General features: G+C 42.5%; 32 protein-coding genes (1 of these 32 only partly in view). 16 read left to right on the top strand and 16 right to left on the bottom strand.

Features of this window, described 5'->3' with window-relative positions; all coding sequences use genetic code 11:
* Positions 1–895: the 3' portion of a right-handed parallel beta-helix repeat-containing protein gene (locus FRX45_RS12850; RefSeq protein ID WP_152268831.1), read on the top strand. 614 nt of this gene lie to the left of the window's left edge; the window shows 895 of its 1,509 coding nt (coding positions 615–1,509); the start codon falls outside the window, past its left edge; it ends in the stop codon at positions 893–895.
* Positions 896–1,221: 326 nt separating this feature from the next.
* On the opposite strand, the gene FRX45_RS12855 is transcribed toward FRX45_RS12850, so the two are convergent.
* Together FRX45_RS12855 and FRX45_RS12860 are read right to left on the bottom strand one after the other, a co-directional pair.
* Complete coding sequence (locus tag FRX45_RS12855) at positions 1,222–1,743, bottom strand: DUF2911 domain-containing protein (RefSeq protein ID WP_152268832.1); 522 nt, start codon at positions 1,741–1,743, stop codon at positions 1,222–1,224.
* A gap of 50 nt (positions 1,744–1,793) precedes the next feature.
* Positions 1,794–2,519 (bottom strand): pyridoxine 5'-phosphate synthase, encoded by a 726-nt coding sequence (locus tag FRX45_RS12860; protein WP_152268833.1) that lies wholly within the window; start codon positions 2,517–2,519, stop codon positions 1,794–1,796.
* 99 nt (positions 2,520–2,618) lie between these two features.
* On the opposite strand from FRX45_RS12860, the gene FRX45_RS12865 reads away from it, so the two are divergent.
* The 5 genes from FRX45_RS12865 to FRX45_RS12885 all read left to right on the top strand — a co-directional run bounded on the left by FRX45_RS12865 (position 2,619) and on the right by FRX45_RS12885 (position 8,593).
* Complete coding sequence (locus tag FRX45_RS12865; protein ID WP_152268834.1) at positions 2,619–3,929, top strand: DUF5690 family protein; 1,311 nt, start codon at positions 2,619–2,621, stop codon at positions 3,927–3,929.
* A gap of 27 nt (positions 3,930–3,956) precedes the next feature.
* The gene (locus FRX45_RS12870; protein ID WP_152268835.1) at positions 3,957–5,066 is read left to right on the top strand and encodes a 2-aminoethylphosphonate--pyruvate transaminase; all 1,110 of its coding nucleotides are present in this window, start codon (positions 3,957–3,959) and stop codon (positions 5,064–5,066) included.
* 215 nt (positions 5,067–5,281) lie between these two features.
* Positions 5,282–6,994 (top strand): IlvD/Edd family dehydratase, encoded by a 1,713-nt coding sequence (locus tag FRX45_RS12875; RefSeq protein WP_152268836.1) that lies wholly within the window; start codon positions 5,282–5,284, stop codon positions 6,992–6,994.
* A gap of 57 nt (positions 6,995–7,051) precedes the next feature.
* The gene (locus FRX45_RS12880) at positions 7,052–7,825 is read left to right on the top strand and encodes an SDR family NAD(P)-dependent oxidoreductase (RefSeq protein WP_152268837.1); all 774 of its coding nucleotides are present in this window, start codon (positions 7,052–7,054) and stop codon (positions 7,823–7,825) included.
* 39 nt (positions 7,826–7,864) lie between these two features.
* The gene (locus FRX45_RS12885; protein WP_152268838.1) at positions 7,865–8,593 is read left to right on the top strand and encodes a cellulase; all 729 of its coding nucleotides are present in this window, start codon (positions 7,865–7,867) and stop codon (positions 8,591–8,593) included.
* Positions 8,594–8,598: 5 nt separating this feature from the next.
* Here FRX45_RS12885 and FRX45_RS12890 read toward each other — a convergent pair whose 3' ends face one another.
* Entirely contained in the window at positions 8,599–9,384 is a 786-nt protein-coding gene (locus tag FRX45_RS12890; RefSeq protein ID WP_152268839.1) for an SDR family oxidoreductase, read from the bottom strand.
* Positions 9,385–9,602: 218 nt separating this feature from the next.
* On the opposite strand from FRX45_RS12890, the gene FRX45_RS12895 reads away from it, so the two are divergent.
* From FRX45_RS12895 to FRX45_RS12905, 3 genes are all read left to right on the top strand, one after another.
* A complete protein-coding gene (locus FRX45_RS12895; protein ID WP_152268840.1) occupies positions 9,603–10,469 on the top strand; it encodes a polysaccharide deacetylase family protein in 867 nt (288 codons plus the stop codon).
* A 150-nt stretch (positions 10,470–10,619) separates the two neighbouring features.
* Positions 10,620–11,201, top strand: coding sequence for a DUF3347 domain-containing protein (locus FRX45_RS12900; RefSeq protein WP_193311689.1), 582 nt, complete (start codon positions 10,620–10,622; stop codon positions 11,199–11,201).
* Between the two features lie 38 nt (positions 11,202–11,239).
* Entirely contained in the window at positions 11,240–12,787 is a 1,548-nt protein-coding gene (locus FRX45_RS12905; RefSeq protein ID WP_152268842.1) for a M28 family metallopeptidase, read from the top strand.
* Positions 12,788–12,863: 76 nt separating this feature from the next.
* On the opposite strand, the gene FRX45_RS12910 is transcribed toward FRX45_RS12905, so the two are convergent.
* The 3 genes from FRX45_RS12910 to FRX45_RS12920 form a co-directional block, all read right to left on the bottom strand.
* A complete protein-coding gene (locus FRX45_RS12910) occupies positions 12,864–13,391 on the bottom strand; it encodes a YfiT family bacillithiol transferase (protein ID WP_152268843.1) in 528 nt (175 codons plus the stop codon).
* Between the two features lie 175 nt (positions 13,392–13,566).
* Complete coding sequence (locus FRX45_RS12915; RefSeq protein WP_152268844.1) at positions 13,567–14,313, bottom strand: FKBP-type peptidyl-prolyl cis-trans isomerase; 747 nt, start codon at positions 14,311–14,313, stop codon at positions 13,567–13,569.
* Between the two features lie 25 nt (positions 14,314–14,338).
* Positions 14,339–15,103: an ABC transporter ATP-binding protein gene (locus FRX45_RS12920; protein ID WP_152268845.1), complete on the bottom strand. Its 765-nt coding sequence runs from the start codon at positions 15,101–15,103 to the stop codon at positions 14,339–14,341.
* Between the two features lie 103 nt (positions 15,104–15,206).
* On the opposite strand from FRX45_RS12920, the gene FRX45_RS12925 reads away from it, so the two are divergent.
* Entirely contained in the window at positions 15,207–16,469 is a 1,263-nt protein-coding gene (locus FRX45_RS12925) for an aspartate kinase (RefSeq protein WP_152268846.1), read from the top strand.
* 299 nt (positions 16,470–16,768) lie between these two features.
* Complete coding sequence (locus tag FRX45_RS12930) at positions 16,769–17,587, top strand: hypothetical protein (RefSeq protein WP_152268847.1); 819 nt, start codon at positions 16,769–16,771, stop codon at positions 17,585–17,587.
* Positions 17,588–17,662: 75 nt separating this feature from the next.
* Here FRX45_RS12930 and FRX45_RS12935 read toward each other — a convergent pair whose 3' ends face one another.
* The 4 genes from FRX45_RS12935 to FRX45_RS12950 all read right to left on the bottom strand — a co-directional run bounded on the left by FRX45_RS12935 (position 17,663) and on the right by FRX45_RS12950 (position 26,511).
* On the bottom strand, positions 17,663–18,673 hold the full coding sequence (locus tag FRX45_RS12935; RefSeq protein ID WP_152268848.1) for a PorP/SprF family type IX secretion system membrane protein: 1,011 nt from the start codon (positions 18,671–18,673) through the stop codon (positions 17,663–17,665).
* A 298-nt stretch (positions 18,674–18,971) separates the two neighbouring features.
* Positions 18,972–22,610 carry a DUF7948 domain-containing protein gene (locus FRX45_RS12940; protein ID WP_152268849.1) on the bottom strand — a complete coding sequence of 1,213 codons (3,639 nt, stop codon included), beginning with the start codon at positions 22,608–22,610 and terminating at the stop codon, positions 18,972–18,974.
* Between the two features lie 58 nt (positions 22,611–22,668).
* Positions 22,669–24,801, bottom strand: coding sequence for an ATP-dependent DNA helicase RecG (recG, locus tag FRX45_RS12945; protein ID WP_226805336.1), 2,133 nt, complete (start codon positions 24,799–24,801; stop codon positions 22,669–22,671).
* Between the two features lie 144 nt (positions 24,802–24,945).
* Positions 24,946–26,511, bottom strand: a complete 1,566-nt coding sequence (locus tag FRX45_RS12950) for a hypothetical protein (protein WP_152268850.1) — start codon at positions 26,509–26,511, stop codon at positions 24,946–24,948.
* 253 nt (positions 26,512–26,764) lie between these two features.
* Here FRX45_RS12950 and FRX45_RS12955 point away from each other — a divergent pair, with 253 nt between their 5' ends.
* The 3 genes from FRX45_RS12955 to FRX45_RS12965 all read left to right on the top strand — a co-directional run bounded on the left by FRX45_RS12955 (position 26,765) and on the right by FRX45_RS12965 (position 32,652).
* Positions 26,765–29,887: a DUF5107 domain-containing protein gene (locus FRX45_RS12955; protein ID WP_152268851.1), complete on the top strand. Its 3,123-nt coding sequence runs from the start codon at positions 26,765–26,767 to the stop codon at positions 29,885–29,887.
* Positions 29,888–30,019: 132 nt separating this feature from the next.
* On the top strand, positions 30,020–31,153 hold the full coding sequence (locus tag FRX45_RS12960; protein ID WP_152268852.1) for a formimidoylglutamase: 1,134 nt from the start codon (positions 30,020–30,022) through the stop codon (positions 31,151–31,153).
* Between the two features lie 152 nt (positions 31,154–31,305).
* Entirely contained in the window at positions 31,306–32,652 is a 1,347-nt protein-coding gene (locus tag FRX45_RS12965) for a D-alanyl-D-alanine carboxypeptidase/D-alanyl-D-alanine-endopeptidase (RefSeq protein ID WP_152268853.1), read from the top strand.
* Between the two features lie 180 nt (positions 32,653–32,832).
* Here FRX45_RS12965 and FRX45_RS12970 read toward each other — a convergent pair whose 3' ends face one another.
* Positions 32,833–35,037 (bottom strand): S9 family peptidase, encoded by a 2,205-nt coding sequence (locus FRX45_RS12970; protein WP_152268854.1) that lies wholly within the window; start codon positions 35,035–35,037, stop codon positions 32,833–32,835.
* Between the two features lie 173 nt (positions 35,038–35,210).
* On the opposite strand from FRX45_RS12970, the gene FRX45_RS12975 reads away from it, so the two are divergent.
* Together FRX45_RS12975 and FRX45_RS12980 are read left to right on the top strand one after the other, a co-directional pair.
* Positions 35,211–35,600 (top strand): RNA-binding S4 domain-containing protein, encoded by a 390-nt coding sequence (locus tag FRX45_RS12975; protein WP_152268855.1) that lies wholly within the window; start codon positions 35,211–35,213, stop codon positions 35,598–35,600.
* Positions 35,601–35,619: 19 nt separating this feature from the next.
* A complete protein-coding gene (locus FRX45_RS12980; protein WP_193311690.1) occupies positions 35,620–36,162 on the top strand; it encodes a DUF998 domain-containing protein in 543 nt (180 codons plus the stop codon).
* 29 nt (positions 36,163–36,191) lie between these two features.
* Here FRX45_RS12980 and FRX45_RS12985 read toward each other — a convergent pair whose 3' ends face one another.
* The 5 genes from FRX45_RS12985 to nirD form a co-directional block, all read right to left on the bottom strand.
* The gene (locus FRX45_RS12985; protein ID WP_152268857.1) at positions 36,192–37,004 is read right to left on the bottom strand and encodes an enoyl-ACP reductase FabI; all 813 of its coding nucleotides are present in this window, start codon (positions 37,002–37,004) and stop codon (positions 36,192–36,194) included.
* A 279-nt stretch (positions 37,005–37,283) separates the two neighbouring features.
* On the bottom strand, positions 37,284–38,945 hold the full coding sequence (gene recN, locus FRX45_RS12990; protein WP_152268858.1) for a DNA repair protein RecN: 1,662 nt from the start codon (positions 38,943–38,945) through the stop codon (positions 37,284–37,286).
* A 392-nt stretch (positions 38,946–39,337) separates the two neighbouring features.
* A complete protein-coding gene (locus FRX45_RS12995; RefSeq protein ID WP_152268859.1) occupies positions 39,338–40,189 on the bottom strand; it encodes a formate/nitrite transporter family protein in 852 nt (283 codons plus the stop codon).
* A gap of 10 nt (positions 40,190–40,199) precedes the next feature.
* A complete protein-coding gene (locus FRX45_RS13000; protein WP_152268860.1) occupies positions 40,200–41,570 on the bottom strand; it encodes an alginate export family protein in 1,371 nt (456 codons plus the stop codon).
* Positions 41,571–41,647: 77 nt separating this feature from the next.
* Positions 41,648–42,034 carry a nitrite reductase small subunit NirD gene (gene nirD, locus FRX45_RS13005; RefSeq protein WP_152268861.1) on the bottom strand — a complete coding sequence of 129 codons (387 nt, stop codon included), beginning with the start codon at positions 42,032–42,034 and terminating at the stop codon, positions 41,648–41,650.
* Between the last annotated feature and the right edge of the window lie 185 nt (positions 42,035–42,219).

Below are 42,219 nucleotides of genomic sequence, written 5' to 3' on the forward strand. Positions count from 1 at the left end.
TAAAGGACATGAAGCGCCACACGAGGCTATCAGCATGGCCGGAGCCCATCATTTTGAGGTTGCATGGAATCATGTTTACAACTGTCAAAAGGAAGGTATAGATGTTAAAGAAACCGCTGCATATGGCATTGTTCATCACAATTATGTTCATCATCTCAAAAGGCAGGGATTGTATATAGATGGATGGTTTGGACAATTAGAGGAAATTGAGATGTATGATAACGTTGTGCATGACTGCGAATCGGGCATTGCTATTTCATCAGAAGAAGGACCCAATACTAAAAATATAAAGATCCATCACAACCTGGTATATAATAACAGGGCCTCGGGTTTGTTTTTTTCAAGATGGGGCGCTGATAATCCACGTGAAAATGTAGCGATTTACAACAATACATTTTATAGAAATGGCTGGGGGGTTAATTTTTCCGGCGATCCTCAATACTGGCTCAGCGGTGGGGGTTATTTGTATTCAACAAACCTTAAAAATGTTAGCATCATAAACAACATTTTCGCTCATAATTTCCCATTCGAAATTGGACACACGTCACGTTTGGCAGGAAACTGGATTGCAGAAAAGAATATTAATATCAGTAATAATCTTATTCAGGATATAAACAAATTTAGTTATCCTATGTACCTGAAAACATGGTTAAAGGATAGTGTATATGCAATGACCGGGACACATGCAATTTTAGACGATCCTCAATTTGCTGATCCGGAAAATGGCGATTTCAGGCTTAAAGCAAATTCACCCGCGGCACATGCAGGATATGCTTACCCGGCAAAGAATCCAACTGACTATTTAGGAGTTTTTCCTCCCGGTATTGGCAGGGATAATTTTTGGTGGACAGGTAAATTTCCTCCGGAGATTGATATAGAAAACTATGGAAAATAAACGATCTGTTTAAACAATCCGGATCTTGGTTACCTTGCTTAGCTCGTTAACCGGTAGCTTAGGTGAGTTTAAATGCTACTAACGGATATTAAAATAAAGATATGAATAATAAGATGTTGGTTCTGATTGTAACAGTAGCTTTGTTTTCTTGCATGATTAAAATGAACAAATTTGTTTTTACCGTAACTCAATGCTGATATCTGACAGCCAACTTCCCGGGTTTAATATTTAAAAAGAAAGGTGAAAGATTTCCGGAAGATTGATTATTCAATCGCTCCGCCTTACCTTTCACCTCTGACTTCTCACTTTTCACCTCTCACCATTCACTACATCACCGTAAAATCAGTTTCGGTATCACCCCATAATAAACTCACTTTCCCGCTTTCATCCACATTAATGGTAAATTTTTCTGCAAAAGCCGGGGCTTTAGCAGGTTTAACTTTTACCCTTAAAGCGTCCTTGCTTTCATCATATTTAAAAGCGCCCCATTGTTCCCATGTTTTATTGAATATAATTGTCCATTCATCATCACCTGCAATGGTAAACAAACCATATTTGCCTGCGGGTAAGTCCTGTCCTTCAACTTTTATGTCTTTATCTGTTTCAAAAACAGTGGCCTTATTGGCTCCTGTACGCCATACCTTGCCCGGCAGCGGTTCAAGATCCTTACCAATGGTTCTGCCTTTTACAGATGGCTGGCTGTAATCAATTTTAATGGTAGCGCCGCTTGTTATTTTTGCCGAAGCAGTAGCGGGAGGACTGGCCGGAGCTTTATTATCCTGTGCGAAAGCCGTACCTGTTGTTAGCAGCAAAACTGCTATTGCCGGAAATAGGAATAATCTTTTCATATTGTTGTAGTTTTTAATACTAAATTATCTCAATATTCATGCCATCAGTACTATCCCAGTTGTCGCTTGTACAATTGAATTACATTCTCCAATCCCAGGTAAAGCGCATCGCATATTAAAGCATGGCCTATGGAAACCTCGTTTATCCAGGGAATTTGTTGCTTAAAGTAACTGAGATTATGCATGTCAAGGTCGTGCCCTGCGTTTATACCCAATCCCAGTTCTTTAGCGCGTTGGGCTGCAGACAAGTAAGGGGCAACAGCACCTTCTTTATCTGTAAGATAATTTTTTGCATATCCCTCCGTATACAATTCTATCCTGTTGGTTCCCGTTGCGGCGGCTCCCTCCACCATTTCAATAACAGGATCAACAAATAGGGATACCCGGATGCCGGCTTGCTGAAAAACCCGGATCATCTCTGTTAAATAATCTTTATGCTTTATCGTATCCCATCCGTGGTCGCTGGTAATTTGTCCCAGGTCATCGGGTACCAATGTTACCTGGTGGGGTTTGGTTTCCAGCACAAGGTCAACAAATTTCCTCTCCCTGCAATTCCCTTCAATATTGAATTCTGTGCTGATTATCTTTTTTATTTCCCTTACATCGCTGTAGCGGATATGTCTTTCATCGGGCCTGGGATGTACCGTTATGCCATCGGCGCCAAAGCGTTCTATGTCTCTTGCTGCTTTTAGTACATCCGGGTTATTGCCGCCACGGCTGTTTCGCAGTGTGGCGATTTTATTTATGTTTACCGAAAGTTTAGTGGTATGATGCATATCCAAAATTAAAGCCTTATTTAGTATTATTTTACAGGCTGTATCCCGGTTTTCAATATATTTACAAAGGCTAAACAAAAGTTTACTAAAAATCTACTGATGCAATCAATCAAACAACTGCTCACAGGTTCCAAAGCGTTTTTTATTGTGTGGTGTATGGTGGCGGCCTTTGGTACCTATTTTTGCATGTATGCTTTCAGGAAGCCCTTTAATGCCGGAACCTATGAGGGGTTGTCTTTATGGGGGATAAACTATAAGGTGGTACTTATTATTGCGCAGGTGTTTGGTTATATGATTTCCAAATTCATTGGAATAAAAGTAATATCGGAGTTAAAAGCCGCAAGCCGTACACAACTGATCATTGGATTAATCCTTTTTGCTGAAATAGCACTGTTGTTTTTTGGCTGGGTACCTCATCCCTACAATTTTGTTTTTTTATTCATGAACGGGCTTCCGCTGGGAATGATTTGGGGCATTGTATTCAGCTATCTCGAAGGTAGAAGATTTACAGAAGTGCTGGCTATCGGCCTTAGTGTAAGCCTGATCGTTTCATCGGGCATGTTAAAAACCATTTATTTTGACGTACGCGAATGGTTACCTGCCGTAGGAGAGTTCTGGATGCCTTTTGTAATGGGCTTATTGTTTCTGCCTTTGTTCCTTTTGTTTGTATGGATGTTGTCTGTTATTCCTGCTCCTTCAAAGGAAGATATGGCTTTGCGGGCCCCGCGGCTGCCAATGACCAATACAGACAAACGAATAGTATTCCGGCGCTATGGATGGGGTTTGGTATCCTTTATTATACTCTATACTTTTTTGGCAACCCTGCGCGATTTCAGGGATAATTTTACAGTTGAAATATGGAATGAAGTAGACCCGGGCTGGGATAAAAATGTATTTACCCAAACAGAGGCCATTACCAGTATAATAGTACTGGCGGTTATAGGAAGTCTGTCTGCTATTAAGAACAACTTTAAAGGATTTTGGGCGGTGAACGGCATTATAGGCGCTGGGTTTATCATAACGGGAATAGCTACCTTCCTGTTTCAAAAGCATATTCTTTCCCCTTTCTGGTGGATGCTGTTATTGGGCACAGGCCTTTTTCTCGCTTACATGCCCATGCAAATTGCATTGTTTGAACGCATGATCGCTCATTTCCGCATTAAGGCCAATGCAGGTTTTTTTGTATATATGTGCGATTCTATCGGCTATCTCGGGAGTGTTGTGCTGATGCTGTATAAAGAGTTTTTTATGAAAGAAATGAACTGGTCGGTAGTACTCATGAAGTTTACCTATCTCCAGGCTGTGATATCTCTTTTATTGCTGGCAATGGCATGTATATTTTTTTACAGATCTGCCGTTCGTGCAAAGAAAAGTGATTCACCGGTTGCAGCCGGATTTCAAAATGCATAAACACATCACTATTAATATTTATAATGTATGTCTGATCGGTCTTTATTATTTACTCCGGGGCCTCTTTCTACATCTTTAAGCGTAAAAGAAGCCATGCTGAAAGATATGGGTTCCCGTGATCATGTATTTATAGATGCAGTAAAAGATATCCGCAATGGGTTATTGCACCTGGCTCATGTTAGTAAGGAGGATGGTTATGAATGCGTAATCATCCAGGGATCCGGCACTTTTGCTGTGGAAAGTGTGATAAGCAGTGTAGTGGGGGAGAAGGACAAATTGCTGATACTGGCCAATGGCGCCTATGGAGAAAGAATTGTAAAAATGGCAAGGATCCACCGGCTGAACCATGAAGTGCTCCGCTTTGATGAGGATGCTGTAGTAACCCCGGAAACAACGGAAACATTTTTAAAAGATCATCCCGGCATCACGCATGTAGCCTGTATTCACAGCGAAACCACTACAGGTTTGTTTAATCCTGTAACGGAAATTGGTGCGGTTTGTAAAAAGTATGGCAAAATATTTATAGTAGATGCCATGAGCAGTTTTGGAGGAGTTGCAATGGATATGAAGGCCATGCACATTGATTTTCTCGTTTCTTCTTCTAATAAATGCATTGAGGGCGTTCCGGGTTTTGCTTTTGCATTATGCAAACGCAGTGTGCTGGAAAAAGCAAAAGGGCAGGCACGCAGCCTGAGTCTTGATTTATATGACCAGTGGGCCGGGCTGGAAGCCAGCGGGCAATTCCGGTTTACACCACCTACCTTAAGTCTTATGGCTTTCCGGCAGGCCATGAAAGAACTGCAAGAGGAAGGCGGTATCCCTGCCCGTGAGCAAAGGTATAAAACCAATAAACAAATACTGGATGAGGGAATGACCGCACTCGGGTTTAAACAATACCTCAAACCGGAGATCCAGGGACATATCATTTCTTCTTTCTTATATCCTTCAGATCCTGGGTTTAATTTTGAACTTTTTTATGAAAAGTTAAACAAAAGGGGATTTGTAATTTATCCCGGCAAGCTCAGCAAGGCCAATGCTTTCCGGATTGGCAATATCGGGCAAATTTTTCCGGATGATGTAAAAGCATTGCTTGCTGCTATTGAGGAAGTGCTGAAGGAAGATGCCGTGGCGGTTTAAAACCCATGAGGCTTGCGGGTAAGAATTACAGCGTGGTAAAGCCCCATAGGGTTAAATAAAGATGGAAAAGTGAAAAGTGAGAGGGTGGAAGGTGAAAGAAGAAGTATATATCCTGTCGTTAGCAGCTACTCACCTCAAGGCTCCTGCTACCTAAACTATAAATCTCAAATCGCGAATTCAAAAAAACAATACCTTTAAAAAAAGGATTGTTTATCATGAGCAATGAACTTCGCAGCCGCGGCTGGTTTGGAAAAACAGGTAAAGATGGTTTTATATACCGTGCATGGATGAAAAACCAGGGTATCCCTTCCTATGAATTTGAAGGAAAGCCTGTTATCGGTATTTGTAATACCTGGTCGGAATTAACACCCTGCAATGCCCATTTCAGGGAATTGGCCGAATCCGTAAAGCGTGGTATATCCGAGGCAGGAGGCTTCCCGGTTGAATTTCCCGTAATGTCTTTGGGTGAAACGCTGATCAAGCCTACGGCTATGCTTTACCGTAACCTGGCCAGCATGGACGTGGAAGAATCCATCCGCGCCAACCCCATGGACGGCGTGGTATTGCTTTGTGGCTGTGATAAAACCACGCCTTCCTTAGTAATGGGGGCGTGCAGTGTAAATTTACCAACCCTTGTTGTTTCGGGCGGGCCTATGCTCACGGGCAAGTATAAGGGCAAAGATATCAGCACAAGCGATATCTGGCGTTTCAGTGAAGCCGTGCGGTCGGGCTCCATGTCGCAGGAAGCGCTGAGCGTTGCGGAAGCCTGCATGTGCAGGAGCAGGGGACATTGCGCCGTAATGGGCACCGCTTCTACAATGGCCTGCATGGTAGAATCGCTTGGTTTGTCGCTGCCGGGTAATGCCGCCATTCCGGCGGCCGATTCACGAAGAAAAGTGCTGGCACAACTGTCTGGCATCCGTATCGTGGAAATGGTGAAAGAAAACCTGAGGCTATCGGATATACTCACCCGAAAATCATTTGAAAATGCTATTAAGGTAAATGCAGCTATAGGGGGGTCTACCAATTTTGTATTGCATTTATTGGCCATAGCCGGAAGGATAGGAGTGGAGCTTTCTATTGAAGATTTTGATATTCATTCCAAAGACATACCACTTCTCGCTAACCTGCAGCCCTCTGGAAAATATTTTATGGAAGATCTGTACTATGCAGGAGGATTACCGGCGGTGATGAAGGAAATGGAAGATATGCTGCATAAAGATTGCATAACCGCAAATGGTAAAACAGTAGCAGAAAATTTTTCCGATGCTGAATGCTACGACCGTGAAGTGATTTCTACCAGTGCAGAACCCTTCAATGAAATATCAGGTATAGTGGTGCTCAAAGGAAATGTTTGCGAAGAGGGCGCAGTGCTGAAACCTTCGGCTGCCAGCGCACATTTGCTGAAACATACAGGCAGAGCAGTAGTGTTTGAAGATATTGAAGATTATAAGAACAGGATTGATGACCCCGAACTGGATATTGATGAAACCTGCGTAATGGTGCTGAAAAACGTAGGACCAGCCGGTTATCCGGGTATGCCCGAAGTAGGTAATATGGGGATGCCTAAAAAATTACTCTCTAAAGGCGTTACAGATATGGTTCGCATTTCTGATGGCAGAATGAGTGGAACTGGCTTCGGAACAGTGGTACTGCACGTATCACCCGAAGCTGCTGTTGGCGGCAATCTTTCGCTTATACAAAATGGTGATATGATTACACTTGATGTGGAGAAGAGATTATTGCATGCAGATATAACAGCAGAAGCATTGAAAAAAAGAAAAGCGCAAAGAGTACAACCTCCTTCCCCTTACAATCGCGGCTATGTAAACCTCTATCTCAGGCATGTGGAGCAGGCGCATCTGGGTGCTGATTTTGATTTTCTCAGGGGCTCATCGGGCAGTGAAGTAACAAGAGATTCCCATTAGATTTGAAACCTGCCTGCCGGCAGGTAAGTTTAAGATTTAAGATTTGAAATGTATCATATGCAGGCTTCTTCAAAAATATTTAACGAACAGGTAGCAATTGTAACAGGTGCGGGTCAGGGGATTGGTTTTGAAATTGCAAGGCAGTTATGTGCACAGGGCGCATCGGTTGTATTGAATGATGTAAATGAAAAATTAGCAACCGAAGCCGCTGCTGCTATTGCCAAAGAAGGCTATTCCTGTATTGCATTACCGGGCGATGTATCATCCCCGGATTTTATTACCACAATGGTCAATGAAACAGTAGCACAATTTGGTAAACTCACTATTGCTGTTGCCAATGCCGGCATTACCCTATTTGGCGACTTCCTGGATTACCCTCCCGACTCATTGTATAAAGTAATGCAGCTAAACCTGGGCGGTAGTTTCTTGCTGGCGCAGGCTACGGCCAAACAAATCATACAGCAAGATACCGGCGGAAGTATATTATTCATGTCATCGGTTACCGGCCACCAGGCGCATAAAAAACTGGCAGCGTATGGCATGACCAAAGCTGCTCTTGAAATGTTGGCCAAGACCCTTGTAGTGGAACTTTCTGAGCATAATATTTCGGTGAATGCTATAGCGCCGGGCGCTACGGTAACAGAACGCACAAGCGATGATCCGGAATATGTGCCTGTATGGAGCCGTATTACACCTATGGGCCGCCCGGCCCAGGTGCAGGACATTGCCAATGCTGCTTTGTTTCTTGTATCTCCTGCATCACGGCATATAACCGGTCAAAGCCTGGTAGTGGATGGTGGCTGGACTTCAGTAAGCCCTTCACCCTATTAAGCCGTTGATCTTTGTTAATTCATGTACGTAAACAACCGAATGAAAATAGTAATTGCTATTATGCTCTTTGTTTCATTTTCTCATTTTTCGGGTGCGCAAAATGCAAACCAGCTCCATGCATTTCTATCGGATAGCCTGGATGTGATAAAAGAAAGAGCACAGCAACAAATTTGCGCGACACGTTACATGGAAGGTAAGCTGTTGCTTGAAACCGATACTTTACCGGGATGGAAAGGAATACCCGTAGCATTGTATGAGTACTCCGTATTTGATAAAGTATATCAAAAAAAATTAACTACGCAGGTATACATGGCCAATGCAAACAGCGAAAGATTGGCCAGGTGGATTATTTCAACCTGTTACACGATTACAGGAGCATTAGATAAAGAGGATACCGATATGCTCATTAAATCCATACGCAGCGCGTCTGGCGGACAATTTCCCGTACAGGGTGTGGTGTATGAAGATATGTATGGTACCGGTCAAAAAGGATATAATTTTAAAGATGGAGTAACGGTATACCTGCAAAAAGATTTTGACGGGGATATATCGGTTATTAATATTGATAATATAGCGCGAACAGGCAAATACGCCCGTATTATAAGTACCACAAGGGAACAATATAAGGCTTATGGTGGAACAAAAGATACCACGGCATTACACTGGCTAACTGCTGTTCGGGAAGAATATAAAAAGGCCTTGCAATCGGATACCAATCTGCTGATATTGAGCTGGGCAAAGCAAAACCTCGTACCTGCCAAAAATTAAATGATTTATATGCTTCCTGTTCTTCCCCCATCCACCGGAATACTTGCTCCGTTTACATAGGAAGCTGCAGGAGAAGCGAGAAAAGCGGCAACATTCGCTATTTCTTCGGGTAGTCCAAACCGTTTTAACGGGATATTATCCGTCATTTCTTTTTCCACCATCTCCCTGCTGGTATTTTTCTTTTTTACTGTTTCTTCTATTAAGCTGTCGAGCCGGTCTGTTTTGGTAGAACCCGGTAATATATTATTTACGGTAACATTATATTGTCCTGCTTCATTTGATAAAGTTTTGGCCCAGGCTGCTACTGCTGCACGTACAGTATTGGATACGCCAAGATTGTGCAGCGGAATTTTTACTGATGCAGAGATGATGTTTATTATCCGGCCATATCCTTCTTTCTTCATACCGGGTAAAACACATTGTGCTAATAATTGATTATTGATAATGTGCTGGCGAAAGGCATTTTCAAACGCAGCCGTTGAAGCTTCAGCAAGAGGTCCCGGAGGTGGTCCGCCGGTATTATTGATGAGAATATGAATGTTTATTTTTGAAACCACTGATTCGATAGCGGCTTTTACAGTGGCAGGCTCAGAAAAATCAGCCACGCGATAACCATGTTCCTGCCCATCTTTATGTGGCAAACTATGTACATTTTCTTTTAGTAAGGGTTCATTACGCGCAAATAAAGTACAATTTGCTCCCAGCAAGGCCAGTTCTTTTGCTATTGCCAGTCCAATACCCCGTGTGCTGCCGCAAACAACAGCGTTCTTGCCTTTAAGGGATAACTCCATTGCTTCTTATTTATCGGCAAATGTAAGTAAGATCATCGGCTTTCCTCTTGCGCCAGGCTTCAGCAATGCACAAAAATATTTCTTCAGGAATGTTTAATAACCAAGAATAGCTTTAGCTTTGCGCCGCTGAAATAGAGTTGTCGAAGCTTTTGCATCTTCATTCACAACCCGGCCATAAATTTTATAGTTAACCTGTGCCTTTTATATACCTTTTTACCATGAGTATCGTTAATGGAAATATGAAAAGCATTTCTTTACTTGTTGTTGTTATTTCATTGTTCCCGCTATATGCCTGCCGGCAAAAAACACCGTTTATACCGGAATTAGCAGCCCCTAATACCGCCATGGTTCAATCCGTTGTTCCGGAAAGCATGATAGCTGGTGCGGCAACAATAATGTCACGTCCCGAAGTGCCTGTATTATGCTATCACCAGATCAGGGAATGGCGGGGAAATGAATCAAGAGGGGTAAAAGATGTGGTGGTGCCCCCCGCTGCTTTTAAAAGCCAGTTACAGTTATTGGCCGATAGCGGGTACCAAACTGTGTTGCCCGATGATTTGTATGCTTACCTCACTACCGGAAAGCCACTGCCGGCAAAACCCATTATGCTTACCTATGATGACAGCGACCTGGATCAATATAAAATTGCCGCTCCCGAAATGAAGAAACATGGATTCAAGGGCGTGTTTTTTATTATGACTGTTTCCTTAGGACGTTCTATATACATGAACAGGGCTCAGGTTAAGGAATTGTCTGACGAAGGTCATGTAATTGCTTCGCATACCTGGGATCATAAGAATGTAAAAAAGTACGCGGATGGCGATTGGGAAATGCAGATCGTTAAACCCGTCAGGCAACTGGAAGAAATTACGGGTAAAAAGATCCGGTATTTTGCTTATCCTTTTGGCGCATGGAATAAGGAAGCCATACCCGAACTAAAAAAATACGATATAAAAGCGGCTTTTCAATTGTCAGCCAAACGTGATTCAACCGAGCCATTATATACCATTCGCCGTATGATCGTTCCTGGTGACTGGAGTGCTACAACCATGTACCGGGCTATGAAGAGGACATTTAAGGGGTAGAAGGTATGAGGTATGACCGAGGTGTAAGGTATGTCATTGGTGAGTGTTGTCGTATCCAGCCTATCATTAGTAGTTACTTCAGTAATGATCCGTGTGGCCGGCAACCTTTTTAGCGATCTTTTCAGTAGGTTTGTGAAAAATTATTATCCGATGAATAAGATAATGTACATCATAGCGGTACTGTTTTTGGTTGCCTGCAAAAACAAAGAAAAAGAAGTTGAAGTAACGGCTAATGTGCCACCTGTTGAAAAGCCTGCTGTTCATTCTGAGGCCTTTAATACATCGTTTAAAAATGTGCTCGACCGGTATTACAGCCTCCGCGATGCATTGATTGCCAGTGATACTGCTGCCGCTAACCAGGCTGCTGCACTGCTTCTGCGGTCCGCTGATGAACTGAAATTAGACGAATTGAAAAAAATTGATACGAATAATATTATCATTCCTACCGCACAAACCTATACTGGTGGCATCAACAGTGAAAGTAAAGGTTTACTTGGGGAAGCCGGTATAGAAGGCAAACGCAAATCTTTCCAGATGATCTCCGCTAATTTGTTTGACCTGACCAGAACAGTGAGATATGCTGAAGAAAAGGTATATCTCCTGCATTGTCCTATGGCGTTTAATAATGCGGGAGCCGACTGGTTGAGCAATTCAACAGAAATTAAAAATCCTTACTTTGGGAGTAAAATGCTTACCTGCGGGTCAGTGAAAGATTCTGTTGTATTAAGATAAATTTGTCTTACTATATCCGGAACCGGGAAAATAACTTAATGAAAAGAATATTTTTTCTTTTTTTTGTTGCAATATTTTTTTGCAGGCCGGCAGCGGCCCAGGAAAAAATTGACCAGGAAATGATGCAGCGCATCAGGAATGAGGGCCTCAATCATTCTAAAGTGATGGATATTGCTTTTCATTTAACGGATGTAAGCGGTCCCCGGCTCACCGTATCGCCGGGCTTTACCAGGGCCGCTAATTGGGCAAAAGAACAACTAACGGGCTGGGGACTGGAAAATGCCATGCTGGAACCCTGGGGAGAGTTTGGCAAAGGCTGGGAACTGCAAAAAATGTATATAGCGCAAACCAAGCCCTACTACCGGCCCCTGATCGCGTTTCCAAAAACCTGGACAAGCGGAACGGGCGGATTAAAAAAAGCTGCAGTAATACTGGTTGATGCTGACGATTCTGTTGATTTTGTGAGCAAATACAGTGGAAAACTAAAAAATAAGATCATCATCATCAACCAGCAGGATACTTTAAAGCCGGGTTTTAAGGCAGACGCCCGCAGGTATACAAACGAAGAATTAAAGGCTATGTCCGACAGAAAGCCTGCCATACCTGCGTATCCGCGGCCTGCAGGACCCACACGAAACAGCAGAAGCGTCATCTCCCTGCAGAATGATATAAAGGAAGTGGCTAAAAAGGAAGGTGCGCTTGCCATACTTACTTACAGTATGCGTGGCCGTGATGGTACCTTGTTTGTACAGGGAGGCGGTGGATACAAGAAAGACGATCCTGAAAACTTTACAGATATTATGATGGCAGTGGAAGATTATAAGAGTATAGTAAGATTGCTGCAGGCCAGTATTCCGGTAGAGATAGAAACGGATATACAAACACGTTTTATTCCGGATGATACGAAAGGATACAATGTGCTGGGAGAAATAAAAGGAACGGACAATAAATTAAAAGACGAAGTGGTGATGCTTGGAGCCCATCTTGATTCGTGGCATGGCGCAACCGGGGCAACAGATAATGCGGCCGGGTCGGCGGTAATGATGGAGGCTGTACGCATATTAAAAACTTTAGGTATACAACCCCGGCGCACAATTCGTATAGCTTTGTGGAGCGGCGAAGAACAGGGTTTGCATGGTTCAAGGAATTATGTAAAAAATCACATAGCTGATCCCGCTACTATGGAACTTAAACCCGGGCATGCTAAAATATCAACGTACTTTAATTTGGATAATGGCACAGGTAAAATACGGGGTATTTACCTGCAGGGAAATGAAGCATGCAGATCCATCTTTTCGCAATGGTTCAAACCTTTCAGGGATTTGGGCGCAGGAACAGTTACGATAAGCAATACCGGCGGTACCGACCACCTGTCTTTTGATGCTGTTGGTATACCCGGCTTTCAGTTTATACAGGATCCTATTGAATACAGTACCCGCACGCATCATACCAATATGGATTCTTATGATCACTTACTGGCAGATGACCTGAAACAGGCGGCCACTATTATTGCCGCATTTGTATATAACGCCGCTATGCGCGATAAACAGATGCCCAGGAAAGCATTGCCGCAGGTGAGGCAGTAAACTGATGGAGGCTAGAGGGTATAGGGTGTAAGGTGAAAGGTTGAAAGTGTGTAAATGTGTATGGGGAGGGAGGATATCACCAATGTTTTTCTTCTCTTAGTCTGATTATATGTGCTGTGTGATGTTTGCCGTGCCAGGCATAGCTGCCCAATAACTCCCAAAGCGTTATCGTTTTCTTTTGTTCGGGATGGAATACTGTTCTGTCCCAATCCTTTATTCTAAACTGTTCTAACAGGTAATACCACCTGGCATGAAGCGCATGCAGGAGTGTAATAGAAATATTTACGGGCACGTGCTGTACATCTGGTAATTCGGCCCACAATTTTTCGTCGTAAGGTTTTATTACCGGGTTGGTTTCTGTTATGCCCAGCCTAAAACGGCAATAAGCGTTGATATGGCTATCGGCTACATGATGCACCAATTGCTGTATGGTCCATCCCCCTTCCCGGTAAGCTGTGTGCAATTGCTGCTCATCTAAATTCAGCAATGCATTTTCAAGCAATTGTGGCAAATGCCGGATATCGGCAATCCAATCTTCTTTCTTTTGTTCAGAAAAAGGTTCGGGTGTATATTTCCCAATTGGATAACGGGGGTCATGTGTCATAATAGTGGGTTATAACGGTATGCAGTATACGCTGTTTGTTCAGCAGAAATTATAGCTTTTGCCCTGGCATATCAGGAAGATAAGCGTAGTGACAACTGCCACACACATTCACAATTCACTACTCACTATTGACAATTCACCCCGTCCGAACGGTGTTCAGCCGGGCGGCCACTCACTAATTCACAATATCAATCAGCTCCACGTCAAAGATCAGTGCAGCGCCTCCGGGTATGCTGCCGCCAGCTCCCTGTTCGCCATAGCCTAAAGTATAGGGAATGTAAAACTTAAATCTTGAACCAACGGGCATGAGTTGCACTCCTTCCGTCCAGCCTTTTATAACCTGGTTCAGCGCAAAAGAAATGGGTTCGCCCCTGTCGCGCGAGCTGTCGAATTTCTTGCCATTGATCAAAAAGCCTTCGTAGTGTACTTTTACCGTGCTGGTATCGGCAGGTTTAGGACCGGTTCCCAATTTCAGTACTTCATACTGAAGCCCGCTGGGCGTAACTTTTACGCCGTCTCTTTTTTTGTTTTCTGCAAGGAATTTTTCACCCTCATCAATAGTCCCCTGCGATTTTTTGCGCATAAATGCCTGTAGTTGTTCTCTTACTGTCATATCTGCCTGTTGACTGGTTAATAATGTTTTTTTCTCTTTCAATACTTCATCGAACCCTTTATTCATTAAAGCATAATTGATGGTATCAACACCCTGCGATTTAAAAAAAGTAGCATCAATCATGCCTAAAGCATAACTCAAACTGTCTAATGCATTCGACAATACAGGAGTTTGCGGCTTGGCCTCAGCAAATACAATATGTGAAGTGTCGGCAGCCATTTCTTTAATGGAGGAACATGCCGGGAATAAGCTGATAAGTCCAATGGTAACTACACTGTATGTAATGTTGTTGAAAATCCTTTTTTTCATGCGACTTTACTATTTGTTTTTAGAATTATTCATTTCGTAAAGCATGTCCTGTAAGATGGATGAATACATCTTCCAGGTTTGCTTTTTTTACCTCTTTGGGCCTTTCAAATCCCGATGCTACCAGCTCATCAATCAACTGGTCGGGCGAATGCAGCGCTATAATTTTTCCCTTGTCCATAATGGCAACCCTGTCACAAAGTATTTCCGCCTCGTCCATATAATGTGTGGTAATAATAATCGTAACGCCCTTTGATCGGATATCTCTTATCAGTTCCCACAGATTTCTGCGTGCCTGCGGATCAAGCCCTGTTGTGGGCTCATCTAAAAAAATAATCCTGGGCTTATTAATTAAAGTAGTGGCTATGGAAAAACGTTGTTTTTGTCCGCCGCTGAGCTCCTTGTATTTGTTCTTTGCTTTATCTTCAAGATTAACGAGGTGAAGCAATTCGGTTGCATTAACCGGTTCATTGTATAATCCGCTGAAAAGAGCGATCAGTTGCACAAGGTTAAGCCCGGGATAAAAACCTGAAGTTTGTAACTGCACCCCGATGATCTGTTTTATTTTATCTGTATTTTTATCAAGGTTATAGCCATCTATCATTACCTCACCACTTGTTTTTTTACGGAGGGTTTCCATAATTTCCAGGGTAGAAGATTTTCCCGCTCCATTTGGACCTAATAGTCCGAATATTTCTCCCTCATACACGCTAAAACTGATTCCTTTTACGGCTTCGAAATGGCCATAATTTTTTACCAGGTTCTTTACGGTAATTACTTCTTTCCGGTGCATGAGGGGCAAGATAATGCAGTTAAGGATTATGGCAAATTATTTAACGGAAAACTGTGCATCCCTATCTTTGCGTATTCTATTAATTACAGAAATAACAGAATGAATGAAGGTATTTAAATTCGGAGGCGCCAGTGTGAACAGCGTGGACAGGATTAAGCAGATTGCAGATATTCTGCGTTTATATCCCGATGGTAAAAAAGTGGTTGTAATTTCTGCTATGGGAAAAACCACCAATGCGCTGGAAAAAGTTGCGGAAGCATTTTTCAACAACAGGAAAGAAGAAGCGCTGCAATTGTTTGACCATATTAAAAAGCAGCATTTAAATACCGCCAAATATTTACTTGTTTCCAGTGCCAATTCAACGGATGCAAGGCTCATGGACCTTTTTGCCGAAGTTGAATGGGCGCTGCATGATAAACCTGTGAAAAATTTTGATTATTACTACGATCAGATCGTATGTGCCGGTGAACTTTTTTCAACCACCATTATCAGTGCATATCTCAACGAGCAGGGTATAAACAATATATGGACAGATGTAAGGGATATTTTCAGAACAGATAATCATTTCAGGAATGCCGGTATTGACTGGGAGCTTACAGAAAAAAATATTTGTGATAAAGTCATTCCTTTTTTTGATGAGCATGATATTGTTATCACCCAGGGTTTTATAGGAGCTACAGATGAAAATGAAAGTACTACATTGGGGAGGGAAGGAAGTGATTACAGTGCTGCAGTTTTTGGCAACCTGCTCAATGCTGAAAACGTTACTATCTGGAAAGATGTAGCAGGCATCATGAATGCCGATCCCAAAGCATTTCCTTCGGCTGTTGTTATGCATGAACTGAACTATGATGAAGTTATCGAGATGGCTTATTATGGCGCACAGGTCATTCATCCAAAAACCATTAAGCCCCTTGAGAATAAAAATATTCCATTGATAGTAAAATGTTTTATTGATCCGGCATTACCCGGAACGGTTATTCATCATAAAACGATAAAAAATTTACCACCTGTTTTTGTTGTTAAGCAAAACCAGGCATTGCTCCATTTGCATACACGGGATTTTTCATTTATAGGTGAAAATGCCATATCGCGGTTATATCATTTACTGGCGCAGAAAAATATTTCGCCCAATCTTATACAGGCCGGTGCAATAACATTAATGGTTTGTACAGACGATAAAGAAGATAAAATTGATCAGTTGGCGGCTGCAGCATCAGAAATTTTTGATGTACAGGTAGAAAAGAATCTCAGCCTGTTAACTATACGGCACTATACACAGGAAGCGGTAGCTGAAATGACCGATGGAAAACATATAGTGCTCAGGCAGCAATCCCCGCATACGGTTCAGTTTTTGCTACGGTAGAACAGGTTCTGTTATATGCTTCCGGTTTTTTAGAAATAAAAAATTCAACTTTCTGTTTTCACTCCTTTTAGGTTCTGGCTTGTCCAGGTTAGTGTTAAGATAAGCGTAAATTATCAAAAATACAGCCGCGAATACGCAAATAAACATTAATGCATTCGTGGCAGGATATACGCATTTTATGGTATTTATGACATTAGAATAAAAAAAGAAAAATATCCCTCCTTTTTTTGCTATTACGAAGATTATCGTATTTTTATACGAAATTAATCGTAATTGATCATCTTATTAAAACTTTAGTTATGATACCTCGTACTTCCATGCGCCGCAAATATGGTTTTGGGCTTTTGATCATTTTCCTGCTTATCGTATCTTTTTCGTTTACTTATAGTTACAACGTAAAGGAGGGCGGTCCTTTTCGCAGCTTTCAGAATTTTCAGACACCAGTCTCCGGATCAGCCCGGGATACCATTCCTGGAGAGGGAAAATCTGAGAGAAGCGCCCTGGATGATCAATCCGTTTTGGATAAGGAATTAGATACCCGGTCTATCGAAAAAGCTTTGAAAAGCGTAGAGTACCGTCTGCAAAAACTGGAAACGGAACTTAGAAATAAAGATTGGGAGAAAGTAGAAAACGCTTACCGGAAAGCTATTGACAATATAAACTGGAAACAGATAGAAACGGATACCAGGCGTGCGTTGGCAGATGTAAATAAAAAAGTAATGCTTGAAAATGATATTCACTTAGATAATATAAAATTGCAAATCAACAATGCTAAAGTAATGGCAGATCAGAATTTGAAACAAATGCAGCTCAGCATTGATCACGATCTTAAAATAAATTTGCAAAAAGCTACACGGGGTTTGCAGAAAGCCAAAGCATCCTTACAGCGGTTAAAAGCCTTTGCAAATGACCTGGAAAAAGACGGGTTGATAGAAAACGGAAAGCCCTATTCCATTGAAATCAAAGACGGTGATTTATATATCAATGATGTGAAACAGTCTAAGAAGGTTACTAAAAAATACAGGGAAAAGTATAAAGATTATTTCGAAAACGATGGAGACTTTAAAATACACTACAATAAAAGAAAGGGGAAGCAGGGTGAGGGGGGGCTGATATAGGGATAAGATGGTAAGATGGCAAGTGGTAAGATGGTAAGATGGTAAGACAGTAGATGGTAAGATGGTAAGTGGTTGCTAAAACCGCGGCACAGGGCATTGCGTTTGCCTTAAGCTTTGGTTGTACTGATTGTAGTATCCATGATATAACAGGGCAAATTCAGATGCTCCGCGCATATTGTTATAATTTTTAAGGGATGAAGTAGTAGCATCGTACGAGAACATGAGCCGAACTGATTTCCATTGAAACCCGATCATTGGAATAACCGCATCGCTGCCACGATAATACAGACCACCGATCACCTGTTTTTCTCCATCGCCCGATAAATTATAATTGGCGTGAAGTCCGAGCGTTAGCTCCTTTGCTTTTGCCTGCGTAGTAAAATAAGCGCCGGGGCTTACAATTACCCTGTCGTTTACTTTTAGCACAGCATCTGCAAAGCCGATGTACCTGCGCGCTATAGCATTATTGTATCCCGAAGCGCTGTTGAAAAATGATTCTTTGGGGCTGTTTACATGATGAACAGAAACACCTGCATGCAGGTAAATGTTGTCGGTTGGGAAATAAGCGTAGTTCAAGCCAACCTGTACATCAAGATAGTTGATATTGGTTGCCGCAAAATTTTCTCCGCTGGGAGCGCCGGCATCAAAAAATTTACCGTTCCACTGGTTATCGAATGTGAACTTTGTTACATCTATTCTTTTGTTTGCCCATCCAATATTAAATCCAACGGAAAGCAATCCTGTACTGCCCAGCATTTGGTGATAAGCGGCCGAGCCATAAATTTTAGTAGAGGTTAGATTGCCGCTTCCCGCAACATCACGCAATATGGCGCCGCCCAAGCCTACCCAGCCCGATTCAAACCTGTCGCGGAAAGCCTGCGCATCCCCATAAATGCTCATGGTTTTAAATTGTGCGGGTATACTCGCCCATTGCTGGCGGTAATTTGCACCAAGGCGGTAATCATATTCCGGTAAAAAACCGGTATTGGCAGGGTTAGTCGTTAATGGCGAATTAAAGAATTGAGAGAAATGCAAATCCTGGGCACAAACGAAAGATGGCAGTCCGTTTAATATGCCCATTCCCATTAACAAGGTGAATATAAAAATTCGCGTTGCTGTACGGTTATGCTTAGCGATCCGCTGCGTCAAAATGCGGTTTGCATTCCACGCCCATGAACATTGTGTATGTAATAAAGATAGTAACATGTCCGTAACCTCCTTTGTATTCGTCAATCTCTAAGCAATTGGTATGGTTGGAAACAAAAAACAAGAACCAAACTTGCCTACCGGCAGGCAGGCCTGTCCGCCGTGGCGGATAAAACTCAAATCCTAATCCCGGTATCGTAAAACGATAAACCACAAACTACAAACCACAAAACCGTCCTTATCTCAGCAACGTAATATCTCCCTTTTTGGTTGCCTTGCTTCCATCTGTAAATTCTACTTCCAGCGTATAGGCATATGCGTCCATCGGTTGCAAAGCTCCCTTATATTTTCCATCCCATCCCTGGTTGCGGTCTGTGGATTGGTACACCAATTGTCCCCACCTGTTGTAAATACGGAAAACCATTTTTCCAATAGCATATCCTCTCACAAATACTTTATCATTTACGCCATCGCCATTGGGGGAAAAAGCATTGGCTACAGCAATTAATGGAGACACGAGTGCCGATACGGGCTGGCAAATTGTATCGGCGCAGCCATACTGGTTATAGGCAATTAGACAGGTATTAAATTCACCCGATGAATTAAACTGGTGTATCGGGTTAACTTGTACTGAAGTATCGCCATCACCAAAATACCATTTATAACTTACTGCATTCATTGACGTGTTGGTATAAGTGGTTAGCGTATTTTCCTGTGGTTGTACGGGGCTGAAAGTAAAACCTGCCGTTGGTCCTAACCGTACATTAATGGTAAAAAAGGCAGAGTCGGAAATATTACAGGTCATGGAATCCACCACCAATAATTTTACCCGGTAAGTACCCTCCGTATTGTAATCATGCTCAGGAGAAAATTCAGTTGAAGTAGTGCCATCGCCAAAATCCCAGTAAAAAGATTGCCCGGCTTCTGATATATTGGTAAAGATAGCATGGTATGGCACGCATCCTTCGGGAGGGGTTTCAAATTTAGCAACAACATTAGGCGCTACACGCATTTGAAGCGTAAAGGTATCGGGTGCATTACAATAATTGGTGTCTGCAAGCGAAAGTTGCACATTATAGGTTCCGGCTGCCGGGAATTCGTGTTGTATTTTGCCGGGACCTGTTGTTACCGGCGCAGAACCATCGCCAAAATCCCATGTAAATGTGCTGTCGTGAAAAGGCTTACCAGGCGGCGCCACAGAGGTATTCGTAAATTCAAAATTCAAACTTTCACAGGGAAGCAATTTAGCGGCAGTTGCTCCAAGTTCCGCTCTGTCTGTTCGAACCCGGATGGTTGTGTATGCAGTATCGCTTATGATACATTTACTTGAATCTATAGAGATCAACGTTACATCGTAAGAACCAACAGTATTATAAGTATTGCTGCTGGTAGGCACGGTAGTAGTGTCTTTATTTCCATCGCCAAAATCCCAGATATATAATTTCCCTTTTTGTAAGGTATCCATAAAATCTACTGTAACCGGTACGCAGCCATAATTCCTGTACGGTTTCCCATCTATTGTAGGCCGGATACCGTTGGTTACACCGGAGAAATCCATTTCAATTTTTACTGCTGCCAGGTTGCATTCGTTGGGGTTTCCAGATTTCGGGCGCCATACACCCGGCGTGGTGGGAAAAGTACTTTGGGGGAACCTGGATATAAAACAGGCCGCACATATAGACTGGTAAATGACGCCATTGGCATCGAAACGGCTGGTACCGCCGTCCACATGATCCCCGAAACCACCTTTTTGTCCGTAAAATGCACCGAACAAAATATCTTTCGCATCTTTTTCCAGTACGAAGAAATAAAAGTCGCTCCCATCCGTGTTACAGCCATTGGGTAATACATCGCAGTTTTTTGTGGGCATCCCAAAAGTTCCGGAAGTATGAAACGGGTCATCCCCGCTGGGGTTTAATCTGCCTCCCCATCCGGCTACATATACGTTTTCGCATTTATCAACCGCAAAAGCTACAGGTGAAATATTAAAGGTTGCTGTGCCACTGCCAAATACGGTTGAGTATACATTTGCCGAAAGATCGGGCTGCATTTTTACGATGAATTGTTTTGTGCCGGGGTTATTATAAACTCCGGGACTAACCGGCCACGCACCCAGGGTAACACCCATTACATAGGGAAATCCTTTTTGGTCAAATTTCAAACCATATATGGCATCCATATTACCGGTGCCAAGATAGCTGGCTTTTTGTAAAGCGCCTGTATTGTTGAAGATCGCTATAAAAGCATCTGCTGTGCCTCCCTGGTAAGCGGATGCTATAACGCCTGAAGCAGGTACACCGGGCAGGTTATTGCTTTTTGTTGATCCGCCTACATAAATATTGTTGGTAAGGGGGTTAAGCGCCAGCACAAAAGTGCCATCATCATCGGTGCCGCCAAATAATGTGCTGAACAGTACGGTTCCCACATCGGGTGCGATTTTCATTACCACGCCATCCTGTTTACCTGCCCTGGTAGCTTGTGAAGCACCGGTGGTTACAGGAAAATTGTCCGATTGTGTGCAACTGGCAATATAAATATTATCGCTGTTATCTAATATTACTTCGCTTCTTGAATCATCACCATAAAAAACAGACAGGCTGTTGGGCGACCTGGAAGTTGATATATTTACTCCATCTGAATTGGTGCCGCCAATTCTTTTTGATCCAATAAGTTGTGTTCCTGTACTATTGAGTTTTGATACTACAATGTCGAATCCACCGCCTGTTCCTAATTTATTATCTGCAGGTTGCAACGGGTAATTACTTGAATTGGTTCTGCCCAGTATTACAAGGTTGCCCTGGCTGTCTTCAATTAAACTGTGCGGCTGGTCGGCGCCTTCACCACCAATATAAGTAGCATATAACCTGTTGTTGCCGCTGCCATTAAATTTCATGATGCCGATATCAAAAGATTCTGTGTTGTTTCCTCCGCCATAAGTAGTTTGAAAAGCGCCGGTTGAAACCGGAAAGCCCGGACCAAAAACAATGCCTCCCGAATATAAACTTCCATCCGATCCATAGGTTGCCGTGAATCCCCATTGGCTTGAAGTACTGCCTGTAAAAGTGGCGAATATAAGAGTGGGGTCTATTACCAGTATTTGTGATGGATCGTATTGCTTTACTCTCAGTTTTACCTTATCCTTGCCTTCCAGCACATACCTGCAATCCACTTCATTTTTTCCCGCGTTGCTAACCTGGTATGAATAGGGGGATAATTCTTTTACATCGCCAACAGATGTTTTAATATACAGTTCCCGGTTTTTGATCTGCAATTTATCCACTCCCTCATATTGCATAACAATATCGTTGATATTGGCTCCCGGGTAAGCAATAATATCATATTTTAATTGTCCGCCCTGTGCATAATAACGCATATCAATATTGGGATAAATATTTTTATAGGTAACCGCCTGGAATATTTTACAATTGGCCGCCCATTTGGAAGGATCATTGCCGGTAAGATAATTTTCATAAGAATTAACCGGCTTTTCACTTATTACGGTGGCATTGGTATTCGCCCCCGAAAAACGCATATGATATGCATGTGAGCGTAAAACAATACCGGAAGCAGGATCCGTTATATCACCATGAGAAGGACGGGGATGGGCCGATCGGTTACTTGTTTTTGGATCCGTTTCTCCTTCGGGTGCGTGCCCGTGTATGCGCTCCGAAATTTGCTGCATATCCTCTTCGTTATGCAGCAATACGGTAAATCCGTTTCGTTCAAGATAAAAAGCGCCATTATTGATTCCGCCCCTGAACAAAACAGAATCGTTCCATTGACCTTTGTTTTCGGTAAACTCAACAGCCTGCTGGGCAAAGGCTGCCAGGGTATTAAACAATAAATAAACGAGAAATATGTGGGATTTAGATTTCAACTTTAGTTTCGTATTAAATGTACAGATTCTGATAGCGAATTTAACCCTAATTATATATTTACGATATCTTACTCCACAGGGTTTGTCCTTTTTGATGCTGAAGATAGTTTTTTAACTTCAAGTTAACTGCCATACCCAGTTCCGGGTCATCATTTAATATGTTTTCTGCATATTGTTTGGCTAAATCTAACAAATGTTTATCCTGTACAATACTCGCCAGTTTAAAATTAAGCATACCGCTTTGGCGCGTACCCTCAATATCCCCCGGGCCGCGTATTTCAAGATCTTTTTCTGCAATAATAAAACCATCATTGGTGGCGCACATCATTTTCAATCTTTCCCTTGCATCGGCAGTTAACTTATTGCCGGTAAGTAAAATACAATAACTTTTTTCTCCTCCTCTACCCACCCGGCCGCGCAACTGGTGTAATTGCGACAAACCAAATTTTTCTGCGCTTTCAATAACCATCACTGTTGCGTTTGGAACGTTTACACCTACTTCAATAACGGTGGTAGACACCATGATCTGAGTGTCCTTTTGTATAAAACGTTGCATGTTTGCATCCTTTTGCGCCGCATTCATTTTTCCATGCACCATGCTTATCCAGTATTTCGGTTCAGGAAAATAAGCTTTCACATTTTCATAACCTTTCATGAGGTTTTCATAATTCATTTTTTCACTTTCTTCGATCAGCGGAAAAATGATATAGGCCTGTCGTCCTTTTAAAATTTCGGCTTTTATAAAGTCCATCACCTGCGAACGGACGGTTTCATAACGGTGAACAGTGGTAATGGGTATTCTTCCCGGCGGAAGTTCATCCATGATGCTGTAATCAAGGTCGCCATAGGCCGTCATGGCCAATGTTCTTGGAATAGGCGTTGCCGTCATTACCAGCATATGCGGGGGGATTTCGCTTTTCTCCCACAGCTTTGCTCTTTGCGCCACGCCAAAACGGTGCTGTTCATCTACTACAGCAAACCCAAGTTTATTAAACTGCACCTGGTCTTCAATGAGGGCGTGCGTACCTGTTAGTATATGAAGGCTGCCATCTGCAACTTTCGATAAAAGCTCTCTTCGCCTGGCCTTTTTTGTGGAGCCGGTAAGCAAGCCCGTTTCAACAGGCATATCTTTTAATAATTCCCTGATGTTGTCGTAATGTTGTTGGGCGAGTATTTCAGTGGGCGCCATCATACAGCTTTGATAGCCATTATCGGCCGCGAGCAACATGCAAAGCAGTGCCACAATGGTTTTGCCGCTGCCCACATCTCCCTGGAGCAAACGATTCATCTGAAATCCCCTTGCTGTATCCTGCCTGATCTCTTTCAGTACTCTTTTTTGCGCGCCGGTTAATTCAAAAGGAAGCCAGGATTTATAGAAAGTATGGAATAACTCGCCCACCTGTTCAAACACAATGCCCTTTGAATAACGGTGCCGGTTGGAGCGGATCAGTCCCAGCCGTACCTGCGCAAGAAATAATTCTTCGAACTTTAACCGGGTTAAGGCTTTTTCATACATTTCGTTATTAGCGGGAAAATGAATATTCAGGTAAGCTTCGTACCGTGGCAGTAGTGGCAACTGTTTTATAATATCGTCTGGAATATTTTCAGGTATATCTTTTTCATGCAGCAGTCCAATAAGCGTTTGCACCAGTTTGCCGATCTGCCTGCCATTGAGTCCCCGTACTTTTAATTTTTCCGTGGTGGGATAAACCGGTTCAAGGTAATTTTTGCCTTCGCTTTTTTCAGGCGTAAACAACTCTGTTTCGGGGTGTGTGATTTGCGGGCTGCCCATGAAGTACGACAGCTTACCGAAAACAAGATAGGATTGACCCACCTGTATATTTTTTTGTATCCAGCCAATACCCTGGAACCACGTGAGTTCCAGTGATCCTGTATCATCCCTTAATTCAGCAACCAGTCGCCTTCCTCTTTTTTCACCTATTATTTCGCAGGAAACGATTTTGCCCGCCACCTGGATAAAATCTGAAGCCGGCGTAATATCACCAATTTTTTTGATCTCTGTTTTATCTATATGCCGGAAGGGGAAATGTTCCAGCAGATCATTGAAAATAAAAATGTTCAGTTCCTTTTTAAGCAGGTCTCCCTTCAGAGGGCCAACACCTTTAAGATACTCAATGGGATTGGATAATATAGAACTGAACTGACTGATATGATGCGGCTTTAGTGGCAAATGTAAGGAATGCGGAAATCACATAAACGATTGTACGGTGTTATGGAAGCATTTTTTAGCATTCTTAGAGAACAGCTTATAAAGCGCCTGATCATTCCGGCGCCGCTGCGAAGCTAATCTTACACCGGTCGCAACACTATTCATTCATAAAATGGTGACAGGAAATTCCCGGTATCCTGATCCCGTTGTCCAGCGTATCTTATAGTCTCCCGTATAGTTTACTTTGCCCGATGGGTCTTTCCCGTCCCAGCGTATCATAAATGTTTCTTCTCCTGTTTTGCCTGTATATAAATTGGTTATTTTCTTATCCGTTAAAGAATACAGGTCTACCTGTAATGTACCGGGTGTCCATGATTTGCATATGATGACTGATTTTTCTTTCTTTGTGATGACATGTGGAAGTACTGTGGCAAGGTAGAGTTCCTTACTCTCTGTAAAGCGCATTTCAGGTACTGTAACTTTTCCTTTAGCATATTTTCTTTTAAAGCCGGGGGGATTCTTAAGCACGGTGTTTTCATAACGTAAACGCTCAGCCGCATGTTTGCCTTTTCTGAACCGCAGTTCATAAAGGTCGCGTATGGTTTGGTCAAAATCGAGCAAACCTGTCCAGAGTTCACCCGCATTCTTTGAAGCTGTTGAATGGCCGTAAGCCTGCTTGAATGCTGCAATGCCCGTAGTATCATTATCCGCACCCAGTCCGTTTGAATTAATGAATTTTGGATTTTCCGTATCCTTATTCCACATCACTTTCAGGTTGGTATTGATGATCCTTTGCATGTCTTCTTCACTAAAGACTATTCCATAATGATAAGCTTCGGTAATTTTTTCTACATCGCCGGCCTGGTAACCCGAACGCCAGGGATGAACCCAAACGCCATGGCGTGTATCTTTCTTTTCTGCATCAATATCGCCGGGGGTGAGCGGGTCAAAATAGTTCCAGCAATAGTGGTCGTCAAAATATTGGAAATGACTTTTTAATGTGAAGAATATCCTTTCTGCCCTGTTTCTGTAAACCGTACTGTCTGTAATGCGGTAAAGCCGCAGATAAACCTGTCCTGCATCCAACTGTTTATTAAATGGATGGCTGATCCCGGCCCGGTTAGCGGCAGAATCGTATATCCATTCTTTTAAATTACGGGGTTTTAAAAACTTACTGAAGCCGGTATAAGCGCCATATGGACCATCTTCATACCATGTTCCTCTTTTGTCCCACTTCTCTGCAAAATCTCTTTTAGCTATTTCAACATAGGCGCTTGCCTTGCTGCCGTATATTTTTTTCAGGGAGTCATTTTCCAAAACCAGAACGCAGAAATCAAGTATCCCTGTCATCAGAATGGCATCGCCTACAAGTGCGTCCTGCCAATATCTTTCGTCATAAGCATACGGGCCAATCCATCCGCTGTACCCGTCCGGATCGGTGTCCATCCTGCTAATCAGAAAGTCGTAATATGCTATTCCGGCATCCAGCCATGCTGTATCTCCGGTGAGTTGAAAGTTTTCTACATATTGATCCATTCCCACCCTGGCATGCCAGCAAAAGTTTTCGCCTTTTGCATTTTCCTTAAATGCGGGATTATTGATCATGCCGGCGGATAATGCTTTTGGCGTTATCCTCACCGGCGGGCTATCCTGAGCAGGAACTAAAATGGCCGCGCATAAAAGTACTGGCAGGGAGAATAAAAATATAAAAAGGCGTGGTTGTATAGTCATACACATGCTTTTGACTCCTTCGTTTTGATGGATGTTCATTGCACTGGCCATTGGGCAGTCCCGATCATCTGTGTAAATATCCTAAAACTTCTTATTACAACGGTTTTATAACGGAGCATGGAAACTTTATTGAAATCGCCAGTGCAACGTATGGATAAGCCGGGAAGCCTTAAATCACACAATCGATTGCTGTGCGATAATTGAAATCGTTTTTCCTAATTTTAGTATTTAAGCCTCTTTAAATGATTGTTCCATGGGAAAGACTTTTCTGACTTTATTGTTTTTTTGCTTCGCGATAATGACGGGAGTGGCACAGCAACCGGCTACGGTAAAAGAATATATGCAGTCGTTTCCTACCTATCGATTTTCAGATCCAAATCCCATGCCGCAGCTTTCCCCCGTGTATCCTTATTTCAGGTACGATGGATTTACTGATAAACCTGAGCAAAAACAATGGAAGATCGTTGAACTGCAGAACGATTATATTAAAGTGCTGATCACGCCTGAAATAGGAGGGAAGATTTGGGCTGCAATAGAAAAAAAATCCGGGAAATCATTTATCTATTATAATCATACTGTAAAGTTTCGTGATATTGCCATGCGGGGGCCATGGACAAGCGGAGGGCTTGAGCCTAACTATGGCATCATTGGCCATACGCCTTCCAATGCTACGCCTGTTGATTATATCACACGGAAAAATGATGATGGAAGTGTAAGTTGTATTATTGGCGTGCTGGATTTATTAACCCGGAGCAACTGGCGCATAGAGATCAATCTTCCCCAAGACAAAGCGTATTTCACCACGCAGTCTTTCTGGTACAATTCCACCCCTCTTGAACAACCTTATTACCACTGGATGAACCTGGGCATTAAAGCAAAAGGCAACTTAGAATTTATTTTCCCGGGTACAAAATATATCGGGCATAATGGAGAGTATGCAGATTGGCCGGTAAATGAAACCAATGGTAAAAAAATAAATTTTTACGAACAGAATAATTTCGGCGGGTATAAATCGTACCACGTTTTTGGAAAACCTGCTGATTTTTTTGGCGCCTACTGGCATGATGACAATACCGGCATGGTACGTTATGGCACCTACGACGACAAAGCCGGCAGAAAAATATGGATCTGGGGATTATCGCAACAAGGGATGATCTGGGAAAAATTACTGACCGATACCGATGGTCAGTATGTAGAAATTCAATCGGGCAGACTCTTCAATCAAAATGCAGAGAAAAGCAGTTTCACTCCGTTTAAACATATTGCCTTTGCCCCCTATGCAACGGATACCTGGAAAGAGTATTGGTATCCTGTATCCCAAACGCATGGCATTGGTAAAGCCAATGCATATGGCGCACTCAACGTAAAGTATGAGAATGATCTTCTGAAAATATATTTTTCCGCTGCACAGTTTGTTCGTGATACTTTAGTGATAAAAGCGGCAGAAAAAACCATATACAGCAAGGCTTTGAATCTGACGCCATTGCAGGTATTCTCGGATTCCATGCGGGTAAGCGTAAACGCAGAAGATATTATCGCTGCTTTAGGCAATAATAAATTGGTATACCATAGCGATCCGGAGTTTGAAGCGCTCAGCCGCCCGGTATCATCTCCTGCAAATTTTAACTGGAATACCGCCTATGGCTTGTATGTGCAGGGTAAAGAATATATGGATCAAAAAATGTATGGGGCGGCTGAAGAAAAGCTTGCGGAAAGCTTAAGTAAAGACAGCAATTATCTTCCCGCACTGGTAAAAATGGCTGAACTTCTGTACCGTAATATGCGTTACACCGAAGCCCTGAAAACAGCCACACGGGCATTAAGCATTGACACCCATGCAGGCGATGCCAATTACTATTATGGTATCATCAATGCGCAGTTGGGTAATATAACCGATGCGAAGGATGGGTTCAGTATCGCCTCACTTACGCCGGAATACCGCAGTGCGGCTTATACCGGGCTTAGTAAGCTGTACAGCAAAGAAAAGGATTTTCACAAAGTCATAGCATATGCGGTAAAAGCTATTGATTTCAACCGTTATAATATTGATGCGTTAATGCTGCAGGCTGCTGCATTGCGCAGCAATAATGAAATTGCAAAAGCTGAAACAGTATTAAAAACAATTTTATTGTATGACCCGCTGAATCATTTCGCCCGTTTCGAAAAATATCTCTGGCAACAAACGGAAGAAGCTAAAAAAGAATTTGTTTCATTGGTGCGGAATGAATTGCCTGCGGAGACCTTTGCTGAATTGGCCATCTGGTATTACAATGCAGGTTATACGGATGAAGCGCTGAAGGTATTTTCATTAAGCCAGCCAGGTGCAGAAGCTATTTTATGGCAGGCATTTCTGCAAAACAAAAAAGCGGATTGCAACGCCATTGATCCTGAACTGATTTTTCTCTTTCGTTCAGAAACGGCAATGGTACTGGAACATTTGCTCAAAAGCCAAAACGACTGGCTGCTCAAATACCAGTTGGCTTTGATTTATAAAGACAGGAATCGCGAAGCGGAGTGCAAACAATTGTTGCTGTCCTGCGGTGATCTGCCTTCCTATGCACCATTTTATGCAACCCGGGCTGTTATTTTTGCTGGTAGTGATACTTCCCAAAGCTTGCGTGATCTGCAGAAAGCATTATCATTAGACAAAGCACAATGGCGATATTATAAAATGCTCGGTGAATATTATAATGAACATCAGCAACCCCAAAAAGCTTTAGCAGCAGTAGCGCCATTTTATAAAGCCCATTCGGAGCAATACATAATGGGAATGCTGTATGCCAAAACACTAATGCTGAATAAAAAGTATAAGGAAGCAGATGCGGTATTGACTAAGCTTAATATCATACCATTTGAAGGCGCTACAGAAGGAAAAGGACTTTACCGTGAAGCCAAACTAATGATGGCTTTGCAGGAAATGCAAAAGAGCAATTACCGGAAAGCGTTGGCATTTATCAGCCAGTCGCGTTTATGGCCACAAAACCTGGGTGTGGGAAAGCCTTACGACAATGAAATAGACAGCCGCTTAGAAGATTGGATGGAATATGTATGTAACCGGAAAATGAATAAGAAAGAAGACAATGTTTTGCTGGAACGCATTTTGCAATTTACTCCGCGCATTGATAATACGGTGAGCAATTTTATTCCTTCAAACACCCTGGTATCGGCATGGGCAATTGAAAAAAAGGAAGGGAAAGCCAAAGCTGTTAAATGGATAGAGCAGCAGATCACATTGTATCCTCACCTGCGCAAAGCCCTGGAGTGGAGCAGGGATATGTTTGAAAATAAGACACCGCCGGTATTGCATGATACCCCAAAAGATGCCGGGATGCGTATCCTGGAAGCCCTGGTAAGCATGGGAGAGAACGGTCATTAAACCTTAAATGCAGCGCCGGTTACATTTATCACTAAGTGTATTGCTATATGCCCGCCCGGTTTTTCACATCATGTTAGTAGTTTTTGCTCTGATTTTTGCTATAGAACCAGTAGGTTTGTAAAAATCATTGCTATGGGTGACGTGCTGAACATCACTGATTTTTTAAATCCGGTTAACCGGTATCATTTATCGCACGATGAAGGTTACCTCGAAGGGCAGATCGGCAGCAGTATCGAATTGTATGAGGAAGACCTGCCCGATCTTGACATTGCTGATGTGGTGCTGGTTGGCTGTGGTGAACAAAGAGGCGAAGGATTAGACAAATATTCTGCCGGGCCCGATGTCATTCGCAGCCAGTTTTATTGCCTGTATTACTGGCATAAGGATATCCGGATAGCCGATGTTGGAAATATTAAACCAGGCGCCGGGATGGCCGATACCTATGCGGCGTTAAGAATGGTGGTAAGCGAGCTGCTGCATATTGGGAAAACGGTAGTTGTTCTGGGTGGCAGTCACGATCTTACCCTCGCACAATACGATGCGTATAAAGCATTGAACCATATTATTGAAGCCACTGTAATAGATGGGCTTATTGATCTGAATATGGATAACCCGTTGCGGAGCAGGAATTTCTTAATGGAAATATTAACCGGCGAACCCAACTTCATCAGGCATTATAATCACATTGCGTTTCAGAGCTATTTTGTGAACCCGCACATGCTGGAAACAATGGATAAGTTGCGTTTTGATTGTTACAGGCTGGGTGTGGTTAAGGAACATATGGACGAAATGGAACCTGTATTACGCAACACCAATATGCTGAGCTTTGATATTGCAGCATTACAGCATGCCGCGGCGCCTTCCAATTATCTTTCTCCTAACGGACTGGATGGTGAACAGGCCTGCATGCTTACCCGGTTTGCAGGTATGAGTCCCAACATCAATTCTATAGGCATTTATGGTTACAGTGTGGAAAATGATATCCAGCAATTAACCGCCAAGCAAATCGCGCAGATGCTTTGGTATTTTGTAGACGGAAGATGGCAGGGTAAACACGAAGCGCTGCTGGCTGAAAAAGATAGTTTTTTTGAATTCAATACTGCGTTTGCAGAGATTGATACGGTGTTTTTACAAAGTAAAAAAACAGGACGCTGGTGGATGCAGTTACCGGATAAATCCTATATCGCGTGTTCGTACCAGGATTATATCCAGGCCAGCAGCAATGAAATACCGGAGCGTTGGCTGAGAGCACAGGAGAGAAGCTGATTTGGCAGCCTATCAGGACTGCCGCGCCGCTTCGGTGCTAAGCTGTTCTAACAGGCTTGCCTCCCAGGCTGTGTAAATGTGGAAATGCCTGCCCGACTGAATAGGCGGGTGAAAATGTAAAACTGACTACTCACTGTTCACCCCTCGCCAACATGCATCATTTAACCCCATTTTCACGACCAATCATCTTCTTCCTCACCGGAATGCTTTTTCTTTCTTCCTGCAGCGTTTCTAAAAGGATAAATAAGATTGCCAGGAATAATTTATTTAACGATACTGTATTAGCAGATGCACATACAGGTATTTCTGTTTTTGATGCGGATGCGAACAAGCTTATTTACAATTACCAGGCTGATAAATATTTTGTACCGGCCAGCAATACCAAGATCATCTCTTTATACGCGGGCATGAAATACCTGAAGGATAGCCTGGTTGGGCTTCGGTATAAAGAAACGGCTGATACCCTGTTTATTGTGCCTGCAGGAGATCCTTCTTTTTTGCATCCTGATTTTAGCAGCCAACCGGTATTTGATTTTTTAAAAAAGCAATCCAAACCCATAGCCATTACCACAAATAACTGGAAAGCAAAAGCATTGGGTGAAGGGTGGATGTGGGATGATTATAACGATGCATACATGACGGAACGCAGCCCCTTTCCTGTATACGGAAATGTGATCCGGTGGATACAGGTGCGTGATTCGGGAAGTATTGCAGCAATGGCAAGGGAAGAAGCATTTATTTATTCGGAGCCCGATATTAGCTGGAAAGTAAATTTTAGCGGTGATACCGCTGCACAAGTATTTTCTGTGCAACGGTCCTTAACCGAAAATAAATTTTTTATCACCCAGGGCAGGGAGATCAATGCTGAGCGAAAGGTGCCTTTCATCACCAACGGGTTACAATCGGCATTGCAATTATTGAAGGATTCTTTAGGCAAAACCATTGATTCATCCACGACTATCATCCAGCCTGATGATATAGTTCATTCCCAGGCATCCGATTCGCTCTTTAAAATAATGATGTACAGGAGCGATAATTTTTATGCGGAGCAGGTGTTGCTAATGGCAGCCAATGAAAAGCTGGGTATAATGGATGACAGGCAAATGATACAATACCTGCTGAACAATGAACTCCAGGGATTCCCCCATACGCCACGTTGGGCCGATGGCAGTGGACTGAGCCGGTATAATTTATTTACACCGCAGGATTTTATATGGATACTAGATAAGATGAAAAATGAATTTGGAATGCAACGACTGAAAACGATCTTTCCAACCGGTGGTGTAGGTACGTTGAGTAATTATTATAAAAAAGATACCCCATTCATATACGCTAAAACCGGTACCATGTCGGGCGTATTAAGCCTTAGCGGTTATTTATATACAAAAACCGGAAAGCTATTGATCTTTTCCGTGCTGGTAAACAACCACAGGCAGCCGGCATGGATGATCCGGAAGAAAATAGAGTCGTTTTTAGATGATTTGCGGGTAAGGTATTGAGGCTTGAAGAAGGAAATCCGAAACGAGATGCAATGATGCGGTCGGCACCCGATGCAAGAAGGGTCAGACCGCATCCGGAAGAGATACCAGTTTGAATGTTCTTTGCTCGCTTTGCGTGAAACAATCCGAAGCCGGATGCATTCTCAAATCTCAAATCGTAAATCTCAAATTTCAAATCCTTTATCTTCCCCCCGGCGGACAATATTTCAACAAATAATTGGTGAATAAGGTGCGTAAGTGTTTGGTCGTTCCTTCTCCTTCGCTGATGCTGTGCGTTCTGTTCGGATACGACATGAACTGGAACTGTTTATTGTATTTGATAAGCTCATTCAGCAGCATTTCCGCATTCTGATAATGTACATTATCATCTCCCGTACCATGTATATACAATAAATTACCACGAAGGTTTTTGGCATAGGTAACGGGCGACCCTTTGATATAATCTGCTTTGGTTTCCTGTGGCGGACCCATATATCGTTCCTGGTAAATATTGTCGTAGGTAAGCTGGTTGGCTACTGCTGCCACAGCAATACCTGTTTTAAAAATATCAGGATACTGGAACAGTAAATTTAAAGTAGATGAACCACCTCCGCTCCATCCCCAGCTTGCTACACGGGCCGTGTCTAAATAAGAATGTTGTGCTAATAGTTTTTTCATGGCCATGGCCTGGTCGCGGATATTGATGCCGCCAATATCGCGGTAAATAGACTTACGCCATGCCGATCCTTTTAAGGTAGGTGTGCCCCGGTTATTAAAGGATACATAAAAGTAGCCGCTCTTTGAAAGGTCGCCGAGGAAATTAACACATTTGCCCGCTTTAAATTCATCCTCAACTGTGGTGCCGCCGGGCTCGCCATATACGTATAACAGTATGGGATATTTTTTAGAGGAGTCAAAGTTTTCCGGCTTTACCATCCATCCATCCATCGTTACGTTATCCTCGGTAGTAATGGTAAAGAAATCCAGGTTTTTTCTGTCTACCGTTTTAATACGATCTGCAATGCTTTGGTTTTTCTGCAAAGGCGTATGCTCCGGTAGTTTGATCCACTCGCTTACCGGAGGGGTGTTGCGGTTATTAAATTTATGAAGCGCAATTTGAGCGCCCGGAGAGATTTCGTAAGCGTGTGTTCCCTTCAAAGTGGCCGGAGATACCAGTTCCAGTTTACCTTTACCATCCATTTTAGTACGATACAGGTAACGTTGTATAGCGCTTTCAGGGGATGCGATAAAATATACATAATTATTCTTTTCATCAATAGCGCTGATGGTTTCTATATCGTAATTGCCTTTCGTTAGCAGGGTTTCTTTTTTGCCATCCCTGCTGATACGGTAAATATGCCGCCAGCCATCTTTTTCACTCACCCATAAAAATGCCGCGCCATTGTTTACCCATTCCCAGCCTCTTGGATCATCGTCATTCCAGCGCGATTTAACATCAATCCATGCTTTATCTGTTTCGGTATATATATTTTTAGCAGCCGCATTTGATATATCACATACATACAGCTTGCTTTCATTTTGCTTCCTGTTTAATTGCTGCACAATAAGTGATTGATTGTTGGCGGCCCATTCCATGCGGGGCAGGTAATGTTGTTTGGGATCGCCGGGAATGCTCATCCATCTGGTACTGCCGCCTGCTGCATTTACCACGCCAATACGTACCGATGAGGGGGATTGTCCTACTTTGGGATATTCAACAGGAACGACAAATGAATAAATAGAATCCGTTGTATTCAGCATTAAATAATCACGCGTATCACGGGCATCTACCTGCCAGTACGCGATATTTTTACTATCGCTGCTCCACCTGAAACCATCCCGGCAGGCAAATTCTTCTTCGTATACCCAGTCGAAAGTGCCATTGATAAGCTGGCGGTTACCATCGGTTGTTAATGCAATGGTTTTTTCGGAAGCAATATCTTCTGCATAAATATTACGGTCGCTCACATATCCTACTTTTTTACCATCGGGCGAGAGCTTGGCGTACATCAGGGATTGATCTGGTTTATCTTTACCAATTTGTCTTAATTGTCCTGTGCCCCTGTTCAGTATCCAGTAATCGCCTTTTGTATTATAGCGCCATACTTTTGCTGTATTGGTGAAAATGAGAAGCATATTATCATCCGCGCTGATCTCAAAGTCGGCTACTTTTAAAGGTTCATTCTTTCCCTGGGGTGTAAGTTGTGCAGCAGTAGCCAGTACAGTAACCTGTTGTGCAGATAAAGGATTTATACGAAGAAGCATATTATCCTGTATTTCATACAACCCGGTTCCATCGGCTGTCCAGTTTACCTTTTCAGGTTTAAACTGGGCCAGTCCAACAGACGCATGGCATATTAAATAAATAATGATAATACTTCTCGTAATGCAGGCATGGTATCTCATAGTCGAAAAATGATTTAATAGTAAATTTAAAAGAGAAATGCTTATAATGAATAAAGATTTGATAAATGGTGAAGTGCAAAATGCAATTGAATGCGAAAAACCCGCATGCTCATTAACCGTTTCACATGAAAAAACTATGATGTAAATTGCAATAGTGAAATGAAAGCATAATTATGAATGATGTTAAAGAAAAACTACGCTTAGACAAATATCTTTGGGCTATCCGTATTTTTAAAACACGTAGTATAGCTTCAGAAGCCTGTGATAAAGGGAAGGTAAAATACAACGGCGATTCGGTCAAGCCGTCTCGCAATGTGCATATTGATGATGAGTACGAAATAAAAACCGAAGCCAAACGCTGGCGCATTAAAGTAACGGGTTTATTACATAACCGTGTCCAATACAGCGAAGCGGTTAAATACTATATAGATATTACACCTGCTGATGAAATACAAAGACTGCAATACCAGGCATCGAGCTTTCATACAGGAAAACGACTGAGCAAAGTGGGAAGACCTACCAAAAAAGAACGCCGGGATATTGATGGATTCCTGGATGAATAATTGTATAAAAACTTTTGTATTGATTATTATTCTGCTGTATGTTATAATTATTTTTCTTGTTGCGGGCATTATTTATTTTGCTTACAAAAGTCCGCATTACAGCCATCTCAAACATACCATCAGTGAACTGGGCGAAGATGACGCTGTTAATAGCAGGGCTGCTAACCTGGGTTTGTTTTTGCCTTCCGGGCTGTTGCTGATTTCATTTGGGTTATTAAATAGCGGCAATACGAATATAAAAGGACTTGCAATATGCCTCGGAGCGGGATACCTTGTCTCTGCCTTATTTCCATGCGATCCGGGTTCGCCGTTGGGTGGAAGCGGTAAACAAACGATTCATAATATTGGCGGTTTTATTGAATACGCCGGCGGCATTTATTTTTTGAATAAGTCCCGGCAGCTCTTACTTACACCCGGCTTCATTGAGCCCCAATGGATCATAGGCTTTCTGGTCGTTTGTGTAATTTTGACTTCTTTGCCCGGATTTAAACTCCGTGGATTATTCCAGCGTATAGTGGAATTCATATTGTTCGGTCAGTTATTATGGCTCAGTTACCACTGATAGAACGATTCACAAGATCAGCATCATGTTTATTTTTCCATTTCGTTAAGTACTTCCTGAGTAACGCCCATAAACGAAAAGCCGCCATCATGAAATAGATTTTGCATGGTTACCATGCGCGTAAGATCACTGAACAACGACACACAATAGTTTGCGCAATCATCGCTGGAAGCATTTCCCATGGGGCTCATTTTTTCGGCATAATTTATAAATCCGTCAAAACCTTTAACTCCACTGCCGGCAGTCGTGCGGGTAGGGGATTGTGAAACGGTATTTATCCTTACTTTCTTTTTAATGGCATAATGATAACCAAAACTGCGGGCAACACTTTCTAACAATGCTTTGGCATCGGCCATTTCACTGTAATGCGGAAATACTCTTTGCGCAGCTATATAAGTAAGCGCCACTACGCTGCCCCATTCATTCAGCGCATCCATATCCCATGCCGTGCGTAATACGCGGTGAAGCGACATAGCAGAAATATCCAGTGTTTTTTGATTGAATCCGTAATCCAGTTCAGTGTAGGATTTGCCTTTTCTTACATTAAGACTCATCCCTATAGAGTGTAATATAAAATCAATTTTGCCACCAAAATGAGCAGTTGCTTCTTCAAATAATTTCTTCAGGTCATCCATATTGGTTACATCGGCGCCTATAACGGGGGCATTTACTGCTTCAGACAATTTATTGATCTCACCCATACGCAAAGCCACCGGGGCATTGGTAAGCACCAACTGGGCTCCTTCTTCATGACATTTGAGCGCGGTTCTCCATGCAATGGATTTCTCATCCAGCGCACCAAAAATAATTCCTTTCTTTCCTTTTAAAAGGTTATAAGCCATATTGTGGTATTTAAAATTGAGCGTAAAAATAGGCATTCAAAAGCAAGCAACAAATATAATGCAAAGTCCGAAGCAGGAAATCTGTGGAAAATGCAAAGAATCCAAAAACCAAATAACAAGCAACAAATAAATTCAAAGCTTAAAGCCTCAAATCCGAAATCCGAAAGAATACAATGGGAAAAAAAGGAAATAAATTTGGAAAAAGGTTTAGAGATTCAAAAGCCAGCTATAAACAACAAACTACAAATCACAAACTGTGTCCATTTCAAATATTAAATCTCAAATTTTCAAATTCATCATCTCCCTTGCATTTTCAAGCGCGGAAGCGGTCGGCTTTTCGCCGCTTAGCATTTGTGCGATGGTATCTACTCTTTCTTCTGCCGATAAAAGTTTTATGCGTGTATTTATTTTTTCGTCTTTTTCCTTTTTGTATACAAAAAAGTGGGCATCTGCCTTGGCGGCTATCTGCGGCTGGTGCGTAATAGCGATCACCTGGTGCGATTGACCGAGATCTTTCATAATGATACCCACCTGCCTGGCTGCTTCCCCGCTGATGCCGGTATCAATTTCATCAAAAATGAGGGTGGGTAACTGAACGGATGCGGCTACCAATGATTTGATGCAAAGCATTAAGCGGCTTAACTCACCACCACTGGCTACTTTTTTTAAAGGTTCAAACCGGTTGCTTTTATTGGCGTCAAATAAAAATTCAATGGCATCGCCACCGGTAACGTTCAATGCTGCCGGGTTGATGGCTATTTTTATCCGGGCATTGGGCATGCCCACCTGGGTAAGTAATTTATCGGTGTTTTTCTCAAAAGGAGCTACCTGTTTTTGACGGTTAACCGTTAAGGTTTGCGCCAATTGCTGTGCCTGCTGTAATTGTGTTGCAGCTTTTTTTTCTAATTGAGCGATCTCCGTATCAAGATTCAACACTTTATCTAATTGTTGCTGCAGGTTGTTTTGTATAACCAGTAATTCATTAGTGGTTTGAACGCCGTGTTTCTTCAATAATTTATATCCCAATGCCAGCCTGTCACTCACCACCTGTATTCTTTCTTCATCAAAGCGTATTCCGTTATTGATATGTTCTATTTCATCCGTGATATCCCGCAATTCAATTTGTGCCGATTGAAGCCGTTGTACCAAACCGGGAATGGCTGCATGAAAATCGTGCAGGGATTGCAACTGATTGCTTATTCCTTTCAATTGCTGCACAAGCGGTTGCTCTCCTTCGTTTAGCTGATAACCGATTTTGTCGAGTACTGATTTTATATTTTCTGCATTACCCAATAATTTCAGTTCTGCATCTAATGTTTCCAGCTCATTTTCTTTCCACTGCGCTTCTTCTAATTCGGTGTACAAAAAGGTATAATAATCGAGCTCTTTATTGGCGGATGCTTGTTGGTCTTTTGCAGCGGCCAGCGCTTTTTGTGTGCTGCTGTATTGCGTATATGCCTCCTGGTATTGCTTTAAAACTGTTTTATGAGCTGCCAGTGCGTCAATTACCTCCCGTTGAAAATCGCTGTTTCCCAATTCTAATGTATCAAACTGCTGGTGCAGATCAACCAGCAGGGATGTAAATTGTTTGAGCTGGGATAGCGTTACAGGCGTGTCGTTAATGAAGGCCCTTGATTTACCTGTTGAAGCAACCTCTCTCCTTATTACTATTTCTTCATCCGCATCAAGGTCGCCCTGCTGTAAAATCTTTTGAATATCACTTCGTTCGCGAATTGAAAAACTTCCTTCAACAATACATTTTTGCGTGGCATTAAACAATACCGAACTGTCGGCTCTTTCACCCAGTATCAAACCCAGGGCGCCCACCAAAATGCTTTTGCCTGCGCCTGTTTCGCCGGTAATAATATTGAGCTTGTTTGAAAATTCAATTTCAACCGATTCAATAATGGCGTAGTTCCGTATAAATAGTTTTTGAAGCATAACTGCCTGTTACCGCTGCAAGTTAACAGATAGCCTATTTCAGTCCAAGAAAACTATATCCGTACATCCCAAATCCGGCGTAACGCGCCCATTACAACAGATCAAAACCCGAAATCCAATGTAGTTTAGTTAAGCGGTTGGCGATAACGCCAACCGCAATGGCCGCCATGACGGGTGCCCCCACCCGCCATTTAAGACCACTAACTAAACTACTGTTAAGTCAGGTAAATGATGTCTGTATGTTATCGTGAAAAGTGAGAGCCCGCCCGTCTGAATGGCATTCGGACAGGGTAAAGGTGAATAGGCAGTAGTGAATCTCATCTCTCACTATTGACCATTCACTGTCTCTCACCCGGCATCCGGTGCCTGCAAACGCATCAGGTATCACTCCTTTAATATTCGGCTTTTTCCAGGTAAATTCTTTTAGTGTCAGTAAACTCAATCTCTTTGGCAGGAATCACTTTTCCCTTATAGGTAAGATATAATGCCAAAGCTGTGAATATTACACCTCCCACTATATTGCCAAGTGTTACGGGCAATTGGTTATATATCCACCAGTCGCCAAAACTTACTTTTGCGCCGAGCATCATACCCGCGGGAATTACAAACATATTTACTACGGCGTGTTCAAATCCCTGCGCGAAAAAAATAAATATGGGCAGCCATGTAGCTAGAATTTTTCCTGAAGAAGATGATGAAGTAAGAAACATCACTACACCCAATGTTACCATCCAGTTGCATAATATGCCTTTAGTGAACACCGTTACCATACCTGCCGCGCCGTATTGTGCATAGCCCGTGGTTTTTGCTTCCGCTATTTTTATGATGGCCGGGATGAGGGCATTGCTATCGGAGCTTCCCATATTGGTGAGTGATATCCAGAAAAGCACGGCATATAATAATGCACCCAGAAGGTTGCCTCCAAAAACGAGCAACAGGTTTTTGATCATTGCGCCCATGCTTATTTTTCCATCAAAATAAGCTGCAGGAAGTATAGCGAAACTGCCTGTTACAAGTTCAAGTCCGAGTAATACTACAATTATAAAACATGCAGGAAAAATAGCTGCACCCAGGATGCCGGATCCGCTTTGAACAGTAGCGGTAACAGCCAGCGTAGTACCAAAGCCAAGGATAGCGCCCGATAAGGCAGACCGGATTAAAAGATCTGACACGCTTAGTTTTATTTTGGTTTTGCCAGACTGGATCATTAAGTCAATAACTTCTGCCGGTTTTGTATAGCTCATATTAGTTGATTTAAAATTTAAAAAAATATTCAGGTTTAATATTGATCATAATATAAACCCAGTTGGCTCCGGACTGTGGATTGGAAATATTTTTCACAGCAGGGGAGGAGAGCAGCGACGTTGTGAAAAAATGACTATATCCGCCTTCAAGCGTAATATCTTTCCTCCAGTTAAATACAGCAACCAAATCCAGCTCCTGGCCAAAATTGCTGTTGGTGCTGCCGGGATGCAATGGGTCTGTTATTTTGCTGTCGCTGAAAAACTGGTGCAGATCCGCAGTTAAAAGATATCTGTCGGCAAGCTTCCATTTGCTTTTCAGATAATAATCCGTGAGCCCCCCGTTACCAAAACCGCTTCCCGCGTAGAAATAATCCATCAGTCCCCAAAACTTATGGGGTGTGCCGTATAAAGGGTCAAATGCATGGCTTGTAGTTCCGGATGTTCCGCCCGAGGTATGATCCATACCGCCACCTATGGCTATTTTTTTGTTAATGGAATATTGAACATAAACATTCGACATCCATGCGTTTAATTGTTGACCCGATGCATTTTTGCCAAATTGATAGTACAAGCCTGCATTAATGTTCAGCATATCAAAAAAGAGGTTATTAAAATAAGCGCCGGTAGTCATTCTTGTCCATGCACCTTTTTGAAATTGTTTCACATCCATATTGTTCACACTATCGTAATTGTATTTATTAAACTGATCCGCGAAGAATAGAAAGGAAGCGCTCCCATTTTTTAATTTTTTGCCTGCATATAAAAATTCCATGCTTTTATACATGGCGCCGCCATTGGTTGAAGCCGCATAATTTCCGGGAGGTTCACTGTTGTAAATGGTGCCGCTTGCAGCTTCTTTATTTTGGTTGAAAGCGAAGCTACCGTGTAATGTCCATGACCCGCGCTCATATTTTAATAAGGCCGCATCATGCCGCCTGCCCTGCTGCAGCCAGTCTAAGTTGCCAATCAGCCGCTGGTCATCATATGCCAGTTCCTGCCTCCCTATTTTTAGTGATAAAGCATGTTGCTTGACAGATGAATCCGATAACAATAGTTCGGCCCATGCTTCATGCAGCATCACGCCGTTGTTTTGTTGCGTGGAGATTTTATTAATGGTTGATACGTCTTGTCCCCATACCCTTACATCACGCAATGCCAAACCAAATTTGAGCCGCTGGGTATTATAGGAAGCCTGTAAGCCTGTTCTCTGGGAAATAAAAAAAGCGGGGGACGCATCTTCAGGTAACGGGGCGCCCTGTCCCGATCTGAACTCTGCCCTGTTGCGCAATTGCCATGATATATTAAATTGCGCCTGCAGGCGAAAAGAAAAAGTTAACTGCAAAAGGATATATGCTGCCGCATACAAGATCTTTTTTTTCATGTACATTTGACTGGTTTTAAATGAGTGTCTCTTATTTATTACTGAAGGCCTGGAAGGGTGCAACCTTCCGGGCTTATTTATGCGCAAATGGCTTCGCTGATAATCTCTTCTTCAACAATTCCAATGTATACATACTGATCTACTACCTTAACGGGATATGTTTTAATACCGCAACCCTCGTCATCACTCAGGCAACGGCCATCAATAAGCGAAAACGTTTTTTTATGCAGTGGGCAGGCTACTTTGGGTTCACCGCGTTGCGAGCCGATCATTCCCCGGCTAATGGTCATTTGGCGGCGGTGCGGACAAAGGTTCTGGGAAGCATACCACTCTCCGCTCCGTGCAAAATGAAACAAAGCGATCTGCTCATCTTTATATTTTACGCATACGCCCCCGTTTTCGGGAACATCGCTTATCGTGCAGGCAGGATACCATTGTACATTTGGTGTGACATTGTAATTCATGTGCTTGATTTTAAGTGGTTATTTAATTCCGGATCAATATTGTTTTATTTTTTCACCCTGTGTGTACCTAAAATAGGTTGACATATTTTATAATGGTTCAAACAAATTTAATTGTTTATTTAATGGGTCATCTTCATTAATTTTTACTGTATAGATTGTCATTCTTTTTCTGCTTTCTTTTGCTA

The organism is Agriterribacter humi (assembly GCF_009192765.1).
GTDB lineage: Bacteria > Bacteroidota > Bacteroidia > Chitinophagales > Chitinophagaceae > Agriterribacter > Agriterribacter humi.

Coding starts and splice junctions, on each gene's coding strand:
- FRX45_RS12890 (WP_152268839.1), bottom strand. CDS start 9,384: ATGGAGTTATCCCTTAAAGGCAAGAACGCTGTTGTTTGCGGCAGCACA.
- FRX45_RS12985 (WP_152268857.1), bottom strand. CDS start 37,004: ATGGCTTATAACCTTTTAAAAGGAAAGAAAGGAATTATTTTTGGTGCG.
- FRX45_RS12965 (WP_152268853.1), top strand. CDS start 31,306: ATGCATCATTTAACCCCATTTTCACGACCAATCATCTTCTTCCTCACC.
- FRX45_RS12950 (WP_152268850.1), bottom strand. CDS start 26,511: ATGACTATACAACCACGCCTTTTTATATTTTTATTCTCCCTGCCAGTA.
- FRX45_RS12860 (WP_152268833.1), bottom strand. CDS start 2,519: ATGCATCATACCACTAAACTTTCGGTAAACATAAATAAAATCGCCACA.
- FRX45_RS12935 (WP_152268848.1), bottom strand. CDS start 18,673: ATGGGAATGGGCATATTAAACGGACTGCCATCTTTCGTTTGTGCCCAG.
- nirD (WP_152268861.1), bottom strand. CDS start 42,034: ATGAATTACAATGTCACACCAAATGTACAATGGTATCCTGCCTGCACG.
- FRX45_RS12885 (WP_152268838.1), top strand. CDS start 7,865: ATGAAAATAGTAATTGCTATTATGCTCTTTGTTTCATTTTCTCATTTT.
- FRX45_RS12920 (WP_152268845.1), bottom strand. CDS start 15,103: ATGCACCGGAAAGAAGTAATTACCGTAAAGAACCTGGTAAAAAATTAT.
- FRX45_RS12880 (WP_152268837.1), top strand. CDS start 7,052: ATGCAGGCTTCTTCAAAAATATTTAACGAACAGGTAGCAATTGTAACA.
- FRX45_RS12875 (WP_152268836.1), top strand. CDS start 5,282: ATGAGCAATGAACTTCGCAGCCGCGGCTGGTTTGGAAAAACAGGTAAA.
- FRX45_RS12975 (WP_152268855.1), top strand. CDS start 35,211: ATGAATGATGTTAAAGAAAAACTACGCTTAGACAAATATCTTTGGGCT.
- FRX45_RS12855 (WP_152268832.1), bottom strand. CDS start 1,743: ATGAAAAGATTATTCCTATTTCCGGCAATAGCAGTTTTGCTGCTAACA.
- FRX45_RS12925 (WP_152268846.1), top strand. CDS start 15,207: ATGAAGGTATTTAAATTCGGAGGCGCCAGTGTGAACAGCGTGGACAGG.
- FRX45_RS12915 (WP_152268844.1), bottom strand. CDS start 14,313: ATGAAAAAAAGGATTTTCAACAACATTACATACAGTGTAGTTACCATT.
- FRX45_RS12970 (WP_152268854.1), bottom strand. CDS start 35,037: ATGAGATACCATGCCTGCATTACGAGAAGTATTATCATTATTTATTTA.
- FRX45_RS12995 (WP_152268859.1), bottom strand. CDS start 40,189: ATGAGCTATACAAAACCGGCAGAAGTTATTGACTTAATGATCCAGTCT.
- FRX45_RS12905 (WP_152268842.1), top strand. CDS start 11,240: ATGAAAAGAATATTTTTTCTTTTTTTTGTTGCAATATTTTTTTGCAGG.
- FRX45_RS12955 (WP_152268851.1), top strand. CDS start 26,765: ATGGGAAAGACTTTTCTGACTTTATTGTTTTTTTGCTTCGCGATAATG.
- FRX45_RS12930 (WP_152268847.1), top strand. CDS start 16,769: ATGATACCTCGTACTTCCATGCGCCGCAAATATGGTTTTGGGCTTTTG.
- FRX45_RS12865 (WP_152268834.1), top strand. CDS start 2,619: ATGCAATCAATCAAACAACTGCTCACAGGTTCCAAAGCGTTTTTTATT.
- FRX45_RS12870 (WP_152268835.1), top strand. CDS start 3,957: ATGTCTGATCGGTCTTTATTATTTACTCCGGGGCCTCTTTCTACATCT.
- FRX45_RS12895 (WP_152268840.1), top strand. CDS start 9,603: ATGAGTATCGTTAATGGAAATATGAAAAGCATTTCTTTACTTGTTGTT.
- FRX45_RS12910 (WP_152268843.1), bottom strand. CDS start 13,391: ATGACACATGACCCCCGTTATCCAATTGGGAAATATACACCCGAACCT.
- FRX45_RS13000 (WP_152268860.1), bottom strand. CDS start 41,570: ATGAAAAAAAAGATCTTGTATGCGGCAGCATATATCCTTTTGCAGTTA.
- recN (WP_152268858.1), bottom strand. CDS start 38,945: ATGCTTCAAAAACTATTTATACGGAACTACGCCATTATTGAATCGGTT.
- FRX45_RS12960 (WP_152268852.1), top strand. CDS start 30,020: ATGGGTGACGTGCTGAACATCACTGATTTTTTAAATCCGGTTAACCGG.
- FRX45_RS12900 (WP_193311689.1), top strand. CDS start 10,620: ATGAATAAGATAATGTACATCATAGCGGTACTGTTTTTGGTTGCCTGC.